General features: G+C 43.4%; 47 protein-coding genes and 1 pseudogene (2 of these 48 running past the window's edge). 33 read left to right on the top strand and 15 right to left on the bottom strand.

The annotated features are described in order from the left end of the window. The 4 genes from L5M11_RS05155 to L5M11_RS05140 all read left to right on the top strand — a co-directional run. Positions 1-675 carry the 3' portion of a vWA domain-containing protein gene (locus tag L5M11_RS05155; protein ID WP_263191554.1) on the top strand. Its footprint begins 1,197 nt before the window's first position, so the window shows 675 of its 1,872 coding nt (coding positions 1,198-1,872); its start codon lies off the left edge, out of view; its stop codon occupies positions 673-675. A gap of 45 nt (positions 676-720) precedes the next feature. Then, positions 721-1,326 (top strand): sigma-70 family RNA polymerase sigma factor, encoded by a 606-nt coding sequence (locus L5M11_RS05150; protein WP_212601281.1) that lies wholly within the window; start codon positions 721-723, stop codon positions 1,324-1,326. Further along, positions 1,319-2,053: a hypothetical protein gene (locus tag L5M11_RS05145; RefSeq protein WP_263191553.1), complete on the top strand. Its 735-nt coding sequence runs from the start codon at positions 1,319-1,321 to the stop codon at positions 2,051-2,053. The genes L5M11_RS05150 and L5M11_RS05145 overlap by 8 nt, the downstream gene beginning before the upstream one ends. A 236-nt stretch (positions 2,054-2,289) precedes the next feature. Continuing rightward, positions 2,290-2,826: a hemerythrin domain-containing protein gene (locus L5M11_RS05140; protein ID WP_105249947.1), complete on the top strand. Its 537-nt coding sequence runs from the start codon at positions 2,290-2,292 to the stop codon at positions 2,824-2,826. A 311-nt stretch (positions 2,827-3,137) separates the two neighbouring features. Here the strand turns inward: L5M11_RS05140 and L5M11_RS05135 are convergent, their stop codons facing one another. The 5 genes from L5M11_RS05135 to L5M11_RS05115 all read right to left on the bottom strand — a co-directional run bounded on the left by L5M11_RS05135 (position 3,138) and on the right by L5M11_RS05115 (position 10,133). Continuing rightward, the gene (locus tag L5M11_RS05135; RefSeq protein ID WP_263191552.1) at positions 3,138-3,323 is read right to left on the bottom strand and encodes a DUF3545 family protein; all 186 of its coding nucleotides are present in this window, start codon (positions 3,321-3,323) and stop codon (positions 3,138-3,140) included. A 216-nt stretch (positions 3,324-3,539) separates the two neighbouring features. Further along, positions 3,540-5,177, bottom strand: coding sequence for a glucose-6-phosphate isomerase (pgi, locus tag L5M11_RS05130; RefSeq protein WP_263191551.1), 1,638 nt, complete (start codon positions 5,175-5,177; stop codon positions 3,540-3,542). A 19-nt stretch (positions 5,178-5,196) separates the two neighbouring features. Beyond that, complete coding sequence (gene tal / locus L5M11_RS05125) at positions 5,197-6,153, bottom strand: transaldolase (RefSeq protein WP_028760931.1); 957 nt, start codon at positions 6,151-6,153, stop codon at positions 5,197-5,199. Positions 6,154-6,403: 250 nt separating this feature from the next. Next, positions 6,404-7,528 (bottom strand): OmpA family protein, encoded by a 1,125-nt coding sequence (locus L5M11_RS05120; RefSeq protein ID WP_263191550.1) that lies wholly within the window; start codon positions 7,526-7,528, stop codon positions 6,404-6,406. A 238-nt stretch (positions 7,529-7,766) separates the two neighbouring features. Next, on the bottom strand, positions 7,767-10,133 hold the full coding sequence (locus L5M11_RS05115) for a phosphoketolase family protein (protein ID WP_105249944.1): 2,367 nt from the start codon (positions 10,131-10,133) through the stop codon (positions 7,767-7,769). 428 nt (positions 10,134-10,561) lie between these two features. On the opposite strand from L5M11_RS05115, the gene L5M11_RS05110 reads away from it, so the two are divergent. Together L5M11_RS05110 and yaaA are read left to right on the top strand one after the other, a co-directional pair. Further along, positions 10,562-12,004: an alanine/glycine:cation symporter family protein gene (locus L5M11_RS05110; RefSeq protein ID WP_113941318.1), complete on the top strand. Its 1,443-nt coding sequence runs from the start codon at positions 10,562-10,564 to the stop codon at positions 12,002-12,004. Between the two features lie 129 nt (positions 12,005-12,133). Then, a complete protein-coding gene (gene yaaA / locus L5M11_RS05105) occupies positions 12,134-12,907 on the top strand; it encodes a peroxide stress protein YaaA (protein WP_131525270.1) in 774 nt (257 codons plus the stop codon). Between the two features lie 65 nt (positions 12,908-12,972). On the opposite strand, the gene L5M11_RS05100 is transcribed toward yaaA, so the two are convergent. After that, positions 12,973-14,376, bottom strand: coding sequence for a M28 family metallopeptidase (locus L5M11_RS05100; protein WP_263185995.1), 1,404 nt, complete (start codon positions 14,374-14,376; stop codon positions 12,973-12,975). Positions 14,377-14,512: 136 nt separating this feature from the next. Here L5M11_RS05100 and L5M11_RS05095 point away from each other — a divergent pair, with 136 nt between their 5' ends. Continuing rightward, positions 14,513-14,809, top strand: a complete 297-nt coding sequence (locus L5M11_RS05095) for an ArsR/SmtB family transcription factor (protein ID WP_006084975.1) — start codon at positions 14,513-14,515, stop codon at positions 14,807-14,809. Positions 14,810-14,872: 63 nt separating this feature from the next. Here L5M11_RS05095 and rpsT read toward each other — a convergent pair whose 3' ends face one another. Next, complete coding sequence (gene rpsT, locus L5M11_RS05090; RefSeq protein WP_011790375.1) at positions 14,873-15,139, bottom strand: 30S ribosomal protein S20; 267 nt, start codon at positions 15,137-15,139, stop codon at positions 14,873-14,875. A gap of 252 nt (positions 15,140-15,391) precedes the next feature. Here rpsT and murJ point away from each other — a divergent pair, with 252 nt between their 5' ends. From murJ to L5M11_RS05030, 12 genes are all read left to right on the top strand, one after another. Beyond that, the gene (murJ, locus tag L5M11_RS05085) at positions 15,392-16,951 is read left to right on the top strand and encodes a murein biosynthesis integral membrane protein MurJ (RefSeq protein ID WP_105249941.1); all 1,560 of its coding nucleotides are present in this window, start codon (positions 15,392-15,394) and stop codon (positions 16,949-16,951) included. 65 nt (positions 16,952-17,016) lie between these two features. Continuing rightward, positions 17,017-17,952 carry a bifunctional riboflavin kinase/FAD synthetase gene (gene ribF / locus L5M11_RS05080; RefSeq protein WP_263185997.1) on the top strand — a complete coding sequence of 312 codons (936 nt, stop codon included), beginning with the start codon at positions 17,017-17,019 and terminating at the stop codon, positions 17,950-17,952. 32 nt (positions 17,953-17,984) lie between these two features. Then, positions 17,985-20,807, top strand: coding sequence for an isoleucine--tRNA ligase (ileS, locus tag L5M11_RS05075; protein ID WP_263191549.1), 2,823 nt, complete (start codon positions 17,985-17,987; stop codon positions 20,805-20,807). Positions 20,808-20,816: 9 nt separating this feature from the next. Then, complete coding sequence (gene lspA, locus L5M11_RS05070; RefSeq protein WP_131525273.1) at positions 20,817-21,332, top strand: signal peptidase II; 516 nt, start codon at positions 20,817-20,819, stop codon at positions 21,330-21,332. After that, entirely contained in the window at positions 21,329-21,751 is a 423-nt protein-coding gene (fkpB, locus tag L5M11_RS05065; RefSeq protein WP_263191548.1) for an FKBP-type peptidyl-prolyl cis-trans isomerase, read from the top strand. The genes lspA and fkpB overlap by 4 nt, the downstream gene beginning before the upstream one ends. 1 nt (position 21,752) lies before the next feature. Further along, positions 21,753-22,709 carry a 4-hydroxy-3-methylbut-2-enyl diphosphate reductase gene (gene ispH, locus L5M11_RS05060; RefSeq protein WP_028760920.1) on the top strand — a complete coding sequence of 319 codons (957 nt, stop codon included), beginning with the start codon at positions 21,753-21,755 and terminating at the stop codon, positions 22,707-22,709. A gap of 182 nt (positions 22,710-22,891) precedes the next feature. Continuing rightward, positions 22,892-23,479, top strand: coding sequence for a type IV pilus modification protein PilV (gene pilV / locus L5M11_RS05055; RefSeq protein WP_263191566.1), 588 nt, complete (start codon positions 22,892-22,894; stop codon positions 23,477-23,479). 11 nt (positions 23,480-23,490) lie between these two features. Beyond that, entirely contained in the window at positions 23,491-24,459 is a 969-nt protein-coding gene (locus L5M11_RS05050) for a PilW family protein (RefSeq protein WP_028760918.1), read from the top strand. 12 nt (positions 24,460-24,471) lie between these two features. Further along, positions 24,472-24,933, top strand: a complete 462-nt coding sequence (locus L5M11_RS05045; RefSeq protein ID WP_105249936.1) for a PilX N-terminal domain-containing pilus assembly protein — start codon at positions 24,472-24,474, stop codon at positions 24,931-24,933. A gap of 2 nt (positions 24,934-24,935) precedes the next feature. After that, on the top strand, positions 24,936-28,442 hold the full coding sequence (locus L5M11_RS05040; protein ID WP_263191547.1) for a pilus assembly protein: 3,507 nt from the start codon (positions 24,936-24,938) through the stop codon (positions 28,440-28,442). Between the two features lie 11 nt (positions 28,443-28,453). Further along, positions 28,454-28,846, top strand: coding sequence for a type IV pilin protein (locus tag L5M11_RS05035; RefSeq protein ID WP_263160896.1), 393 nt, complete (start codon positions 28,454-28,456; stop codon positions 28,844-28,846). Beyond that, the gene (locus L5M11_RS05030) at positions 28,843-29,148 is read left to right on the top strand and encodes a TapY2 family type IVa secretion system protein (RefSeq protein WP_113941310.1); all 306 of its coding nucleotides are present in this window, start codon (positions 28,843-28,845) and stop codon (positions 29,146-29,148) included. Before L5M11_RS05035 ends, L5M11_RS05030 begins: the two co-directional genes overlap by 4 nt. Positions 29,149-29,239: 91 nt before the next feature. Here L5M11_RS05030 and L5M11_RS05025 read toward each other — a convergent pair whose 3' ends face one another. Together L5M11_RS05025 and L5M11_RS05020 are read right to left on the bottom strand one after the other, a co-directional pair. Beyond that, a complete protein-coding gene (locus L5M11_RS05025; RefSeq protein ID WP_028760913.1) occupies positions 29,240-29,734 on the bottom strand; it encodes a GspH/FimT family pseudopilin in 495 nt (164 codons plus the stop codon). 143 nt (positions 29,735-29,877) lie between these two features. After that, positions 29,878-30,390, bottom strand: coding sequence for a GspH/FimT family pseudopilin (locus L5M11_RS05020; protein WP_263160895.1), 513 nt, complete (start codon positions 30,388-30,390; stop codon positions 29,878-29,880). 241 nt (positions 30,391-30,631) lie between these two features. Between L5M11_RS05020 and glnB the strand changes: the two genes are divergently transcribed. After that, a complete protein-coding gene (glnB, locus tag L5M11_RS05015; protein ID WP_028760911.1) occupies positions 30,632-30,970 on the top strand; it encodes a nitrogen regulatory protein P-II in 339 nt (112 codons plus the stop codon). A gap of 196 nt (positions 30,971-31,166) precedes the next feature. After that, a complete protein-coding gene (locus L5M11_RS05010) occupies positions 31,167-32,456 on the top strand; it encodes an NAD(P)/FAD-dependent oxidoreductase (protein WP_105249931.1) in 1,290 nt (429 codons plus the stop codon). A 48-nt stretch (positions 32,457-32,504) separates the two neighbouring features. Here L5M11_RS05010 and L5M11_RS05005 read toward each other — a convergent pair whose 3' ends face one another. Further along, positions 32,505-33,521 (bottom strand): LacI family DNA-binding transcriptional regulator, encoded by a 1,017-nt coding sequence (locus tag L5M11_RS05005; protein WP_263160894.1) that lies wholly within the window; start codon positions 33,519-33,521, stop codon positions 32,505-32,507. Between the two features lie 429 nt (positions 33,522-33,950). Here L5M11_RS05005 and L5M11_RS05000 point away from each other — a divergent pair, with 429 nt between their 5' ends. The 3 genes and pseudogenes from L5M11_RS05000 (at position 33,951) to L5M11_RS04990 (ending at position 38,979) form a co-directional block, all read left to right on the top strand. Continuing rightward, a complete protein-coding gene (locus L5M11_RS05000) occupies positions 33,951-36,575 on the top strand; it encodes a TonB-dependent receptor (protein ID WP_263191564.1) in 2,625 nt (874 codons plus the stop codon). A gap of 149 nt (positions 36,576-36,724) precedes the next feature. Then, positions 36,725-38,248: pseudogene (locus L5M11_RS04995) on the top strand (tryptophan halogenase family protein). Positions 38,249-38,292: 44 nt separating this feature from the next. Then, positions 38,293-38,979, top strand: coding sequence for a SapC family protein (locus L5M11_RS04990; RefSeq protein WP_263186001.1), 687 nt, complete (start codon positions 38,293-38,295; stop codon positions 38,977-38,979). A 102-nt stretch (positions 38,980-39,081) separates the two neighbouring features. On the opposite strand, the gene L5M11_RS04985 is transcribed toward L5M11_RS04990, so the two are convergent. Further along, complete coding sequence (locus tag L5M11_RS04985; RefSeq protein ID WP_263191546.1) at positions 39,082-39,999, bottom strand: sulfite exporter TauE/SafE family protein; 918 nt, start codon at positions 39,997-39,999, stop codon at positions 39,082-39,084. Positions 40,000-40,494: 495 nt separating this feature from the next. On the opposite strand from L5M11_RS04985, the gene L5M11_RS04980 reads away from it, so the two are divergent. From L5M11_RS04980 to nagP, 8 genes are all read left to right on the top strand, one after another. Beyond that, entirely contained in the window at positions 40,495-41,511 is a 1,017-nt protein-coding gene (locus L5M11_RS04980) for a substrate-binding periplasmic protein (RefSeq protein WP_263186004.1), read from the top strand. After that, positions 41,511-42,998 (top strand): methyl-accepting chemotaxis protein, encoded by a 1,488-nt coding sequence (locus L5M11_RS04975; RefSeq protein WP_263191545.1) that lies wholly within the window; start codon positions 41,511-41,513, stop codon positions 42,996-42,998. Before L5M11_RS04980 ends, L5M11_RS04975 begins: the two co-directional genes overlap by 1 nt. Positions 42,999-43,026: 28 nt before the next feature. Further along, the gene (locus L5M11_RS04970) at positions 43,027-45,825 is read left to right on the top strand and encodes a family 20 glycosylhydrolase (protein WP_263191544.1); all 2,799 of its coding nucleotides are present in this window, start codon (positions 43,027-43,029) and stop codon (positions 45,823-45,825) included. A gap of 222 nt (positions 45,826-46,047) precedes the next feature. Continuing rightward, positions 46,048-46,983 carry an N-acetylglucosamine kinase gene (gene nagK, locus L5M11_RS04965; RefSeq protein WP_263191543.1) on the top strand — a complete coding sequence of 312 codons (936 nt, stop codon included), beginning with the start codon at positions 46,048-46,050 and terminating at the stop codon, positions 46,981-46,983. Positions 46,984-47,000: 17 nt separating this feature from the next. Then, positions 47,001-47,999, top strand: coding sequence for a glucosamine-6-phosphate deaminase NagB-II (gene nagB-II / locus L5M11_RS04960; protein WP_028760900.1), 999 nt, complete (start codon positions 47,001-47,003; stop codon positions 47,997-47,999). Between the two features lie 133 nt (positions 48,000-48,132). After that, positions 48,133-49,302 (top strand): N-acetylglucosamine-6-phosphate deacetylase, encoded by a 1,170-nt coding sequence (gene nagA, locus L5M11_RS04955; protein ID WP_263191542.1) that lies wholly within the window; start codon positions 48,133-48,135, stop codon positions 49,300-49,302. 469 nt (positions 49,303-49,771) lie between these two features. Next, positions 49,772-50,926: a transmembrane glucosamine N-acetyltransferase NagX gene (gene nagX, locus L5M11_RS04950; RefSeq protein WP_263191540.1), complete on the top strand. Its 1,155-nt coding sequence runs from the start codon at positions 49,772-49,774 to the stop codon at positions 50,924-50,926. 328 nt (positions 50,927-51,254) lie between these two features. Further along, positions 51,255-52,553 carry an N-acetylglucosamine MFS transporter NagP gene (nagP, locus tag L5M11_RS04945; RefSeq protein WP_105252977.1) on the top strand — a complete coding sequence of 433 codons (1,299 nt, stop codon included), beginning with the start codon at positions 51,255-51,257 and terminating at the stop codon, positions 52,551-52,553. Positions 52,554-52,624: 71 nt separating this feature from the next. On the opposite strand, the gene L5M11_RS04940 is transcribed toward nagP, so the two are convergent. From L5M11_RS04940 to L5M11_RS04925, 4 genes are all read right to left on the bottom strand, one after another. Next, on the bottom strand, positions 52,625-53,347 hold the full coding sequence (locus L5M11_RS04940) for a TorF family putative porin (RefSeq protein ID WP_113941294.1): 723 nt from the start codon (positions 53,345-53,347) through the stop codon (positions 52,625-52,627). A 183-nt stretch (positions 53,348-53,530) separates the two neighbouring features. Then, positions 53,531-53,896, bottom strand: coding sequence for a cupin domain-containing protein (locus tag L5M11_RS04935; RefSeq protein ID WP_131525456.1), 366 nt, complete (start codon positions 53,894-53,896; stop codon positions 53,531-53,533). Positions 53,897-53,926: 30 nt separating this feature from the next. Beyond that, positions 53,927-55,417: a CoA-acylating methylmalonate-semialdehyde dehydrogenase gene (locus L5M11_RS04930; RefSeq protein ID WP_263191538.1), complete on the bottom strand. Its 1,491-nt coding sequence runs from the start codon at positions 55,415-55,417 to the stop codon at positions 53,927-53,929. Between the two features lie 69 nt (positions 55,418-55,486). Beyond that, the gene (locus L5M11_RS04925) at positions 55,487-56,824 is read right to left on the bottom strand and encodes an aspartate aminotransferase family protein (protein ID WP_263191537.1); all 1,338 of its coding nucleotides are present in this window, start codon (positions 56,822-56,824) and stop codon (positions 55,487-55,489) included. Between the two features lie 280 nt (positions 56,825-57,104). Between L5M11_RS04925 and L5M11_RS04920 the strand changes: the two genes are divergently transcribed. Further along, positions 57,105-57,671 carry the 5' portion of an aldehyde dehydrogenase gene (locus tag L5M11_RS04920; protein ID WP_263191536.1) on the top strand. 930 nt of this gene lie beyond the right edge of the window, so the window shows 567 of its 1,497 coding nt (coding positions 1-567); it begins with the start codon at positions 57,105-57,107; its stop codon lies off the right edge, out of view.

The following is a 57,671-nucleotide window of genomic DNA, read 5'->3' as shown; positions in this document are numbered from 1 at the left end:
ACTATTGCTAAAGACGTCAAAGTGCAAGTGGAGTTTAATCCGGCCTTAGTGTCTGAGTATCGTCTAATCGGTTATGAGAATCGTGCTTTAGCACGGGAGGATTTCAACAACGATAAGGTGGATGCGGGCGAAATTGGCGCGGGTCATACAGTGACTGCCTTATATGAATTAAGATATGTTGAAGCAGGGCAGATGGCGAATGATAAACTCAGATATGGCGTTGATGCTCAAACGGGGCAAGAAAAATACAGCCGTGAAGAAATCGCTTTCCTTAAACTGAGATATAAGCTGCCAGAGCAAACACAGAGTCAGTTACTGAGTTATCCCATCAGGTTAGACCAAAATGTTAAGCTGTTAGAACAAGCGAGTGATGATTTTAGATTTGCAGCAGCGGTTGCAGGATTAGGGCAATTACTGAATGGCAGCCATTATCTACATCAATTTGATTATACTAAGTTAAGCCAGTTAGCACGTTCGGCATTAGGGGACGATCCCTTTGGATATCGCCATGAGTTTGTGCAATTAATGGAAACCGCCGCGGCCATAGAGCAATCTAATCATGTGCCGATTAAGAAGGTATTCGATGGTACGGATAAACCTTTTCCTCCCCAAGATAAGCTTCATGGCGAGCCAGTGAGAGACAAGAGCAATACGCGCAATGAGAGATTACAATAGTAAAAGTAAATTCGTGGGGCTAACCCCAATGATGAGGAATTTCCCGTGGCATTAGCAATAGCGCAATTATCAAACCATGAGCACTCAGATGAGCAATTGATGTTGTGCTATGCCAAGGGCGATTCAAAAGCATTTGAACAGTTATACCTGAAGCACAAAGGTGCACTCTATCGCTACTTTGTACGCCAGTTAGGTGATAAGCAGTTAGCTGAAGATTTGTATCAAGAAACCTGGGGGCGGGTGATCCGCGCTGCGGCTAACTACGAAGCCAGTGCTAAGTTTACTACCTGGTTGTATCGTATCGCTCATAACTTATTGATTGATCATGTGCGGGCGGTTAAGCCCGTGGATTTTGTCGCTACTGATGAAGATGATGTAGGGCTCGATACTTTTGTGGCGGGTGAGCAAGATAAACCCGATGTGCAGTGGCAAGAAGCGCAAAAGAGCTTATTGCTAAAGACCTGTATCGCACTGTTACCCCAAGTTCAGAAAGAGGCATTTATCCTGAATATTGAAATGGGTTTTACGGCTGCCATCATTAGCGACATTGCGGGCGTGACCTTAGAAGCGACTAAAAGCCGTATTCGTTATGCTTACCAAAGCCTAAAAGATTGTGTCAGCGCGAAATGGCAGGAGGCGGGTCATGAGTAATTCTTCTTCAAGTGCTGATGAGCGCGCATTACAACAGGAAGTGCTGGCTTGGTATCGCCAACAGGCCTTAGAGGTTGCACCGCAGCAACTTGATCAAGATATCTTACAGCTGGCGCAAACTCACTTAGCTGAAATGCATCAAAGCAAAATAACCGCCGTTGAAGCGTCAAGTTCCGTCTGGCGACGCCATCCTTGGGCGTTATCGAGCGCGGCATCGTTAGTGCTTGTTGTTGGTCTGCTGGTGCTGAATCGACCTCAAGTCGAAGATGCACTTGCTCCAAGTCCTATGGTGATGAGTGCCCCTGCGCCACAAACGATGGCAAGAATGGCTGATACTGAAGCGATGCAATCTTTAAACATGCAAACAGAAGCCGTGGCTGAACATAAAAGACAGACGGAAATGCAGCAAGCTAAAGCCGCATTGGGAGCAACTGAGCAGCAGGATGCAATTAGCCCCGCTATCGCTGCAAGGTCTATGAATGCACCAAAATTATCTGAGCCTGCTGAAATCAACCAAGTGTCATTGACTGAGTATTTACATCGGTTACAAGTCCTCATCGAAGCGAAGGAGACTGAGCAAGCATTAGTGCTTGAACAAAAACTTCTCAAGGATTACCCGTATCTTGCAGTTAAGGATGTCGATGAATCACAGTTAATCGAATCGCAGCAAGTATTAAGACTTGAGTTTAAAAAGCTACAACAGCAATTACATCAGCTTGCCAAATGACTATGTGGTTGTGGTATTTACGAATAAAAAAGTGATTAGAAATCGCAAAGTGGTGAGATAAACAGCTAAATTTCCCTGAAATATGCCGAGACGTGCTAATGTTTGTGGTCTGTTTACTGTTTGGTATGTGATTTACTTGATCAACGTCATAAAGTGAACAGGTTTTAGCCTGTTATATTGGTGTTAGTTCACGACTTGGCTAGTATCAATAGTCAGACCCATATTCAGGAGGCATTATGCTTAAAAGACTCATGCATGATCATAAACATATAGCTGTATTGCTAAATGTTTTAAAAAACAAGCAAATGAAACTATCCGAAGGTGAGTCAATCAACTTCAGCGTCGTGCGCGATATTGTTGAATATATGCAAGGATATGCTGAACGTTGCCATCATCCCATTGAAGACATTATTTATGCCTACTACCTAGCCCATAAAACGAACGATACTATCGATAAATTGAGTGCCGAACATGAGTCGGTGATCCAATCCTCGGCCACCTTGATGGCGACTTTAAACTTGATCCTCAGTGATATTGTGGTTGCCCGCGAGAAACTGATTGTTGATTTTGCAGAGTATGTCGCATTGCAAGAGCGACATATGCAGATGGAGGAACGGGAAATATTTCCTTTGTTAGCCAAAAGTTTAACTGAGCAAGATTGGCAAGTTATTGAGTTAGAGTGTCAGAAATCGCTGATCGATGATCCTTTGTTTCTGGATCGAGAGCAGAAAGAATTTGAAGATTTACGGGTTTATCTCACAGCGTCTGACTAATACTCTTTAGTTTATTGGGCCCATGTTGTGGGCTTAAGCTGGTGTTTTTATACGGCTGAGGAGCACATTTTTGATTCTGACGGCGATGTCTCGTGAGCCAAAGTTGGTTGGGATTTGTAAAGTATTATCGGAGTCGATGATGTTCGGTGCCATCGTAAGCTACTGTTGTTGATTTATTTTTTAAAATTCCTGCCCGTAAGACCATATCCAGCTTATATTCTGTTTGCTCCAATAGTTGTAAATAAAAAAAGCGCCGAAGGGCGCTTTTCTATTCATGTTTGAAATGATAACTAGCTCATATAAACATGTAATTACAACTGGATAGCATCAATGTCGTAGTTAAAGTTATTATCGATTTCTTGGAGTTCTTTGAGCAAACGATGCTTATCTTTTAACGCTTCGATCTCACGCCATTTACGCTTTTTATTGGAGCCTCGCGAACGATCGGGTCTTTCAACGACTTCATCTAGCGCACAACCATAATCTAAACTATCCATGGCAACCTCCTGTTGTTGTATGTTTTGTCAGCGATTAAATAACATATTTTTAAAACAGGGTGCAAGAATTATGTTTCATTTGTGTTAAGTTGAAATGAACTTTGAGTGATATGTCATTGATGTTATATGCAGAAGTAGAGCGGAGTTAAGTAGGAAAATTTAATAAAAAGAACGGGGTAGAATTAAAAAGCCAGCAATTGCTGGCTTTTTGTTCGATTAGATTTTGCCTTGTCGATAAAGGTTAATCAATGCGTTGCTTGAGGCATCTAAAGCATCGGAATCTTGCTCTGCGCCAATGCGTGCTAACACATCGTTACCGAGATTCTTACCGAGTTCTACACCCCATTGATCGAAGGAGTTGATATCCCAAATAGCACCTTGAACGAATGTTCTATGTTCATACAAGGCAATTAAAGCGCCTAGGGTACTTGGTGTGAGCTTATCCATAAGTAAGGTATTGCTCGGCTTGTTACCAGGCATGACTTTATGTTGAGCGATCAGCTGCTTCTCTGTGGCGGATAATGCGCTATTAGCAAGTTCGGCTAAAGCTTCATCAAAAGTACGACCTTGCATTAAGGCCTGGGTTTGACCGAAGCAGTTTGACGCTAATTGGTCATGGTGCTCACCGATAGGATTATGGCTTTGCAGCGGCATAATGAAATCGGCAGGGATCAGTGCGGTACCTTGATGTAATAGCTGGTGGTAGGCATGTTGGCCATTAGTGCCTTCGCCCCCCCAAATGACGGGACCTGTGCTGTAGTCAACATCAGTACCATTTAAGGTGACTGACTTACCGTTACTTTCCATGTCGAGCTGCTGGAAGTAAGCGGGTAGGCCTCGCAGATAATGATCGTAGGTTAATACTACATGGGACTGAGCATTAAAGAAGTTTCCGTACCATAGGGAGAGTAATCCCATGATAACTGGCATATTCTCAGTCAGTGGCGCTGTAGCAAAGTGCTCATCCATTTGATGCGCACCCGTGAGTAGAGCTCTGAAGTTATCCATACCGATCAAAAGTGCAATCGGCAAGCCAATCGCTGACCAGAGAGAGTAACGGCCACCAACCCAATCCCACAGAGGGAAAATATTGTTTGCATCGATACCAAAATCTGTCGCTTTTGCCACGTTTGAAGTGACTGCGACAAAGTGTTTTGCCACATCAGACTGCAAACCGCCTTTCGCTAGGAACCAGTCTCTTGCGGTGAGGGTATTCGTTAAGGTTTCCTGTGTCCCGAAAGATTTGGATGACATGATGAACAAGGTCGTTTCAGGATCCAGTAACTTCAGCTTCTCACTAATAGAAGTCCCGTCGACGTTTGCCACAAAGTGACAATTTAATTCGGGGTTCCAATAAGGGCGCAACGCTTGAGAGACGATTTTGGGGCCTAGGAAAGAGCCGCCAATACCAATACTTACAATATCGGTTATCGCTTTACCTGTGTAACCTTTCCATTGACCTGACGTCACTGAGTTCACAAACCCTTGCATCTTATCTAGAGTTTGTTGAACTTCAGGAACTATGTCTTGACCCTCAGCAATAATCGATTGTTCTGCAGTACTGCGAAGCGCTGTGTGCAGTACGGCGCGCTTCTCTGTGGTGTTAATGATTTCACCTGCAAACATCGCTTTGATTTTTGCTTCAAGTTGGCTATTGCTTGCCAACGCAAATAACAGATCCAGCGTTTCCGCTGTTGCTCTGTTTTTAGAGTAATCCAGTAATAAACCACAGGCTGATAGCGACATTTTATTGAAACGTGCCGCGTCAGTTGCAAACAATTCCCGCATATGCGGAACATTTTTACTGTGTGCTGATAAAGCTTGCCATGTTGAGCTTTGGGTCAAGAGTGTCATTTCACCGTCTCCAGAGTACTTAGTTCGCGAGCTTAGCCGTGAGCATCACTTCGAGCTTACCTTGGTCTATCGCAAAGTTTCGAATGCCTTCGGCAAGCTTATCAACCGCCATTGGATCTTGGTTAAAGTCCCAACGGAATTGTGCTTCAGTCAATGGGGGTTCTGCAGCGACAGTGGTCGTTGCTGCAACCAGTTTAGGTGTGATGTCAACTTGCGAATTAGCCAGTTCTTCTAATAGAGAAGGGCCAATGGTCAGACGATCGCAACCTGCTAGCTCAATAATTTCACCGATATTACGGAAACTTGCACCCATAACAACAGTGTCAAAACCGTGTTGTTTGTAGTAGTTATAAATTTCAGTAACTGAAATGACACCAGGGTCATTTACGGCATTGTAATCTTTACCTGTATCTTTTTTGTACCAATCAAGTATGCGGCCTACAAAAGGAGAAATGAGATAAGCACCCGCTTCGGCACACGCACGCGCTTGAGCAAAGCTAAATAGTAGGGTTAAGTTGCAGTTGATGCCTTCTTGCTCTAGTTCTTTAGCGGCACAAATGCCTTCCCAAGTTGAAGCAAGTTTGATCAGAATGCGTGATTTATCTACACCCGCTTCTTTATATAGGCGAACCAATTTATGGGCTTTAGCGATTGATTTTTCTTTATCGAATGATAAACGGGCATCAACTTCAGTTGAAATACGGCCAGGAACGAGTTTCAGTATTTCTACGCCGATATTGACCGCTAGTTTGTCGCTGGCATCATCAAGTTGCTGCACGAGATCGGTACTTTGTGATTTTGCCCAGTCGATAGCGTTATCTATAAGGGATTCATATTCAGGAATTTGAGCCGCTTTCAAGATGAGTGATGGATTAGTGGTCGCATCTTCAGGTTGGTAGCGTTTAATCGCTTCGATGTCGCCTGTGTCAGCGACGATAGTGGTATATAACTTGAGTTGCTCTAATGTATTGGCCATGAAAAACATCCTTCTCAGGTAGCAGTTTTAACTCGGAATTCACTGATGACTATTAGAAGCGATTTTGCCAACTTTTCCAACCTTGAATGTAAAAAAATTACAAAAATGACAATTTTATGTCTATTAAGGTATGGCTCGAGCTACGGGCTATCATCTTGGCTGCAGTAGAGGGCGTCGCTTGTCCTAGTGTATACCCCACAAAAACAAAAAGTCGCTGCAAGCAGCGACTTTTTTACTTCAGTAAGTACTATTACTTCAGAACAGGTTGTTTTGTTGTGGTAGTCACGATAGCTTCGATGCGACGGTTCGCAGCGTGAGCTTCTTTTGAATCACCAGCAACCAATGGCTGAGTAACACCGTAACCGTTAGAAGTTACGCGGCTTCCGCTGATACCATATTTCTCTATAAGAATCTTGGCAACGGCGTCAGCACGTTTGTCAGACAATTCCATGTTGTATTCTGGTTTACCTACATTTGAGGCGTGACCTGCGATTTCAACAGTGAAAGCTGGGTTTTTGTTCAAATAGTTAGCTAATCTTTCGATGTCTTTGTAGTAAACATTTTTAACTACAGCAGAATCGTTAGCAAACTGGATTGAACCTACGTCTTCTTTGTTCTTCACGTTTTCATAGATAGTACAGCCAACAGAGTCAACTTTGTGAGTTGCTGGTGTTGCTGGACATTGATCTTTGTCATCGTAAACGCCATCGTTGTCCGAATCAACAGGTGCTGCTGCAACTACTGCTGCGGCAACTGGAGCTACAACAGCAGCAGAACCGAAGCGGTAGCTTAATTCTAAGCCCCAATAGTTGCTATCTGCATTGACTGGAACTACGGCACTGCCACCAGCGTTGTCATCTAAGCCTTCATAACGGCGATATTTAGCTTGTAACTTCAAGTTGTCAGTGAAGTTGTAGCCAACACCTGCACCGAAGTATGGAGCAAAGTCGGAATCACTGTAAGAAGTGGATTGGTTATTGAAGTTTTGGCTGTTTTCAAGGCTATAGTACATCACACCGGCTTCAGCTGATAAGCTCCAACGGTTAGCCAAAGGCCAAATACCCACTAAGCCTAATGTTGAACCTTTAACGCTGACATCATTACTGATACCTGCTTCAGTCCAATCTGCATTACCTAAATCACGGAAGCCGATTTCAGCACCGAAGTAATCGTTGAACATGTAGCCTGCGAAAACATCCCAAGCGTATGGACTGTCTTCACCGTTCTGAGTGGCAACGTGCTCGTAGTTATTAACGCCTAAACCAGCACCAACATACCAAGGTGTAAGTTCCTGAGATGCGCTGGCTGCGAGTGGAAGCAGAGATGTCAGTAATACTACTTTTAATGTGTTCTTCATCATTTTATTTACGTCCATTGATTATGATTCTCCACCAATATGCTTTGCTGGTTTTGTGCAAAACATTGCTAGCACTTAGTGTGGGGATCCTTTGATATTTTAGCCAGCGGTTAATTATGACTTGGTTTGTTAACTTTTTCCAGTATTAAGATCAACCTTTTAATGGTTGTCATTCTGTAACTGGTATTTTTAATGCAAAAAAGGCACTCCGAAGAATGCCTTTAAATTACAATCTAATGTTAATTAGATGTTTCTATTAGCGTGTCCATACCCAATTTTCGATTTCCACTGGGTCTACACCATTCGCTTTAATATAGTTGCGGTGGTCAACTAATCTTTGCAGCATATCAGTGGTGATAGAGACGTGCATAGTTTCATCAATAACGCCCTGTTGGAACAGCTTGTAAGCCATATCAATTACAAGGTGATAGCGTGATGTACCGTTACGAACACCCATATCAAATGGCGTTGTTGTTGAACCTTCTTCTTCGTAGCCTTTAATTCTGAAGCGACGGCTGCCTTTGTAATCAAAAATTAACTTTTTGATTGTATTTGGGTAACCATGGTAGTTGAATACCACGCCTTTATCTTGAGTAAATATTTCGTCCATTAACCAAGGTTTTTCTTTAAATTTACGGCTACCTAAGCCATCACTGCTTAATTCAGTGACACTAACGAAGCGGATTTTCACTCTTGGAAGGAGTTCTCTGATTAATACTAGAGAAGCCATACATTCTTGAGTGACATAATCTCCACAACCTGCCAGCACAATATCGGGATTCTCATCTGAGGCAAAATCCCACACCATTACGCCGTCTTTTGTTTGTTTACGCGCTTCTTCCAAGCTTAGCCATTGTGGTAACTCTTTTTTACCTGCAACCAGAATATTGAGTTTGTCACGGTCAGCGAAGGCTCGCTCTGTATAAACTAATGTGCTGTTGGCATCTGCGGGTAAGTAAGCCGAGATTATTTTTGGATGTTTCTCCAGCATAGCCCCAAGGAAAGATGGGTTTTGATGTGAATAGCCATTATGATCTTGGCGCTCAAGTAATGAAGATAATACGACATTACAGGCTGGCAGTGGCTTACGGAAATGTACGCCTTGGCTGGCATAGACATATTTACAGTACTGATCGGCCATCGATGAGATAACTTGTGAGAATGCTTCGTAGGTGGGTAGCATGCCGTGGCGGCCTGTTACTGTGTAACCATGTAGCATGCCAAAAAGTAAGTTTTCAGAAAGCAGTTCAATGACTCGACCTTCACGGGACATATCTTCATCCCAACTCTCAATTGGCCACTGCCATGCACGATCGGTTTCTTCAAATACAGCTTGTAGTTGATTTGAATAGGTTTCGTCAGGGCTAAAGATACGTAGATTACGTTGGTCGCGGTTTAACTTGAATGCATCACGCATCCATTCGCCCATTTTTAACATTGAATAGCCACGTTGACCACGCGGTACTTCTGGGCCATAGCTGAGTTTTTCAAGATCTGGATTGGTTAATGCTCTAACAACTTCTCCACCATAGGTTAAATGTTGACGGCCACAGGCAAGTTGCTTGGGTGGGATTAATGAACAAATGTCGGCATCAAAAATCAGTTCGCCTTTTTCATTCATTTGATAGAGTTCTTGGAAGTCGTAACTGGCAAGCCAATTATCCAGTGCATCTAAATGGCCCTTATCAGTAGCACATTTATTGACGATTACTTGATGCGATTCGCAGTTACCTTCTAATTTCTTACCTTTATATTCACTGACACCAGTCCAACCTTTGGCTGTGCGCATTAAAATGACTGGCCATTTTGGTTTAACTACGTCTTCGCCACTGCGTGCTCGACGTTGAATGTCATTGATCATGGTATAAGCGGTATCCATGGCATTTGTCATCTGCACATAGATATCTTCTTCTAATTCGTTATCAACTATGATGGGGAAATAGCCAAGACCACGGAATTCAAGATCCAGTTCTTCATGGCTCATACGTCCCATGCGGGTAGGACCGGAAATCTTATAGCCGTTAATATGCACAATTGGCAATACTGCACCGCTGGTCGCTGGTGAAACTAAGCGGTTTGCATACCAAGATGCGGCTAATGGTCCCGTTTCTGCTTCGCCGTCACCAATTAAGACGGTTGCGATCAGATCTGGATTATCTAATACTGCTCCCCAGCCTACTGAGAGTGAGTAGCCTAATTCGCCACCTTCAAGAATTTGTCCAGGTGCTTCAGGGTTTGCATGTGAAGGATAACCATAAGCAGCAGAAAACTTCTTACAAATATCTTCGATGCCAGTTTCATTGTAGGGAATAGTTTCTGGGTAGAAATGACTTAAAGAGCCTTCAATGAATAAGTTTGCTTGTACAGCGGGAAAACCATGGCCTGGACCGACTAAATAGATAAAAGAGCGGTTATGTTTCACTATCAAGCGGTTAATGTTGGCATAGACAAAGTTAATACCTGGGCAGGTACCCCAATGGCCAAGTAAACGTGGCTTGATATCAGTATGGGCAAGTGGACGTTTATGTAAGACGTTTTGTTTGAGGTAAATTTGCGAGGTCGCAAGAAAGTTTGTCGCTCTGACATACTTTTTCAGAGCATTGATTTCATGTATTTGTGTCATGTTAAGCCTCACTAAAACAAACAAGAGATGATTGAAGTTTCTATGGGGTTACTATATTTGTAGTTTTATTACAAAAATGTGCCCTGCATCCAAATTTTAAAAGTTGTTTTTGCTGTTAAAAATAATAGCGTAACTTCGCCCTTTTGTTAATCTAGCTTTAACAGTAGCTTAGCTAGTGTTGTAAGATGTGATATCAATGACGTTTAACTGTGCAAACGCGAGCTTGATCACATGAGCAATTTCGAATACTGTGCTATTTTGCTGCGTTGAATTCGGTAGCCGTGATGTTGTAAATTCACGGAAGGATAATTTGAAAAAATAAATCTACCGAAATTCTTACCTTTAACTTGGAAGGATTCATTCACCACAGATGTTGTACCTTTAATTACAATTAGAGGAGCATTTGCTACGGGAAGAAGTAAAATAATATGTTAGAAACCATAGTTAATTTTTTGAATGCGCTACTTTGGGGTAAGTTGTTAGTATATGGACTAGTAGGAGCTGGTCTCTATTTCACCATTAGACTTGCCTTTATTCAGTTAACCCACTTTAAACATTCCATCAAAGTTATGACCATGAGTCGGCAAGGTTGCGATAGCGGTCTTTCTTCATTTCAAGTCTTTTGTACAAGTATGGCTGCACGCGTCGGTGCTGGTAATATGGCCGGTGTTGCTGTTGCTATTGGTGCTGCGGGTCCAGGTGCAGTATTTTGGATGTGGCTTATCGCTATTTTAGGTATGGCGACTGCTATGGTTGAATCAACCTTAGCGCAGGTTTATAAAGTCCGAGATCATAATGGCCAGTTCCGCGGTGGTCCTTCCTACTACATGGAAAAAGGATTGGGTCAGAAATGGATGGGCATTTTATTTGCTGTCTTTTTGATCATTGCTTTTGGTTTAGTATTCAATGCAGTACAAGCTAACACTATTACAGGTGCCATGGAGCGAGTATTTGGTTTTAATCCAACCTATGTAGGGATTGGGCTAGTTATTGCCAGTGGATTTGTGATTGTCGGTGGTCTACGTAAAGTCGCGCGAGTATCTGAATTTCTTGTCCCCATTATGGCCTTAGCCTACATTCTTGTAGCCTTCATTATCGTTATTTTCAACCTAGAACAATTACCTGCGATTATTAGCTTAATTGTGAAAAGTGCTTTTGGTTGGCAAGAAGCTGCCGCTGGCGGCGTGGCTTATACTGTCGCGCAGGCAATGCAAGCGGGTATTGCTCGTGGACTTTTCTCGAACGAAGCGGGTATGGGCAGTGCGGCGAATGTCGCGGCAAGTGCATCGCCTAACCCTAATCATCCAGCATCCCAAGGTTTTGTGCAGATGATGGGTGTGTTTGCGGATACTATCGTTATCTGTACTGCAACGGCTGCGATAATCCTGCTATCAGGGGATATTGGCTCGAGTGATGATGGGATTCGATTAACCATTAATGCCATGTCTGCACATGTTGGCGACTGGGGTGGCGCATTTATTGCGGTGGCTATTTTCTTATTCTGCTTTACATCCATCATAGCCAATTACTCATACGCTGAAACAAATGTGATGTATTTAATGGGAAATAGTACCAAAGCACTGCCTTTATTCCGTTTGTGTGTGCTTGGCATGGTCATGTTTGGTGCCGTCGCTAAGATAAGTTTAGTGTGGAACTTGGCTGACGTTTCGATGGGGTTGATGGCGACGGTAAACATTGTTGCTCTATTATTATTATCGGGTCTGGCAATTCGCGTTATTAATGATTATCGCGAACAGATCAACGCGGGTAAGACTCCAGAATTCGATCGTAGTAAATTTCCTGAGTTGATGGATCAGCTTGATGATGATATTTGGCAAGATACCAGTCTTGTGCCGGCTAAAAAGCTTTAATTAGCCTAGCGCATCGACAATAGGCATTACTGATTGTTGTAATCGAAAAGACCACGCTGTTAAAGCGTGGTTTTTTTATGCTCGTTCAGTATCATAGGCATATATTTTTGTTTCTGTTGGGAGTTTTTGATGTTGATATTGGTTTCGCCGGCGAAGACCTTAGATTTTGAACAGCCGCCACTGACGCAGGTGTATTCACAACCTGATTTTTTAACTTATAGTCAGGAGTTGATCCAAGTGTGTCGGCAATTGACCCCTACAGACATCGCCACTTTAATGAAAGTGAGCGATAAAATTGCGGGTTTAAATGCGGCACGTTTTGGGGAGTGGCGGCCAGATTTTAGTTTAGATAATGCAAAACAGGCCATTTTTGCTTTTAGAGGCGATGTGTATACTGGCTTTGATGCTGATACATTGTCTGAAGATGAAATTGCTCGAACTCAGTCACAACTACGTATTTTATCTGGACTTTACGGTTTGCTCAGACCGCTGGATTTAATTATGCCTTATCGTTTAGAAATGGGCACGGCACTTTCTAATCCTAAAGGTAAAAACCTATATGAGTTTTGGGGAGAGACGTTAACTCAAGCGGTAAATGAAACGCTTGCTGAAACGAGTAGTGATATTATTGTCAATCTTGCATCTAATGAATATTTCAAAGCAATAAAGCCTAAAAAACTTCAAGGGCAATTAATTTCACCCATATTTAAAGATTGTAAAAATGGTCAATATAAAGTGATCAGTTTTTTTGCTAAGCGTGCTAGAGGCATGATGGCGAGATATCTCATTACGCATCAAATTAACACTTTAGATGAATTAAAAGCATTTAATGTTGCTGGTTATTATTATAGTGAAGAGCAGAGTTCCCTAACAAATCCAACGTTTTTACGTGAAGAGCAATAGCGAAATATCGATAAGATGTTAATTGATAGAGAACAGCTAATGCTGTTCTCTATATCATTGATGGCCTATTTTTCAGATTGGGTGACTAAAGGCGTTAATGTCACCGTTGAATTTGCCATGATATAAGCAAATTGTGCGTAGGCGGCGACGTTTTGAGCCAATGCGGCAGGGTCGATTTTATCTAAGGTATCATTCGGTGTGTGATGGTAATCAAAATAATCGTGGCCATCTTGCCTCAAAGATGCAACTGGAACACCTAAGGCGGGGAGCATAGACACGTCTGGCCCGCCTGAAGCTTGGTTATTGCCCAGTGCAACGCCATTGAATGACATAGGGCTGAGCGCTTGCTGTACTTCTGTGAATATGTTCTCATTCACTTTAGTGTCGATTTGATAAATTCTACCGGCCCCAAAATCAGACTCTGCAGCTATGTAGTGCAGCGGTAATTCCGCTTTATGAGCCTCTGCATACGCTTTACCGCCAACGAGCCCAACTTCTTCAGCGGCATATAGCACGACTCTAACAGTGCGAGCGGGTTTTATCACGAGATCTTGAATATGCTTGGCTGCAGCCGTCACAATGGCGACACCAGCGCCATCATCAATCGCGCCAGTACCTTCATCCCAGGAATCTAAATGAGCACCAATGAGCACTATTTCATTGGGCTTACTACTGCCCGTTACTTCGGCAATGACATTGTAAGAAGTATTAAAACCTAAGTTTTTTGGCGACATATGCAATTCGAGCAGGGCATTAGGATCGCGTTTTAGCAATGCACCAACCAAATCAGCATCGGGATTTGACATGGCAGCCGCGGGGATCTTAGGCACGCCATCTTGGTAGCGCATGATGCCAGTATGGGCCATGCGGTCATGATCTGTGCCAATAGAGCGGATCACGATAGCAACTGCGCCTTTTTGTGCTGCAGCGACTGCCCCTTTCGAGCGGCCACCAACGCTTTTACCATAACCTTCACCAGTGATATGGCGCTCTGTTTTTTGGTCAATAAAAACAATCTTACCTTGCACCTCTTCAGGCTTGGCTTGTTGTAATGCCTCTAGGCTATCAAAGCGCGCGATTTTAGCTTGTATACCTCCAGCAGGAGTCGCAATACTGCCACCAAGCGCAGTAATGACCAACGGCTGTTCTACAGGGACGGTGATTTTGGCTTTGGCTTCACCGCGCTCCCAAATTGGCACTTGTACGGCTTCTTTATAAACACGGTCAAAACCAAGGCTGGTCAGTTTATTTATCGCCCAGTTAACGGCGAGGATATCTTTTGGGCTTCCAGCAAGTCTTGGACCCACTTCAACCGTGAGTGACTCGACTAAGTCATAGCTTAATTGCGAAGATAATGCTGCCTGTTGTAATTGAATGACTTCACTAGGGGCAGTTTCTACTTGAGTTTGGCACGCACTTAAACTCCCGATTAAAAGACTCGAGAGAAGTGTAGTTTGATAGGGCTTCATTAGATTTCCTTTATTTTTATTAAGCATGTCCCATTTTTAAAAACAATCTAGCAAAAAGTGTGCTTTATGTCCCGACTATATCCGTAAGGCGACGCTATATTAGCGCAGGGGTTAGTTTTAGGAGAGAAAGTGCGTAATGAATATTGAATTAATGCAGGAGCGAGCCGATCATGCCGTAGTGCTATTAAAGGCACTCGCGAACGAACGCCGTTTATTTATTCTTTGTTATTTATTGAATGAAGGAGAAATGTGCGTTGGCGAAATGAATAAAAAATTAGGCTTAAGTCAATCGGCACTATCACAACATCTTGCTTGGTTACGCAAAGATAATTTAGTAACCACACGCAAAGAAGCGCAAACGGTATTTTATTCACTCAAGAGTGATGAAGTACGGGAGATGATTCACTTATTGAACAACATTTATTGTCATTAATAGTGTTTTTCAGATATAAAAAAACCGGCAATTGCCGGTTTTTTTCATTTGCTATGTTATAGATTAAGCAGCGATTGCTTTGATCTTAGCGTTCAAACGTGCCTTTTGACGAGCGGCTTTATTCTTGTGAATAAGACCTTTAGTCGCCATACGGTCAACGATTGGTTGTGCAACAGCAAAAGCTTCTGTTGCTGTTTTGTGATCGCCTGCTTTAATTGCAGCGATTACTTTTTTAACGTATGTACGTAACATTGAGCGACGGCTGGCGTTATGCTGACGACGCTTTTCAGATTGAAGCGCGCGCTTCTTTGCAGACTTGCTATTAGCCAAGGTGCAACTCCTAAAAACTGGATTTGATACTTTTAAAGGCCGAGGAATATGCCTGCATTTAGTCACTTTGTCAATGACTATGATTGAATATTCATCATAAAGATAAATTAATCCAACCTGCCTTGGCTATCTTCGACCCAACTCGTGTAATATGTGGCGCAATTCTAGCAGCTATTACCGCAGTGTGACAGAGCCTGAATCGATTTTTTGAGATGTATCACCTAATCAATTCGATATGGGTCTGGGGGACGTTTGAGTAGAAAATTATTAAAATCTGGCCTGATTGTTAGTGCTATGACATTGATATCCCGAGTTTTAGGTCTAGTTAGGGATGTGGTTGTTGCTAATTTGATGGGCGCTGGGACAAGTGCTGATGTGTTTTTCTTTGCAAATAAAATTCCTAATTTTTTACGTCGTTTGTTTGCTGAAGGGGCTTTTGCACAGGCGTTTGTACCTGTTTTAACTGAGTACCAAGAGAAACATACCGCAGAAGAGACTCGTGATTTATTGAGTAAAGTTGCGGGCACATTAGGTTTGTTAGTGACAATAGTGACCCTTTTGGGGGTGGTTGCATCACCTGTGTTGTCAGCTTTATTCGGTGGTGGTTGGTTTATCGCTTGGCTTAACAACGAGCCAGATGGTGCTAAATTTGAACTCGCTACCGTTGTGCTTAAAATTACTTTTCCTTATCTGTGGTTTATCACATTTACGGCATTAGCTGGCTCAATTTTAAATACCCGAGGCCGTTTTGCGGTATCGGCTTTTACACCCGTATTTCTCAATGTGGCAATTATTGCGGCGGCTATTTTCTATGCGCCTACATCGACCCAGCCTGAGATTACCTTGGCTTGGGGCGTTTTTTGTGGTGGTTTGATTCAGTTCCTATTTCAAATTCCCTTTTTATTGCGTGAAAATGCGCTCGTCAAGCCTTCTTGGGGCTGGCATCACCCAGGCGTGGTGAAAATCAGAACTTTGATGATCCCAGCATTGTTTGGCGTGTCTGTCTCACAGATTAACCTGCTATTTGATACATTTATCGCCAGTTTTTTGATGACGGGTTCAATAAGTTGGCTCTATTATGCCGACCGTTTACTCGAATTTCCCTTAGGATTGTTTGGGATCGCGATTGCTACTGTGATTTTACCTGCGCTGTCACGAAACCATGTGAATGACGAAGGTGCGGGCTTTGGCAAGACGATGGATTGGGGGATTAAAGCGATTCTACTGCTAGGTCTACCGGCTATGATGGGGTTGATCGTGCTCGCAAAGCCCATGCTGATGGTATTATTTATGCGCGGCGCTTTTTCATTGCATGATGTTGAAATGGCTTCCTATAGTTTGATGGCTTATGGCAGTGGTTTGCTTAGCTTTATGCTGATTAAGGTGCTTGCTCCTGGCTATTACTCTCGTCAAGATACCAAAACACCTGTGCGTTATGGCATTATTGCCATGATCACAAACATGGGCTTTAACTTGCTGTTTGCTATTCCTTTTGGGTATGTTGGACTGGCGATTGCGACTTCGATGTCAGCATTGCTAAACGCCACATTACTATACCGAGGCTTGCATTTAGCTGGCGTTTATCGTGTTTCTAGGCCGACTATGGTGTTTTTTGCTAAAGCCGTGGTCTCTACAGCCTTGATGGTGGTAGTCTTGTATTACTTTTTGCCTTCACAACAAATTTGGTTAGATTGGCATTTGTTCGATCGTGCGAAAGCCTTGATAGGCTTAATTTTAGTTGGGGCAGTCAGTTACTTATTGTGTCTGCTTTTGCTCGGAATTCGTCCTTGGTCAATTAAACGGGGAGCTTGATTGCTGATTCTCATCGCTAGCTGTTATATAATCAGCCGATTTGCGCTTGGCAGTTGTCTAACGTTATGGAATTAATCCGCGGTATACATAACATTTTGTCATCCCACCACGGGTGTGTATTGACTATAGGTAATTTTGACGGCGTCCATCGTGGTCATGCACAGGTGATTACTAACTTAGTGCAGAAGGCGAAGCAGTTATCGCTGCCATCGACATTAATGACGTTTGAACCTCAGCCGCAAGAATTGTTTAGCGGCGACAACGCGCCGGCTCGTTTAAGTTTATTACGTGATAAAGTCATTTTGCTCGATGAACTTGGGGTTGAGCGGTTAGTGTGTGTTAACTTTAATCGCACTTTTGCTAATCAACCTGCAGAGCATTTTATTGAAGAATTGTTGGTCCGCAAACTGGGTGTCAAATACCTCGTCGTCGGTGATGATTTTTGTTTTGGTCAAGGCCGTAAAGGCAATTTTGAAATGCTAGTGCAGGCGGGTATCCAATATGGCTTTACTGTGGTCAGCACTCAAAGTTTTATGCTGGGCTCGCAAAGAGTGAGCTCGACTGCTGTGCGTGAACAATTGGCGAAGGGCAATCTTGAACAGGCGAGACGCCTATTAGGACATCCTTTTACCTTGAGTGGCCGTGTAGCGCATGGGCAAAAAATTGGCCGCACAATTGGTTTTCCCACCGCGAATATCGCCTTAAAGCGCAATGTTGTGCCGGTACGCGGTGTGTTTGCGGTTAAATGTTATTGGGATAACAGCGATATTTATGAGGGCGTCGCCAATATTGGGTTTCGCCCGACAGTGAACGGTCAAGTGTGTCAGCTTGAGGTGCATCTTTTTGATTTTGAAGGTGACATTTACGGCAAACATGTTGAAGTCGAGTTGGTAGCTAAACTCCGAGATGAGCAACCTTTTGACTCATTGGATGCGCTAAAAAAACAGATTTTAAATGATGCAAATGAAGCCAGAGCTTTATTTGGTAATGATGCAGGCTGAAATTTATCAGTTTAATTAACGGTATAGGATCAATGAGCGACTATAAATTTACTTTGAATTTGCCGGAAACAGAGTTTCCGATGCGTGGTAATTTGGCAAATCGCGAGCCAGAGATGTTAGAGCGCTGGACAAAAGACGGTTTGTATCAACAGATCCGTGATAGCCGAATTGGCCGTACTCCCTTCATTTTGCATGACGGCCCACCGTATGCGAATGGCAGTATTCATATTGGTCACTCAGTTAATAAAATCCTCAAGGACATTATTGTTAAGTCAAAAACCATGTCTGGTTTTGACGCGCCTTATGTACCAGGTTGGGATTGCCATGGTTTGCCTATTGAGCTGAAAGTTGAGCAAAAAGTGGGTAAGCCAGGTCAAAAAATCACTGCAGCAGAATTCCGTGAAGAATGCCGTAAATACGCTGCAGAGCAAGTTAACGGTCAACGTGAAGACTTTATCCGTTTAGGTGTGCTGGGTGATTGGCAAAATCCGTACCTAACGATGGATTTTTCAACTGAAGCTAATATCGTTCGTTCTTTATCGAAAGTGATTGAGAGTGGTCACTTGCATAAAGGCGTCAAACCTGTGCATTGGTGTACCGACTGTGGTTCAGCCTTAGCTGAAGCCGAAGTTGAATATGAAGATAAGACATCACCCGCTATTGATGTGGCGTTTGTCGCCGCTGACAGTAAAGCTGTTGCGGCTAAGTTTGGGGTAAGCGATTACTTACATCCTGTCTCTATGGTAATTTGGACGACCACGCCATGGACGCTACCAGCGAACCGCGCCTTGTCTTTGAGTCCTGAGCTGGATTACAGCTTAGTTGAATTCGAAAAAGACGGTGTGACGCAAGCGCTTATTTTAGCTGAAGTCTTGGTTGAATCTTGCCTTACTCGCTATAACATCGAAAGCCATACTGTGCTTGGTACAACCAAAGGCGCCGCGCTTGAGCTTGTCCGCTTTAATCACCCCTTCTTGGATTTTGATGTGCCTGCAATTTTAGGCGATCACGTCACTACTGATGCGGGTACCGGTATCGTTCATACTGCACCGGGTCATGGTCAAGACGACTTTGTTGTTGGTCAAAAGTACGGTTTAGAAGTCGCAAACCCTGTTGGCGACAACGGTGTATACAAGCCTGATACCGAGTATTTTGCTGGGCAACATGTTTTTAAAGCTAACGATAACGTCGTAGCTTTGCTGAGAGAAAAAGGTGCCTTGCTGAATCACGTGGCTTACCGTCACAGCTACCCACATTGCTGGCGCCACAAAACACCAATTATATTCCGCGCGACACCGCAGTGGTTCATCTCTATGGATAACCACGGTCTACGCACGCAAGCATTGAAAGAAATCGAACAAACCCAATGGATCCCTGATTGGGGCCAAAGTCGTATCGAAAAAATGGTTGAAAACCGCCCTGACTGGTGTATCTCACGCCAACGTACTTGGGGTGTGCCTATCACGCTGTTTGTGAACCGAGAAACCGAAGAGTTGCACCCTGATAGCGTGTCGTTAATGGAACGCGTGGCGAATCGTATCGAACAGCAGGGTATTCAAGCTTGGTGGGATCTTGATGCCGCAGAATTGCTGGGTGATGAAGCGGAACAATACCGTAAAGTCACTGATACTTTGGACGTTTGGTATGACTCTGGCTCAACCTTCTCATCAGTGGTAGCCGCACGTCCTGAATTCCACGGACACGGTGTTGACTTGTATCTTGAAGGTAGCGATCAACATCGCGGTTGGTTTATGTCTTCTTTGATGATTTCAACCGCAATGAATGGCAAAGCACCGTATAAGCAAGTGCTTACCCACGGTTTTACCGTCGATGGTAAAGGCCGTAAGATGTCAAAATCTATTGGTAACGTGATTGCACCACAAACGGTAACCAACAAATTAGGCGCCGATATTCTGCGTTTATGGGTTGCGGCAACAGATTACAGCGGTGAGATGACGGTTTCAGACGAAATCTTAAATCGCAGTGCCGATGCCTATCGTCGTATTCGCAACACTGCGCGTTTCTTATTAGCCAACTTAAACGGTTTCGTGCCCGCTAAGGATTTAGTGGCCGTTGAAGATATGGTGGCGTTAGATCGTTGGGTTGTTCGCCGTGCCGCTGCGCTGCAACAGGAAATCATCGAAGCCTATGATCAATATAACTTCCATATAGTGACTCAAAAACTGATGCAGTTCTGCTCGGTTGAGTTAGGCAGTTTCTATTTGGATATCATTAAAGACCGCCAATATACGGCTAAGCAAGAAGGCCATGCGCGCCGTAGTTGTCAATCGGCGCTGTATCTGATCTCTGAGGCCATGGTGCGTTGGATTGCGCCAATTCTAAGCTTCACTGCTGACGAAGTATGGCAATTACTGCCTGGCGAGCGTGATGCTTATGTCTTTACCCAAGAATGGTATCAAGGCTTGAAATCAGTCACCTTAGCGACTGATTTGAGCGATGACTATTGGCAGCAGTTGCTAACCGTGCGTAATGAAGTCAATAAAGTGATTGAACAAGCTCGTCGTGACAAACGTATCGGTGGCTCATTAGAAGCTGAAGTGACCTTGTTTGCGGATGCTACCTTGACTGAGCAATTAACCCATATCGGCGATGAGCTAAGATTTGTGTTGTTGACCTCTGAAGCCAAAGTATTGCCTTTAGCTGATGCGACATTGGAAGCGGTTGAGACTGAGTTGGCATCACTGAAATTAGTGGTCGCTTCAAGTACTGCACAGAAATGTGAGCGTTGTTGGCACCACAGAGAAGAGGTTGGCACTATTGAGGCTCACCCGACACTTTGTACTCGCTGCGTAACCAATATTGAAGGTGACGGCGAAGTTCGTCAGTTTGCGTAAAGGATCTGTATGCCATTAACTTGGAAAGACAGTGGCTTACGTTGGTATTGGGTAGCTGTATTGGTGTTTTTAGCCGATCAGCTATCTAAGCAATGGGTCTTAGCCAATTTTGATTTGTATGAATCAGTGAAATTATTGCCTTTCTTTAATTTCACTTATGTACGTAACTATGGTGCAGCTTTTAGTTTTTTAAGTGAAGCTGGAGGTTGGCAGCGCTGGCTGTTTACGATTGTTGCGATTGGATTCAGTACGTTATTAACTGTGTGGTTGCGTAAGCAATCGTCTTCTTTGTGGAAACTGAATCTAGCTTACACCTTAGTGATTGGTGGTGCTTTAGGTAATTTAGTCGATCGATTGATGCATGGTTTCGTGGTTGATTTTATCGATTTCTTCTGGAATAAGAGCCATTATCCAGCATTCAATATTGCCGACGCTGCTATTTGTATCGGTGCAGTGCTGATTATTTGGGATGCATTTGTAAGCGATAAGTCTGAAGCTGATAGCGCTGAAGGGGTTAAAAAGTGACTGTGACACGTTCATTATTATGCCACATGAACATTGTGCTTGCTGATGGCTCAACTGCTGATAGCACTAAAGCCTCGGGTAAACCAGCTCGATTAAATGTGGGTGATGGTACTTTAAGTCCTGCATTTGAGGCGCAGCTGGCGACGCTTGCTGAAGGTGATAAGCACAGTTTCACGCTTGAAGCGATTGATGCCTTTGGCGAGTCCAATCCTGATGCTATCCATTATCTAGATCGAAGCCGTTTTCCGGCTGACATGAGTTTAGAGGCTGGCGTGATTGTGAGTTTTGCTGGCCCTGGTGGTAGTGAGATCCCTGGTATTGTCCGTGATGTTGCGGGTGATTCCATCACAGTCGATCTTAATCATCCTCTGGCAGGACACAAGATCACTTTTGAACTGGACGTAGTAAAGGTATTTTAAGATGAAACTCGATCCTACTAGCCCAAGTTTAAATATTATGCTCGCTAACCCGCGCGGTTTTTGTGCGGGTGTTGATCGTGCTATCAGTATTGTTGAACGGGCGTTGGAATTATTTTCGCCGCCTATCTATGTTCGCCATGAAGTCGTGCATAACCGCTATGTCGTGCAGAATCTGAAGGATCGCGGTGCGGTTTTTGTCGAAGAGTTAGATCAAGTGCCGGATAACAACATTGTTATCTTCAGTGCCCATGGTGTATCTCAAGCGGTGAGACAAGAAGCAAAGGCTAGAGGGCTGAGAGTCTTTGATGCGACGTGTCCCTTAGTGACTAAAGTACATCTTCAGGTGACGCGTGCCAGCCGCAAAGGTATTGAGTGCATCCTGATTGGCCATGAAGGGCACCCTGAAGTCGAGGGTACTATGGGTCAATACGATAATCCTAATGGTGGCGTTTATCTGATTGAATCGCCTGCAGATGTTGAAGCTTTGGAAGTGCGCGATCCCAATAATCTTTGCTTCGTGACACAAACTACTTTGTCTGTAGATGATACTTTGGACATTATTGTTGCGTTACAGAAAAGGTTTCCCTCTATAGAAGGTCCGCGAAAAGACGATATTTGTTATGCAACGCAGAATCGTCAAGATGCGGTACGCAATTTATCTGCAGACGTTGATTTGTTGATTGTTGTTGGCTCAAAGAACAGCTCTAACTCTAATCGTTTACGCGAGCTAGCATTGAAAACAGGAACCCAGTCTTATCTGGTGGATACTGCAGATGACGTTGAGTCTAGTTGGTTTGATAATGTTACACGTGTAGCCGTCACCGCAGGAGCTTCAGCCCCCGAGGTCTTAGTCCAACAAGTGGTTCAAGCAATCGCTAAACTTGCCCCTAGTGTTGTGACTGAAGTTGAAGGGCGTAAAGAAGACACTGTTTTTGCTGTGCCAGCCGAATTACGTTAAATCTGTGTACTGTTTAATCGACAATAAAAAAGAGGCTATAAGCCTCTTTTTTATTGTCTCAAATTCATTCAAAGCATAATGATGTCAATGCTTATGTGCTAATGTTACTGGCTACTTACATTTTACTCATCTATTATTAACTGTTAGTAATTTTTATCGTAATACTAAGATTTAAAAGGTAAATAGCTGAAAAGCTTGTCAAAAATATGGCTAAAATCGAAAGGTTGACACAAAGGGGATTTCAACGGGGCTTCTCATTAATTGAAGTGCTTGTTGCATTAGTGATCTTAGTCATTGGCTTAATTGGTATTTTTAATCTGCATATTGTTGCAAAGCGTGGCAGCTTTGAATCCTTTCAGCAAACTCAAGCCTCCTATTATGCAAACGATATAATTAATCGAATGAAGCTGAATAGAGCGCAGCTGGGTAATTACGCTGGTGAGTATACAGGCTCTCTTAATAAACCTGGTAATGTTTGTGACGTTGCTGTTGGCGCAGTGAGTATATGTACTCCAGAAGAGACTGAAGCTTGGGATCTTTACCAGTGGGAACAGAGTTTTATGGGGGCAGCCGAAGTTATGGATAGCCAGAATGTTGGTGGGTTAGACTCTCCAACAGCTTGCATTAATGTAGATGGTTCAACTGTAACGGTCGCAATTGCGTGGAGAGGGATCCGAGAGGGCGCGGGTACAAGTTATTCTGGGAGTGAATGTGGAGAAGATATTGGTACGCGTAGGCGGCTTTTTATTCTTTCGACAATGATTATTTAGGTTAACTATGTATGGATAATTTAAAAAACTGTGAGAAAGGGATGTCGCTGGTTGAGCTAATGGTCTCTATGGTCATTGGCTTATTTCTCACTCTTGGGCTTTTTGGCATGTTTAGTATGTCTTCTTCCAATGTGATCACAACGAGCCAGTTTAACCAATTGCAAGAAAATGGACGAATTGCTTTGTCACTAATGGAAAGAGATATCAGCCAATTGGGTTTTATGGGGGACATAACGGGAACTGATTTTGTACTTGGAACCAATATGACCTTGAGGGATGGTGTTGCAAATGATTGTATTGGTGCAGGCGTAAATAACGGTACTTTACCTAATGCTGAACCTGCACACTTTAGGCGTCTATGGGGATATGAAGAGGGCGAGAGTGGGGATACATTAAGTTGCTTATCAGGTGTGAATCAGAATACGGATGTCATTCAAATTAAAAGATTAGTTGGCCCACCAGTGACTAATCCCAATGGCGAGCGTTTTTATATGGCTGCAACTTCGAGTGAAGCTGTGATGTTTAAAGGCGGTAATCCTCCCAATCCAGTACTCGAAAATGCTCGTTTTTGGGAATATCAGCATCATATTTATTTTATTAAAAATGATGGTTCTGTACCTGTTCTACGCCGAAAAACATTAACCAAGAATAATGGCATGAATAACGAAGAGCAGTTAGTTGAAGGCATTGAGAATATGCGTATTCTTTATGGTTTTGATAGTAATGGAGATGATACCGCCGATAGTTTTATGCCTGCAGAAAATGTAACCACATTAATGTGGGACAACGAATTATTTCAAAGACTTGTTGCCTTAAGGGTTTTCTTGTTGGTTCGTGCTATTGATGAAGATAAAAGTTACACCAATGAAACTACTTATACTCTGGGCGATAAGGAAATTAAAAATTTGAATGATCATTATCGACGCAAGATAGTTTCGACGACTATGGTGCTTGCTAATCCAGTGTTAATTAGAAATTAGAAGGTTGGTAAGATGAAAAAGCAAAAAGGAATTGTATTATTTTTTGCACTTATCATATTGTTGCTTATGACTATTATTGGTGTCGCTTTGGCTGTTAATTCGACCCAATCTATGCGGATGTCTGGAGCAGGATCAGAACGTATAGAGGCTAAGTCTGTTGCAGATGGTGGCTTAGAGGCGGCAATCGAAGCCAATAAAGGTGCTAGCTTAGCCAAACTATCTGAGATTTCATCTGTGGTTGAATTTGGTTCTAACCAAACGTTAACGCCAATTCCTTATGAAGTTGATGCTGCAGGTAATGTTGTCATTAGTGCAAAAGATGTTGGATGCCAGCGAAGTACAAGGCCAAATAGTGGTAATTTAATTAGCTGTCGGCGTGTTGAGATTAGTAGTACAGCAGAATTTGGTAGAGATAAATTGGGCCAACTCACTGTTGTCGCAGGTGTGGAGCAAGAAGTTTTAACTGGGAGTTAGATATGATTATTAAAAAGCTGGCTTGTTCTATACTACTTGCGCTGACTTTTGTGTCGGCTTTCTCCTTCGGTGACGATACTGAGTTATATATAAAAGAATCAACAACTCGAACGGGCGCAAGACCTAAAGTGCTCGTTATATTTGATAACTCAGGAAGTATGTCGACTGAAGAAATTACTCAGGTTGTAGATTATGACCCTAACTATGACTACCCAGCCGTAAGTGGTTCTGGGTATAGTGATACTCTTATTTATTATGCTGTTGGCGGTGGAGGATTACCCACCCCTGATACTAGCTCTGATAAGCGTAATTTTAAAGCTAGTTTAAATGGATGTAGTCAAAGCAAAGCTGCATTAGCAGAGTTTGGTCGTTTTACTGGGTATATAAGAGAGTTCACATCAAGTGGTACTACTGGTGTTTGGAAAGAACTACCTGAAACAAACGGTACAGCAATAAAAGTAATTGATTGTTGGGAAGATATTTCTCAAATAAATCCGAGTAATTCATCATCATATCCTAATGGATTTCCTGCTAACGGGGTAACAACGGGGTCAGGTAGTAAAAAGAAAGCGTATCCATATTTTACTTCCTCACTACCAGGAACAACTTGGACCAATGCTTTAGCCGCAGCAAATAATACTGACTTTGGTGTTGGACAACCTATTACCTTGTACACTGATAATTACCTAAGATGGTACGGATTATCTAAAGCGGGAAAATTACCAACGGTAAAAGTTTCAAGACTAGAAATTGCGAAGAAAGCGATTTCTAATATTATTAGTTCAACTCCAACAGTGGATTTTGGACTTGCTGTATTTAATTATAATTATCCAAATGAAGGTAATCGAGACGGTGGTCGAATTGTATCTGGCATTACTCAGATGACGGATAGTACGCGTGCGAGTTTATTAACTACTATTGATAATTTGCTGGCAAAAACAAATACACCACTATGTGAGACTATGTATGAAGCTTACCGTTATTTTGCCGGTAAGGGCGTTAAATATGGTCATAGTGATACAGATTATGGCTCTTATGTTGGAAATAAACCACCGTATGACAGCTTAGTGGAGAAGAGTGGTAACTACGCAAGTCCATTTAAAGTATGTACGGATATTGCTTATGTTATCTATGTCACTGATGGCTCTCCAACAGTTGATAAAAATGCGAATAATGACGTTATTAGTTTAACTGCCACAGGAAGTAAAGAAGGGGATTACTCTTCATTTTCTAAAAATCTAGATACAGCAAGCTATTTGCCCGCATTAGCTAGTTATATGTTTAATAACGACTTAATTAACAAATTGGACAGTTCAAATACTGAACAAATGCAGAATGTTCGTACTTATACTATTGGTTTTAGTAAAGGTGCAGAAGATGCCGCACCTTTACTTGCTGAGACGGCTAAAAGAGGTGGTGGTTTATATTTTGCTGCTCAGAACAGTCTTGAACTACAGAATGCACTTAATGATGCGTTATCAAATATTTTGAATATTGATTCAAGTTTTACATCTCCAAGTATTGCTAGTAATAATTTTGATAGGACTCAGACATTTGATGCCGCTTATTACGCTATGTTTCTTCCAGGCAAAGGACCTCGTTGGAGCGGTAATTTAAAAAAATTAAAAGTAACCGCAGATGGTACATTGGTTGATAGTAAAGGGAATGCAGCTATAGCAGATAACGGCAATATTAAAGATGGTGCCTGTACTATATGGTCGGATTGTGTTGCGCAAAAGGATGGGAATAAAGTTGAAGTCGGCGGAGTCGCGGCACAAATCAGAAAGCAAGAAGTTAGGAATATTGTAAGTAACTTAAATGGGTCCTCCAGTTTAACGCCTTTAACACTTGCTAATGCACAAACTGCAGCAGGCGGTGATGCTGCGCTAGCTAGCTATATGAGAACTAGCGTAGATGAGCTTGCTAATACGTTAAATTGGCTTAATGGGATAGATGTCGACGACGATAATAAAGATGGTAGTACGACAGATAAACGTAATGATGTTATGGGTGATCCTCTTCATTCTAAGCCACTTGCACTCAATTTCGGCACAAAAAGCGCGACTGATATTCGTATCATGCTTGGCACTAATCAAGGTGTTGTGCATATGTTTAAAGATGCGGGCGAATCTGTATCAGAGACTTGGGGCTTTATTCCCTATGAGTTATTGCCTAATTTAACAGAACTGAGAAGTAATGATCCTTCAGGTGTACACACAGTATACGGAATGGATTCATCTCCAGTTGCTTACACAGAAACTGATGCTGAGGGTAAAGTGATTAAAGCATGGGTCTATATGGGGATGCGTCGAGGTGGCTCGTCTTATTATGCCCTCAATGTGACAAACCCTGATAGCCCTTCTCTAATGTGGACTATTAATCCATCAACGGATGGTTTTTCTGATCTTGGACAAACATGGTCTGAGCCTATAGTGACGAAAATCGTTGGTTATGAAAAGCCTGTACTCATTTTTGGTGGTGGCTACGATGTTAGTTTTGATGCAACTCCTTCATCTTCTCCGGTAGGTCGTGCGGTTTATATTGTCGATGCAGAGAAGGGAACTTTGATTCATTCATTTGGTGGCTCTGCATCGGGTGCAACAGTACTTTCGGGTATTCAGGATAGCATTCCAAACTCAGTCGCCGTACTTGATAGTAATAATGATGGGTATACAGATAGGATTTATGCCTCCGATGTCGGTGCAAATGTCTGGCGCATTGATCTTCCAAGTGCAAGTAAGTCGAGTTGGAGTGCATTTAAATTTGCTTCTTTAGGTGGTACTGATAGTAATAATCGTCGTTTTTATGCAGAACCTGTTGTAGCACAAACGATGTTTACTAATTTATCCGAAGTTAAGGTGACAACAGAGAGTGGTACTACTACGACTAAAACTTATCAAAATGTTCCCTATGATGCGGTGGTGATTGGAAGTGGAACGCGACCTCACCCATCATCTACTAATGTCAATGATATGTTTTTTACATTGCAAGATCGTAATGTGGTGACTAAGAGTTTTACTGGCGGTGATGTTCCCGAGGCGATCACAATCAATGATCTCTATGATGTGACTTCTAATGCACCTGCGTCTGAAGTCGACAACATAAGTTTCGGTAAAAAACTCGGCTGGTTCTATGATTTTAGTGGTCTAGGTGAAAAGAGTTTAACAGCTGCCTTGATTGTCCAAGGCAAAGTTTATTTTACTTCTTATTCTCCCCCTGCAGACTCGGTTGCCGATAACGTGTGTTTGGTGTCTGGTTCTGGCAAATTATATCCGTTCGATCTGCACAAAGGAACGAGATCCTTTTCTCAATTATATTATGAACTGGGTGAACGTGTACCGGATACACCGCAGATTGTTATTCCTGCACCTGAATCCGGTAAAGATCCCTATATCTATATTATTGGAGTTGGTAAAGGTGAGAAAAATGAAAATGGGGATTATACAGGTACAATCAACGTTGCTTCTGGGTTAGGTGTTAATAAAATTTATTATCATATAAATGAATGAGTTATTAATTTATGAAGGTTCAACTTAAAGGTTTTACCCTGATAGAGGTGATGATCGCCGTCGTGATCATTGGTATTTTGGCATCGATTGCATACCCTTCTTATACGCAGTACATTGCTCAGAGTGCAAGATCAGAAGGGTTAGCTGCTTTGATGCGTATAGCAAACTTGCAGGAACAGTATTATCTCGATAATAAAAAATATGCTACTGATTTAACAAAACTTGTAGGGGGCAACCCTTATATAACTGAACACAAACATTACTCTGTATCATCAAGTGGTGCATCAAGCTTTACGATTAAGGCAGTTGCTCAAGGGGTTCAGGCTAGCCGTGATGCCTCGTGCTCTCCTTTAACAATATCAGATACTGGGGCAAAAGGTCCGAGTGCGGAGTGTTGGAAATGAAATTAATAAACCTCTTTATAACGGTGGCTTTCTTACCAAGCTTAGTTTGGGCTGACTCTGGAGCAACAGTCAGCGAACAAGACTTCAAATGCTACATTACATCAAAGAAAAGTGCTGAGATTGCCTTCTATCATTGGAAGAGTAGTGAAATGAATGTGAGAATGGCTAGCCTTGTTGGTACTACTCGCCAATCAAATGATGGATCGAAATATTACATCTATAGTGTTGAGGAGTGTGTCGCATTAAACGCTGAATTTACTAATACTAAGGCGCAAGTTTTGGATAAGTTAACACCTAGATAAACATCAGCATGTATTTTTAAATGTTAACAACGAACGATTTAAGGATAATATTATTTTAGGGTAGTGAACGGTAGATTTAGTCTCCCATAGTTTATGTGCAGCTTTTCCCATCTGCGCCCTCTTTTATTAAACCTGAAGTGCTAATGTTGATGCTTTTAGAATTGTCACTTTGCCCATTTGAACAATAGATAATTGATGTTTCAACTGAGACTAAACCATCGGGTGTAAAATCAATTTTTTTATCGGCGGGCCCTGATAGGGAAATTACATCGTGTGTATTGAAACTATCGATCACTTTCAATACATTCTTGGCACCTCCATTGTCAATATATACACTGAACCCCTTATTCCAGTCTGTGCCGCATGGTGATGCCGCGTATGGGCAGACTGTTACTGTTGCACCATAGTTGACAGCTTGGTTTCTTGCAAAAGCAAACACATCACTAATTTTTCGTATTTCATTAGCGCTGCGTGTCCCTTCGTATAGCGACGTAAGTGATGGAACCCCTATGGCTAGTAGGATTGCTGCTACGGCAATTGTGACCATCAGTTCGACTAAGGTAAATCCTCTTGAAATAATTAACATGTAGCTATCCTCGTTAAAACTTAGCTAAGTATATGCGAGGAGACTCTAATGATCAGTATCTATTCTATATTTTCAATATACCCAATAAATTGATTTTCTTGCTTTTATATAATTAAATTTAAATAGGGAGTATATATTTAAATTTAATCGCAATTGATATTCTTTGCGGTAGAAAGGCGAACTCTACCCGCCTGATTAACAACGATTGCACGGGAGTTTTTGCTATCAATTGTTCGTGGGCAATACTTGAAAGTACCATTACTTCCAGAAGCTAACCCATCAGGTTGAAATTTTATCGAACTTTTATTGTATGTTAAAAAATCTTTCGAATCGAATTCATCAATGACCCTAATAATTTTATCGTTAGCATCGAAGCTTTCGACTACACCTGTATCAATGAAAATTGTTAATCCCTTTTGCCAATCTTGAGTGCATTTTCCATTTACGAGTGGGCATACTGTGACCCTATAACCATAACTAACAGCTGTATTTCGCGCAAATTGAAGTGTCTGCTGGATAGTTTTAATATTGGTATCAGCTCTTATCTGATCGCTGAGCTCGGTCAAGGAAGGAGCTCCAACTGTTAACAAGATTGTTGAAATCGATATCGTAGTGATAAGTTCTATCAGGCTAAAGCCTTTTCGATGGAAGTTCATAACAGATCCTTGTTATTTTACGCTTGCATCCCGCGAGCGAGTTAGTGCTAGCTAGAATGTAAGTATAAAATCTGAGGCAAAATTCATAGTACTTTTTTTAGACTTTTATGTGCTAAAAGCGATTTTATAGAAACTGTGTTTTATGAGTAAAGCACTACATTCACTTCAATATTGACGTAACCCCGTGTAAGCTAGTGTTATTCTGTTTGTTTATGTTATTGCAAGGGATGAGGAATTTTTAATGAAAAAAGTTGAAGCCATTATTAAGCCATTTAAGTTAGATGATGTGCGCGAATCACTTGCAGAAATTGGTATAACTGGGATGACGGTACTGGAGGTTAAGGGTTTTGGTCGTCAGAAAGGGCATACAGAGTTGTATCGTGGTGCTGAATACATGGTGGATTTTCTGCCAAAAGTAAAAATAGAGTTAGTGATCCAAGACGATCTGCTCGACCAAGCAATTGATGTCATTGTTGAAACGGCCCGCACAGGCAAAATTGGTGATGGTAAAATTTTTGTCACTGATGTTGAACGTGTTATCCGTATTCGAACGGGTGAAGAAAACGAAGAAGCGGTATAAACTGCTTACGAACGATTCTAAAGGGCCTAGAGGCCCTTTTTTGTTGCCTAAGCATATGGAGAAACAAAATAGTACTGCTGGGTTTCTGAAATATCTTTAATGGAAAATAGCCTGTTTTACTCAACTAATGTAGTTATCTCTTATCTGTAACATGGTATAACTTAGCCTCGCAAATGAGTTTTATGAGGTTGTCATTTTGGCTACAAAAAGAATAGTGATCGTGGGTGGTGGTGCTGCTGGTTTAGCGCTTGCATCGAAGTTGGGCCGTAAATGGGGCGGTAGTGATGTCGTCGATGTGTGCTTAATTGATAAAAGTCCTATTCATATATGGAAGCCTAAATTACACGAAGTCGCTGTTGGTGTGATAGATCAATCTATTGAAGGTTTACTCTATCGCGATCATGGACTTAAAAACGGTTATCGCTATATTCGTGGTGAGATAGAGCAGTGTGAGCCGGATGCTAAATCGATTCAGTTAGCTGCAGTTTATAATGATGAAGGCGAGTTGCTCCTAGAGCAGCGACAAATCAATTATGATTTTTTAGTGCTTGCATTGGGTGGAGTTTCTAATAGTTTCAATACATTAGGTGCTGATGAGCATTGTATTTTCTTAGACAGCCTTGAAAATGCCAATTTATTTCATCATAAATTACTCGACGCTTTACTCCAATTAAATGAAACGCAAGAAAGAGTCAGCATTGGTATTGTCGGTGCGGGTGCGACAGGTGTTGAATTGGCAGCAGAGCTTCATCATGTAATTGAGTCTGTTAAAGAGTACGGCTATCTGAATATCGCTAAGCATCATCTTGATGTGCATTTGATTGAAGCGTCACCCAAAATCCTTCCTCAATTACCAGAGCGTGTAAGCGCTAGAGCTCAAGCTGTTCTTGATCAGATTGGTATACGTTTACATATCGGTGTTCAAGTTAAAGAAGTGACTCGTGATGGTTTCATTACCCAAGATGGCGATGTGATTAAAGCAGGCTTAAAAGTATGGGCTGCCGGTGTAAAAGGGCCAAAAGCATTTCAGCATTTTGCAAAATTGCCCATTACTCCGCGAAATCAGGTAGAAGTTGATGATTGTATGCGAGTTAAAGGTCATCAAGATATCTACGCCCTTGGCGATTGCGCTCTATTGATCCAAAGTTCTGGCCAGCCTGTTCCACCAAGGGCGCAAGCAGCAGCTCAGATGGCTGATACCTTGTTTGATAATATCGTTAATCGATTACAAGGTAAGCCTGAAAAGGCCTTTATTTATAAAGATTACGGCTCATTAGTGTCTTTAAGCCGCTTCTCTGCTGTAGGCAATTTAATGGGGAACCTACGCTCTGGTACTTTCTTTGTTGAAGGCCATATAGCAAGATTGATGTATATCTCTTTGTATCAGAGGCATTTAGCCAGCCTTTATGGTTGGTTTTCGGCAATTGTGTATCGAGTGGCACAAAAGTTATTGAAGTGGCAGCGTCCGAAGCTCAAATTACATTGATTTCTATGTGATTTGGGAGATAGAAAGAGAGCAAATATGCTCTCTTTTTTATTGTTTAGGAATTGCCGACGAGTCACGAATGATAGGTTCTGGTGTAAAGGTTTTAGAATATATGGCATCTTGCTCGCGACGTTTTGCTATTAATAATTCAGTAGCAACCTGAGCTATTTCTGCGTTTGGCTGATGTACAGTGGTGAGTTTAGGCCAGGTTTGACGTGAGAATGGGCTATCTTCGAAACCGACAATTGATAAATCAACGGGTATGTCTAAACCCGCTAAACGAGCCGCAAAAAGTGCACCAGCGGCAATTTCATCGTTACAAGCAACAATTGCCGTCGGGCGATTTTTTAGTTTGATGAGCTTGTTAGCACCATCAACACCGGACTCAAATGAGTACTTCCCTTCAATTATGTAGTTTTCATTCAGCTTTAGGTTATTTATTGTTAATGCCTGTTTAAAACCAAGTAATCGCTCTTTGGTGGATTCATGGTGTAAATCTCCGCTTAAAAAAGCGATATGCTTGTGGCCTAAATCAATCAGATGCTGGGTGATTTGAACTGCACCAAATTTATCGTTGACTAAAATAGTCAACCCATTCTGATCGTTGTCCTTTTCTCCCGCAATAATGCGCACATAGTTAGCATCAATTTCAGTGAGTGCTTTGAGTACTTTAGGATCTTCTGACAAGGGAGGTGTCAGTACTAATCCAGCGAGCCTAGAATATTTGACTAGTGCTGTAAGCTCATCACATATGGTCTCTGATTTGGCATTGCAAGGGTGAATGACAAGTTCATAGCCCTTGTCTTTGCAGGCTGACAAGATCCCATTTTGCATATCAATAATATAGTAAGCGTTTGGATTATCGTAAATAAAACCAATAGCATAGGATTTAGTTCCTGCTAGATTTCTTGCTGCTAAATTAGGTTGGTAGTTAAGTGCTTTTATCGCCTCGTTCACTTTGTCAACGGTGGCCTGCTTCACTGAAGGTTCGTTATTGGTTACACGGGATACTGTCTTGATAGACACTCCAGCATATTTAGCTACGTCGTTGATAGTGACTTTCATTGATGTAAAAACTCTTTGTCTAAGGTCGCGAGGGGTTAACTGTTCTATGAACGTAAATTCTTTACCAGCAATTTACAAGCTTACATTTTTTATCATTTTTTTCTGACTTATACATCTTATAGTGCGAGCTTTTGATGTGCTTAGCAATCCTGAATTGTTACAAATTGGCGTTAATTTATCATTGTTACAATTATGCTGGGAGTTGTAAATTTACGTCATAATATTAAAGCTCATGTTTTATAATGGTTTTTAATAAAACTACTGATTCAAAATTCTGCTTTATGACATTTTTTTGCTTCCATCGTTATTTTGTTGTGGCAAGGCTGTTAATTATTGTGTAATGTTTGCACTAGACATGACAGCGTTGTCATTCCGCGGGGAATGGTTATGAATACTAAAACGATAATAAAGTTATGGAAGGGAAACGAGATGCGACCATCAACCTTTAAGAAAACTGTACTAGCTACAAATATTGCTATCCTACTCGGCAGTGCTGTATCCATTAGCGCTGTTGCTGCAGACGCCGTGGCAACCACCGCAGCACCTGAAAATATTGAAAAAATTGAAGTTCGCGGTATGAGAGCATCAATGAAGGCATCAGTTAACGACAAACGTTTTTCTGATGCTGTAGTGGATGCGGTCACAGCAGAAGATATTGGTAAATTTCCAGATGGAGATGTGGGTGAGTCTTTAGGACGCATTCCTGGTGTCGCGGTTAATCGTCAATTTGGTCAAGGCCAACAAGTATCAATTCGTGGTGCTTCAAGCCAGTTAACCAGTACTTTGCTAAATGGTCATTCTGTGGCTTCAACGGGTTGGTTCGACCAACAAGCTATTGACCGTAGCTTTAATTACAGTCTATTACCACCAGAAATGGTGGGCGGTATTCAAGTTTTCAAATCATCTCAGGCAGATATTGCCGAAGGTGGTATTGGTGGTACTGTAATTGTTAAAACCCGTAAACCATTAGATTTAGATGCAAATTCTGTATTCTTAAGTACAAAGGGGGATTACGGCACTGTATCCGAAGAGATAGATCCACAAACCTCAGGACTTTATAGCTGGAAAACGGAAGATGAAAAATTCGGTTTCTTAGTTGCAGGTTCTTTAGATAAAACTCAATATCAACGCAATGGTATCGAATCTTTACTTGGTTGGGGGGAGATAGTTCCGACCACATTCCAGCAAGACCGAGAGCGTACCGCTGTTAATGCTGCATTCCAATACAGACCAACTGATAATCTTGAGTTTGGTTTGAATTTGATGAGCCTTCAACTTGATGCAAACAATGCTAATACTTCAATTTTCTTATTTCCTACTCAGCAGGGTGAAAATACTTGCCTTAAGAAAAATGCTGCAGGCGTGTGTACATTAGTTGAGCACACAGGTAAAGGTGGATTTGCTTGGGCTCAAACTTGGGCACGTAAAGCGAGTATGTCTTCTGACACAATTGATTTGGATTTTGCATATCAGGCAGATGCTTATAAGTTAGAAGGTCGTATTGGTAAGACCAAAGCTGAAGGTGGTACCGATTTAACTTCAAACTATGGTCAGTCTATTGGTAAACCTGAAGATTTCGCGGGTATCTATGATGCTACTGGCGATGTCATTGATATTAACATTGCAAACAACGCATTTGATGCTTCTGATTTTAATGGACAATTAGAAACAGCGGGTTGGGCTCTTAAAAAACAACCTAATACTGATGAAGAGTCCTTTGCGACATTTGACATTACTATTCCTGTTGAGCTAGGTGCTATTACATCATTTAAATCAGGCATTAGTTATGCCGATCATGATGTTACTCAAACTACCGAGGCTGCTCAATCCTCTAATATAGTAGCAAAAGATGCATCAGCTTATTATTCTGGTACTATGTCATCTGGCGCAGGCTTCACCTTACCTAAGCCCATTTTTGATAACATGATTAATGATGCCTATGCTGCTATCGATGGTTTTACTCTCGATAAATCAGGATATGGCACACTGCAAGAAAAGAATTTAGCGCTCTACACTATGGCTACATTCGCTGGTGAAGGCGTTCGTGGTAACTTCGGTTTAAGATATGTGTCTACTGATGTTGAATCTGATTATTATGCGTTCAGCAAAACAGGTACATATGCTGATGGTTTAAGTACTGACAAAGCCAGCTATAACGATGTTTTACCAAGTGTAAATATTGCATTCGACCTTGCAAGTGATTTAATTTTAAGAGCCTCAGCAGCTCAAGTTATTTCACGTCCAAATTATGCCGATTTATTCGCAACCTCTAAGTTACCTGGCTTCAACGATGGTACTCCTGGTAACGAGAAGAAAGTCACCGGTAGCGTAAATTTACAACCTTTCAAAGCTTCACAAGCAGATGTAAGTTTAGAATGGTACTTCAGTGGAGAAGGTTTATTTGCAGTAACTTACTTTATCAAAGATGTAAGTTCATTTATCTCTACAAGAGAAAAACTGAATCAACAAATCGGAATTGAAGATCCCAACCTAATCACTGCAGGTGGTAGTACATGTGGTGCGGGTATTTACGATTGTTGGACTGTAAGTGAAAATTATAACGCTAATGGTGGCTCAATTGATGGTATCGAACTTCAGTTACAAGATTCATTCGATAGTGGTTTAGGTTACTCAGTTAACTACACCTTTGCAGACGCTTCATCACCAGCTGAAAACTATGCAGACCGTGTTGGAGTATTCTCTGACTCATCCAAACATACTGTAAACTTAGTTGGTTACTACGAAATGGATGATTTCTCAGCTCGGGTAGCTTATAACTGGCGTTCTGAATATATGATGCGTGAATTACCAGGGTTCTATGGTAACCGTGAACATCAAGCGTATGGCACCTTAGATTTAAGTGCTAGCTATAATCTAACAGATTATCTGTCGTTAACTTTTGAAGTGGTTAACTTGCTTGAAGAAGATAGCGTACAAAAAGGTGTATCTCCAGTGGATGCAGAGGGGGTTATTAGTGAATTTAAAGATAATTACCCTGTATGGAGTTTTGATGGTGAAGCCCGTTATAAACTCGGTGTTGCGTTGCGCTTCTAATTTAATTAGTTAGATTAATAAGAGCCTAGCAATTGCTAGGCTTTTTATTAAGCACTAAACTGCGTTAAATTAAAAGTAATAATATTAAAGGGCTAATGGTTATCCAATATATGACTCAATATGTTCATGCTTAATTGTAGGATCATGCTATGACTATAAGAAAAGTAGCGATAGTTGGTGGTGGGACATCAGGTTGGTTAGCTGCTAATCATTTAGGACTGGTTTTAAAGAACAATCCAGAACTCTCCATTACGCTCATCGAATCTCTAGATATCCCAATTATTGGTGTTGGTGAGGGGACTGTTCCCTCAATACGTAAATCATTATCAAGCTTTGGTATAAGTGAGTCAGACTTTATTAAATCTTGTGACGTCACTTTTAAACAGTCAATAAAGTTTGTAAATTGGCTCGATCGAGCAAAGCACGGAAACAATAATTTTTATCATCACCTTTTTAATATGCAGAGTCCATTGGGTGAGGATTTGACACCATATTGGTTAACTCATCCAAGAGAGCACTTTGCCGATTTAGTCTCGCCACAGCATGCCGTTTGTGAGGAAAATAAAGGACCTAAGTTTATAACAACTCCGGAGTATGGTGGCGTTATGGGTTATGCTTACCATCTTAATGCCGCAAAGTTTGCTAAGTTATTAGCTAAAAATGCCATTGAACGATTTAATGTTGAACATATTTATGCAACGGTAAATGATATTTCTTTAGAGAAAGATGGTTCTATTTGTTCATTGTTGACAGATAAAGGGGAGTTATTTTTTGATTTCTATATTGATTGCAGTGGTTTTGAATCTATTTTGTTAGCAAAAAGATTTGATGTACCATTTATTGATAAATCACACCAACTCTTCATTAATACAGCATTAGTTGCTCAAGTGCCCACACAGGCTTTAGATCAAATTCCGCCATTTACGATTGCAACGGCTCATCAGGCAGGGTGGATTTGGGATATTGCCCTCACGCAAAGACGTGGAACTGGTTTTGTCTACTCGACTGATTATATGAGTAATGCTGAAGCTGAAGATGCATTTGATCAGTACTTAGGTGGTCAACTTGCCGATCTTTCACATAGAAAAATTGCTATGAAGGTTGGTTATCGTCAGCAGTTTTGGGTAAAAATTGTGTTGCATTAGGCTTAGCACAGGGATTTTTAGAACCGATTGAAGCGACATCTATTCTATTGACGGACTTTTCTGCACGCTTTCTTGCGGAGCGATTTCCTTCCGATAAAGATGATATTGATTATCTTGCTAAGCGCTTTAATGAAACAGTTTCTCAAGCGTGGGAGAGAGTCGTTGAATTTGCTAAGTTACATTATTGTTTATCCGACAGGTCAGACTCTGCTTTCTGGCGTGATAATCGCACCGATGAAACTATTCCTGAAGGCTTAAAACAACGTCTTAAAATGTGGCAAGAATTTTATTCCAATCGCAGAGGATTTTCCTTCAAAGTTTGAAGTGTTCAACAGAGAAAATTATTTATATGTGCTTTACGGTATGAAATATTCTACTCGACCAACTTATAGCAATGCAGAAGTTGATCAACGCGTTGTTCAACATCTGGCTAAGATGACGTTGTTAAAAAGTAAAATGATAAGTGAGTTGCCAGATCATAGAGAACTACTTGATAAAATCCGTCTCTACGGATTGCAATCTATATAGAATTGTACGAGTTATATAGAAAAATATTAACAAGGAAAATAAAGATGACAACACATTATGTCCCTTTGAATGATTCTATTCATAGACACTTAAAAGTGAAAAACATTGTTGACTATAAATTTTTTGAAAACATGCACATGTTGCCTCTTCAGGTTCAAGAGTTCATGTCAGCAGCGACGAGCTTTCCTATTATATTTACCAAAAATTCTCAAACAGGTGAATTCTTACCTGTAGCAGTTACATCTTTAAAAGAAAATTCGAACAAATTGATGATAAATGGTAGATGGATTGCTCGTTATTTACCTATTCAAGTTCAATTGTATCCTTTTGGTGCGAGTTATATTGATAATAAAATCATTATTGGAATTGATCTAAATAACTCGTCTGTGTGTGAAAGCGGTGAAAATTCTTTGTTTACAGCTGATGGCGATAATACTGCTTATCTCAATACGCAGCTAGAGTTGGCCAGTCTTCAGGCTGACTATCAGGAAATGACAAAACATTTTATTAAGACTTTAATACAGCATGAGCTATTACAGCCTAGAACATTAACAGTAAATGCTCTGGACTGTACTAAGACCAACATTAATGGTATTTATACCGTTGATGAACAAAAAATTCATGAACTAGACGAAAGCGTTATGCTGGATTTTGCAAAACGTGGATTTTATTCTGTGATTTATGCACACCTTTGTTCTCTTAGTTTAATTGATTTAGTTATGGATAAATAACATTTAAAGAATGGTGTCATGCTGTATTGGTGGCATCAAATTATACGATTTATTTATGCTAGCTTTAAATTTAAGTAATGAATATGAATCACTTATAAATTTCTAACTCGCCAACATGACGCTACCCGTCAAAATGATCCAAATGGAGAAAAAGAGTTTTAATACTTTTACTGGGAGAAAGAGTGCTAATTTACGAGCGAGTAATCCTCCGATAATGGCGCCAGGGCCTGCGAATAACACTAACTCAAAGAGGGCATGGCTATTTGTTGAAAAAATATGGATAGGGCTTGCCGACCAGACTGTAATCGCAGAAACAACAACGCCAGTGGCGACCGACATTTTGGCGCATAGTCCCCTTATCATGAGATAAATGACGACTAATTCACCGACGCCTACCGATAACCAAGCTGTGATAATACCGCCGAAATAGCCAATGAGAGCGAGCCAAAGAAAATCGACCGGCATTATAGAGCGATTGATTTGTGTGCTACTTTTGCTACTAATAACGATGGCGATACCGAGTACAATCGAGAAAATGCTAAAGCTGGTGTGTAGCGAAGAGGGCGAATTGAGTTGTAGTAATTGGCTACTCCAGAAACCTAAGACAGAAAAGAAGGCTGCAAGTAATGATGCTTTTACAAAACCAGACCATGCATCATCTTCTCGGTGGTGCTTTTTATAATGCAGTGACCATGAAATCGCGCCTGCTGTCATGCCAAAGCATTGGATCATAAATGAAGTCGAGACACTTTGAGACTCACTAAAGTTGAGGCTCGAAAATACCGGAATAAAGATTACTCCACCGCCAGCTCCTGTCGAGTTAGCAAATATCGCTCCTGTGATTCCTAGAAAAACGAAGCGTCCATATTCTTGGATAAGATCAAATAGCGAATGAAAATGGTTAGCCCAAAATAACCAAGCTCCACAGAGTAGTAATACCAAACTGAGGTTTAGGTAATACCGATTTAAGCGCGGAGCAGGCTGGGTATTATTGGGCACAAGTGTGTTAATGGGATTCATCAATAGCTACCGTGATCTTTGTCATGTTATCGCTATGTTATCAATGAAAGACAGCGTTGTCACATAAGCTTGAATAAATAAAATAAACATTTTAAGTATTTGAATAGTTTGCATTAATTATGTCTATTCATAAAAAATAACAATAATTGTCAAAAAAATGTAGAAATCCTGTTCTTTCTTGTGTACTTTAATAATGACAACGCTGTCATCTGCTTGTGTGACGCGTTGTTTGTAAGGTCTGCATGAGAGGATGAGGTCTCCTTATCATGTGTTTGGCAGGAGTATTGCTGTCGGGCGGCGATACGTTTGTCTTTGATATTTTGATAGTCTCTCCCCAGAAACTAGCGTGGGCTGGGTACTGTAAGCAGTGCCCAGCCATTTTTTTAGGATGTTTTTACGGTATTACTCAACTGCCTACCTCAGCACTTGAACGTTAGCGGCATAGATAAATAAAACTCACTGGTATAAACCAGATAATAAAAGAGGCTGCAATTTATGGCGATTCATTTAACGGCTGTGATGCGTGTCATTGCAATTGGCATGACGAGTGTCATTGCCCATATCACCGCACTCATCATGACAAGAAGAACGGTTGGCATACCCCTGTTTATAATGGCATTAGCGTTTTTTTCAGCATTTTCCTCTTTTGCTGTATTTGCTACTGACACAGCTATAAACCATTTAGCTTCAAATTCTGATGTGTCTAAATCGTCTGCACAGGTTTCAAAAAAAATCACCACCGCGATACAGCAGGAATGGTTGCTAAAGTTACTTGAAGAAGCACTGCGGCGCTCGGATTCGGGTTATCAAGTGCAAGAAATGTCGACTCAAATGAATCAAAAGCGCAAGGTCGAAGAAGCACTCGCTGGGACAGTAGACGTGTTTTGGAGCATGACCTCAAAAGAATTGGAAGAAACTGTGCTTCCCGTGCGCATTCCATTGTTTAAAGGGTTACTCGGTAATCGGCTGCTGATTATCCGTAAATCGGATGAGGCACGATTTGCTAATGTGAAAACCATGGCGGATTTTAGGCAGTTAAAGGCGGGGCAAAATCGTTATTGGCCCGATGCCACGATTTTAGAAGCCAATGGATTACCCGTCGTCACTAGCTATCAGTACACCAATTTATACTCCATGTTAGAAGGCGGGCGTTTCGATTATCTTGCCCTCGGCGCCCAGGAAATTGGCGAAGAACTCGCAAATCACCCCGATCCTGCACTTAAGGTCGATAGCCATATCCTGCTGCAATATCGTTCGCCAGCTTATTTCTTTGTTTCCCCTAAGCGCCCTGAACTTGCTGCGGCCATTTCAGCCGGGCTTGAAAGTATGGTAAGGGACGGATCTTTTGATGAGATGTTCAATCGCGAGCTTAAAATTGAGCAGCTGTACCGTGAGGCTCAGTTTGAACAACGGGTGATTATCCGTCTTGATACACCTGATTTAAGTCCATTAACACCAATAGAACGCACAGAATTATGGTTAGATCTTTTTAGTATGCAAGGTGCAAAATAATGAAAACATTAGCCTTAAAAGTACAGATTGGATTAGCGGCAGCAATTTTTATGATTGTTAGCGTTCTGTTCGGTGCATCTTACTGGTTGGCGAGCGATAAATTGGCTGCCAGTGAAACTGAGTTTGAAGAAAATACCGTCGCCAATTTACAAGTGACCATGGCGCAGCCCATCTTCACCTACGATTATGAGCAGATCCGTGCAGTGCTATCTGTGATGCTTAAATCTGCGCAGATTTATCATATTGTCGTGAGTGACCATCGCGGTAAAGTGTTAGCCGAGAGTCAACAGGCTCAAACAGTGGCCGATGAGTATCTAGTGAAACGTGAAATTCAATTTGCTGAGCAAGGTAACCCAACGGGCCAATTGGTCATTCAGTTTTCTATGTTGCCTATTCGCGCTCAGTTGTCAGATTTACTCTTAGGTTATTTCTTGCAGGCGTTGTTAATTCTCGGTGGCAGTTTATTTGTTATCTTCATTATTCTTAAACGTTTAGTGATTAATCCACTTGGGAATGTGGTCCGTGCTATGGAAGAAATTGCCAGCGGTGACGGCGATTTATGCCACAGATTACCCGTTGAGAGTCAGGATGAGATTGGTCAGCTTGCCAAGGCATTTAATGGTTTTGTTGAGCAAATTCACTGCACGATTTCCAGAGTGCACGAAACCTCAGGGCAATTACTGGGCGATGCCAAAGCGCTTGGTTCATTGTCGCAAACCAACAATGATCGTGTGCAAACCCAACTAAAAGAAACCGAGGCCGCAGTGACGGCGGTAACTCAACTGAGCGCCAGTGCTAACGAAGTCGCCATTAATGCCAAGCGCACCGCGGACGTGGCGAGTCAGGCCGATAAAGCGGTCGATGACAGTCAGCGTCAGTTCGATTCGGGATTAGACATCACTCGTAAACTGGCATCTGAATTAGCCCGCTCGGCATTGTCCGTTTCACAGCTACAGCAAGAAACCCAAAAGATTGATGAAGTGGTCGTGGTGATCAACAGCATTGCCGAACAAACCAACTTACTGGCGCTTAATGCTGCGATTGAAGCGGCGAGGGCGGGTGAACAAGGGCGCGGGTTTGCTGTGGTGGCCGACGAAGTGCGCACCTTGGCGAGCCGAACTCAACAGGCCACAGGTGAAATACAGAAAATGATCCAGCAGGTCCAGAGCCGCGTGGCTGAAACTGTCACTGTGATGCAAGCGAGCCAAGCCCTTTCAACTCAGGGCGTTAACCGCTCAGAAGAAATTAAGTTAGTGCTTACTAAAGTGACTGATTTAGTCTCAAATATCAGTAATATGAACATCGAAGTTTCCCATGCGGCACAGGAGCAAACCTGCGTCACCGAAGCGATTTCTCGTACGTTAAATGATCTTGCCAATGTCTCAGGTTCAGCCTCACTCGATAGCGAGCACTTAGCGCACTCGAGCGAGCGACTGTTTCACCAAGGGGAAAGACTGCGGACGTTAGTAACTTCCTTCAGATTGTAGCCATTTCTGGAGCTAGATAAGGATAATCATGAAAAAAACACTCTCAGCAAGCGCCATTTTACTGGCTTTAGGATTAACGGCCTGTTCCGAGGCGCCTGTGACGCCTTCCGCAGCGTCAGCCGATAAGGCTGTGGCTCAAACACAGCAAGCTCAGGACGCATTAACTCAAGCGCAGTTACAACAACTCGGGGATTCGTTAGTCGTAACTTACCGTGTTGTGACCAATGTGCCAGACGATAAGTGCCTAAAAGATAAAGCCGATGGTCGCTGTTTTGTCGCTCAAATTGATTTCGTGCCCGGTATGGATTTAGCCAGCCAAGATTGGGAAATTTATTTAAGCCAAATGCGCCCAGTGCAATCGGTTGAAAGCGGTGAATTGACGATAACGCACGTTAAAGGCGATTTACATCGTATTACGCCAACGGCCGCTTTTAAGGGATTTGTTAAGGGCGAGAAAAAGCAACTGACATTCCGTGGTGAGCCGTGGCAATTGGCTGAAACCGACGCTATGCCAAACTATTACCTCGCAGCAAAAGGATTAGAACCCGTCATTATCGCCAGCACTCAAGTGGGTAAAGATGCCGAAACGGGTTTAGAGACGCGTCCGTATGTTGAAGGGTTTACGAATTTTAAAACCCAATATCAACGCACTGAAACGGATAAACTCGCGCCAGCCGATGCCGCGCAATTATTTAAAGCTAATCAAAGCGTGAGTGAAGATGCCTCCTTGGCTGTGGATACTATCATCCCAACGCCACAAAAGGTGAAGATCCATTCAACCGATACACCAGTATCCCTTGCTGGTGGTATTAAGCTCGAATATCAGCAAGATAACCCAGAGCAAAAGAGTCAAGTTGCGGCAGCGGTGGCACGTTTAGCTCGCCTGGGTGTGGCTGAATCTGCGAGTGGCATTACGGTGAAATTTGCCAGCCAAAAAGGGGATGAGGGCAGTTATCGCTTAGATATTCAGCCAACTGAAATTGTGATCGCTGCCAATGATGCAGCAGGCTTCTCTTACGGTTTGTCATCACTAGCAAGCCTTGTGGATGTGAATTCGCTGAAAATGAATGCCATGACCATTGAAGACCGCCCACGTTATCCGTTCCGTGGCATGCACATTGATGTGGCTCGTAATTTCCACAGCAAACAATTGTTGCTGGATTTGCTCGACCAAATGGCGGCTTATAAGCTCAATAAACTGCATTTACACATGGCTGACGATGAAGGTTGGCGACTCGAAATCGACGGGCTACCTGAGCTGACCGACATCGGTAGTAAACGTTGTCATGATCTTGCTGAAAATACCTGTCTGTTACCGCAACTGGGCAGTGGTCCTTTTGCGGAGTCGAGCGTTAATGGTTTCTATACTAAACAAGACTATATCGACATAGTGAAATATGCCGAGGCGCGTCAAATTCAAGTGATCCCATCGATGGATATGCCGGGTCATAGCCGCGCCGCGATTAAAGCGATGGATGCGCGTTTTCGTCGATTACAGGCTGAAGACGTAGAGCTTAAAAACACGGGCAAAGTGCAGGTTGTCCCTGTGCAGGAAACGGCAAATCAAGCTAACACAGCGGTAAAAGCGTTAGATGCGGGCGCTCGTCAATTGCAAGCAGAAGGAAAAACCACTGCAGCTGAGCAATATTTGTTATCCGATGCAAACGACAAAACGGTTTATTCTTCAGTGCAATATTACGACGACAATACGCTTAACGTGTGTATGGAGTCGACTTATCACTTTGTCGATAAAGTGATTGATGAAATTGCCAAGTTACACCAAGCCGCGGGTCAACCATTGACGCGTTACCACATTGGTGCCGATGAAACGGCGGGAGCTTGGAAACAATCTCCTCAGTGTTTAGCATTTGTCGCCAATAACGATAAAGGCGTTAAGTCGATAGATGACTTAGGCGCTTATTTTATTGAACGAATTTCGACTATGTTAGCGGCAAAAGGCATTGAAGCAGCAGGATGGAGCGATGGTATGAGCCATGTTCGCCCTGAAAATATGCCTGCTAAGGTGCAGTCTAATATTTGGGATGTGATAGCCCACAAAGGTCATTCGCGCGCCAATCAGCAGGCGAATCTCGGTTGGGAAACGGTGCTCTCTAATCCTGAGGTATTGTACTTTGACTTCCCCTATGAGGCCGATCCTAAAGAGCATGGCTATTACTGGGCGAGCCGCGCGACCAATAGCCATAAAGTCTTTAGCTTTATGCCTGATAATTTAGCCGCTAACGCCGAGCAATGGACCGATATTGAAAATCAGCCATTCGAAGCGGATGACAGAATAAAACTTGATGAGGCGGGTAAAAAAGTCTCTGGTCCAAGGGAGAAAGGCAAACCCTTTACTGGCTTGCAAGGGCAGGTTTGGAGTGAGTCGATTCGCAGTGATGATACGCTGGAATATATGGTGTTTCCGCGTTTGTTGATGCTGGCTGAGCGTGCTTGGCATCAAGCTGCGTGGGAAGTGCCTTATCAGTATCATGGCGCTGTGTATAACCAAAGCTCTGGGGCTTTTACCTTAGCCATGCGTGATGCACAGGCAAAGGAGTGGCAACAACTTGCGAATACCTTGGGCCACAAAGAGTTTATCAAGCTAGATAAAGCGGGGATTGATTATCGCGTACCGACGGTCGGCGCCGAGATCCGTGACGGTAAACTGTTTGCTAATATTGCCTATCCCGGGCTCAAACTTGAATACCGAAGTCTAAATGGCCAATGGCAAGTTTATCAAGCGGGATTGGCGGTCACTGCACCGATTGAGATCCGCGCCATTGCGGCCGATGGTATTCGTAAAGGCCGAAGTTTAATCGTTAACTAAATCGTTTTTATATCTGGCTGTATTTTAAAGATAAAGTACAGCCTTTTTGTTTTTCTATGTCAGTGATTTCCGATATTTTATTTTAGATGAAGAATTGCCTTAAAAAGTAAATGACAACGCTGTCATTTTTGCTGTAACATTGAGTTAACTAAAGTTGAGCGCTGTATTAACGGCAAATAATAAGCAACGGTAGCGCTGCATTGATAGGTGAAGAGGGGTGTCATGGGGTTAGTCCAGACAAAAGATCAACCACTGTTTATAGGTGTAGATGGAGGCGGTAGTAAATGCCGAGCCACCATCTACTCAGCAGAGGGTACCGTTTTAGGGACAGGTGTTGCTGGACGTGCAAATCCACTGCATGGTCTCACACAAACATTTGAATCCATTGAAGCATCGACTCGCCTGGCGTTGCTGGATGCGGGCATGAACGAGAGCGAAAGTCACTTGCTGGTGGCGGGTCTTGGTCTTGCTGGCGTAAATGTACCTAGGTTATATCAAGATGTTATCAACTGGCAGCATCCTTTTGCAGCCATGTATGTCACTACCGATTTGCATACGGCTTGTATTGGTGCCCACCGCGGTGCCGATGGCGCGGTGATCATCACGGGTACTGGCTCTTGCGGTTATGCCCATGTTGGTGATACCAGCTTGAGTATTGGTGGTTATGGTTTTGCCTTGGGCGATAAGGGCAGCGGTGCTTGGCTTGGATTAAAAGCCGCCGAACACGTGTTGTTAGCACTCGATGGCTTTGCCGTACCGACGCGATTAACCGATATGCTGTTGAATGAGTTTGGTGTCACCGATGCGCTAGGCATTGTCGAAAATCTAGCAGGTAAATCATCAAGTTGCTACGCCGCATTAGCCAGACGCGTACTCGATTGTGCCAATGAAGGTGACGCGGTAGCGACTGCTATCGTACAAGAGGGGGCTGATTATATTAGCGAAATGGCGCGTAAGTTATTTAGCCTAAATCCGGTGCGTTTTTCTATGATCGGTGGTCTTGCTGAGCCTTTACAAGCTTGGCTCGGTGCCGATGTGGTCGCTAAGATTTCAGAAACCTTAGCACCACCCGAACTCGGTGCTATGTATTTCGCCCAGCAAGAATTTAATAAGTCGTTGTCAGTGCACATAGGCACTGAAGCCAAATCCTGTATTTGAACGTGAAGGTAAAAGACATGACAAACACTATTATGGAACAAGAAGCACGCACTGCACCGCAAAAAATTGCGGGTCAATTAGAAGCTAACGCTGACATCATGCAGCAGTTAGGTGAGAAACTGCGCGCCTTCGCCCCTCGTTTTGTGATGATAGTAGGTCGCGGCTCATCGGATCATGCGGGAGTGTTCGCTAAATATTTATTTGAAATTGAAGCGGGTGTACCGACCTTCGCCGCCGCACCTTCAGTGGCGAGTGTGTATGGTAAAACCTTGAAACTCGAAGGCGCGTTAGTCATTGTGATTTCACAATCTGGCCGTAGCCCTGACATTTTGGCGCAGGCGCGTATGGCAAAAAATGCCGGTGCTTTCTGTGTTGCCTTAGTGAATGATGAAAGTGCACCGATTAAAGATATCGTCGATGTCGTTGTGCCTTTACGTGCAGGTGAAGAAAAAGCCGTTGCTGCGACTAAGAGTTACCTCGCAACGTTGTCGGCGATTTTACAACTCGCCGCCGCCTGGACTCAAAGCGAATCGCTCGCTAGCGCCGTCGCTTCTTTACCTCAAGCGCTGCAAACGGCGGTGGACGCTGAGCCGCAGCTCACGCCAGAATCCGTTGCCGACGTGAAGAACTTAGTCGTACTCGGCCGTGGTTTAGGTTATGCGGTATCCAAGGAAATCGCGCTTAAGCTAAAAGAAGTGTGTTCAATCCATGCCGAAGCGTTCAGTAGTGCCGAGTTCCTCCACGGTCCTGTGACTTTAGTTGAGAAAAAACTCACTATTGTTGATGTGTGCATTGGCGATGAATCCTACGCTAGCCATATCGAACAGATTGAAAACGTGAGCCAACGCGGCGCCGATTTAGTGCATCTGAATCAAACCTCGACTGACATTCACCCACGTGTGGCGCCGTTAGCGTTATTACAACGTTTCTATATCGATGTGGCTGCGGTTGCGATTGCCCGCGGTATCGATCCCGATCAACCTGCTGGCCTTAAAAAAGTGACCCAAACGCTCTAAGTTGCTTAGCTTTAAGCGGCAAAGTGTAAGAGGTCTAGGTAGGCTGCACGATTAAACATCTGCAGCTAAGTCAGCGCAGTTAACTTAATTAAAGACTTAAGTCACTCGTGTTATTTATTGAAAGAGGTTTGCGATGAAAATCACCTTGATCGCCGAGCGTATTTTCGATGGTGAATATTTCCATCAAGATGTGCCAGTGACTGTTGAAGACGGGCACATTCTGGCGTTTGATACGGTTGTTGGCGCGAAGGAAATCCGCCAAGCCGGAACGCTGGTGCCTGGTTTTATCGATGTACAAGTGAACGGTGGCGGCGGGGCGTTATTCAATGCCGATCCGAGTGTTAATTGCATTGAAACTATCGGCCGTGCCCATGCGCGTTTTGGCACGACAGGATTTTTACCTACGCTTATCACCGATGATGTCAGCGTGATGGCAAATGCGGCCGATGCAGTGGCCGAGGCTTTAGTCAAAGGTAGCGCTGGTGTTTTAGGAGTGCATTTTGAAGGGCCACATTTATCTGTGCCTAAAAAAGGTGTGCATCCACAGGGCTTTATTCGCGAAATCACCGATGCGGAACTCGCCGTATTTTGTCGTCAAGATCTGGGGATTAAAGTGGTCACGCTTGCGCCTGAGAATGTGTCACCAGAGGTGATCCGCACGCTTGTCGCCTCGGGCGTTAAGGTGTGTTTGGGTCATTCTAATGCCGACTACGATACTGTGGTTGCGGCATTAGCGGCAGGCGCGACGGGCTTTACTCATCTTTATAATGCGATGTCTCCTCTGGGTTCCCGCGAGCCGGGCATGGTTGGCGCGGCGATTGAGAGTGAAACCGCTTGGTGTGGTTTGATTGTCGATGGTCACCATGTGCATCCCGCGGCGGCAAAGGTCGCACTACGGGCAAAACCGAGGGGCAAAATGATGTTAGTCACCGATGCTATGCCGCCTGTGGGTATGGACGGTGAGACTAGCTTCGAGCTTTTTGGTACTCGAGTGTTAAGAGTCGGCGATAGATTAAATGCCGTGACAGGTGAGCTGGCGGGTTGTGTGCTCGATATGGCGACTGCGGTCAATAATACGGTGAACTTGTTAGGTTTACCTTTGGCGGAAGCCTTGAGAATGGCGGCGTTATATCCCGCACAGTTCCTCGGGATTGAGCATAAAGCTGGCCGTTTAGCACTGGGACATAGGGCTGACTTTGTCTTGCTCGATGCGCAGAACAAAGTGCAGGCAAACTACATTGCGGGACGGGCAGTCTATTCAGGGCCGATTTATGCGGGCCAGGCAATAGGGGCGCACCCTTAAATCGCTTTCGCAGTTTAGGTGATTTTTAACATCTATACCCAAACTACCTGAAAATGCAGGATTCAGCGGGAATTTAACGCACTTTAGGCAATGCCATTTATTGCTCCTGCATAAATGGCATTCACGCCATCCATGGCGATTGCGGTTATTTGCAGACCTAGTGGACTAAGTTAAAAATAACCAACGCAGTATAAAGTGCGTTAAAACCCGCCGGGACGGAGTGCCTAGGGCGCTCCACTTCCGTTTTGCATCAATTCAAAAGGTGGCCGACATTCTTTCATTGATGCGCCTTGAATTGAAGCACCCTAGGCGCTCTGAAACTCGTATCTTCAGGTAGCTTGGGTATAGCCCTTGTCGTATTTTGATGACAGGGGCTAAGTTTTTTTATTGTACAACACTAATTTTATACAGTATTAGTTTTGCTCAACTTTTATAAAAACTTTTAATAACAATAATAAAGGATGATGGCATGGGGACTACACAGATAAACGCAATTATGCCAGCAAAGGTGAATAAACCTAGGTTGATGTCTCTGGATGCACTGCGCGGCTTCGATATGTTTTGGATTTTGGGCGGTGAAGCTCTGTTTGGTGGCTTGCTTATTTTAACGGGCTGGGCAGGTTGGCAATGGGGCGATGAACAAATGCACCATAGCCAATGGCATGGTTTTCACTTCTACGATTTGATTTTTCCGCTGTTTATTTTCCTCTCTGGTGTGGCCTTAGGTTTATCTCCCAAACGTTTAGATAAATTACTGATGAAGGATCGATTACCTGTGTATCGGCATGGGATTAAACGACTCTTTTTATTGCTGCTACTGGGCATTTTATATAATCACGGTTGGGGTACGGGCGCGCCTGCCGATCCTGAAAAAATTCGCTATGCCAGTGTGTTAGGTCGAATCGCCTTTGCATGGTTCTTTGCCGCATTACTGGTGTGGCATACGAGCCTACGAACGCAAGTTATTGTCGCCTTGGGCATTTTACTCGGTTATGGCGCAATGCAACTTTGGTTGCCTTTCCCCGGTGGACAGGCGGGCGTGCTTTCGCCAACGGAATCCATCAATGCCTATGTCGATTCGATGTTATTACCCGGCATAAGCTATCAGGGACGTACACCCGATCCTGAAGGTTTACTGTCGACCATCCCCGCCATAGTCAATGCGTTAGCGGGTGTGTTTGTCGGCCACTTTATTGTTAAATCCCATCCTAAAGGTGAGTGGGTCAAAGTGGGATTACTCGCCGTAGCAGGTGGTGCTTGCTTAGCCTTAGGTTGGCTGTTGGATCTTATTATTCCGGTCAATAAAGATCTGTGGACCAGTTCATTTGTGCTGGTGACGTCGGGCTGGAGCATGCTCCTACTGGCGGTATTCTATGCACTAGTCGATGTGCTTAAGTGGCAAAAAGCCGCATTTTTCTTCGTGGTGATAGGCACCAACGCCATCATTATTTACCTAGCCTCGAGTTTAGTGGATTGGAAATATATCGCCCAAAGCGTGTTTGGCGGCTTAGTGATGGCCTTGCCTGAAAATGCTCAAGCGTTAGCTGCGGTTATCAGCTTACTTGCGGTGCAGTGGCTGGTGTTATATTGGATGTATCGCCGCAATATTTTTGTCAGAATTTAGTCTGTTTGCTTAATCGCTTGAGATAAGCCGCACGCACTCAGTGTCTGCGGCTTTTTTTACATTATTTTCTGGATGTGAGTCATCACTTACTTATAACTTATCAGTTGGCCAATCGATGATTACGAGGGAATATTCGCGAGAATTTATTAAATGACAGCGTTGTCTTTTTGTGTTATTTGTTTTAACATCACTGAAACAATGGTGCGTTTGGATGATAACATTAGCCATTGCGGACGAGTCGCGATACGGATATTCGGGAACTTAGGCATTAATTTAAACCCCGTTATCACCTAAATAATTAATTACTATAAGAAGCAGGTTTATGGAAATGACACTCGATAAAAGCCAGCAGAAAAGCAGCTTTCTCCCCATGGCCATAGTGGCCGCTCTCTTTTTCATCCTCGGATTCGCCACTTGGTTGAATGGTTCTTTGATGCCTTATTTGAAACAAATATTGCAACTCAATCCCTTTCAAGCATCGTTGATCCTGTTTTCTTTCTACATTGCAGTAACCTTTACTGCCTTGCCATCCGCTTGGCTTATTCGCAAAGTCGGCTATAAGAATGGTATGGCGATAGGCATGGGCGTGATGATGTTGGCGGGCTTACTGTTTATCCCTGCTGCGGAAACACAAATATTTGCCTTATTCCTTTTCGCCCAATTAGTGATGGGTGCAGGCCAAACCCTATTACAAACTGCGGTTAACCCCTATGTGGTGCGTTTGGGGCCTGAAGAATCTGCGGCCGCGCGTGTCAGTGTGATGGGGATTTTGAATAAAGGTGCAGGTGTGATTGCGCCTTTGGTGTTTTCGGCGTTGATTTTAGACAGCTTTAAAGATCGTATTGGTACTGAGCTAACTCAAGTACAAATTGAAGAAATGGCTGACGGTTTAGTATTCCCCTATTTAGGCATGGCCATTTTTATCGGTATCTTAGCGCTCGCGGTAAAAAAATCACCTTTGCCAGAGTTGTTGAATGAAGATGAAGCTGCTGAAAATACGGATAAAGGGCAACTTAAAGCGGCATTATCTCACCCTAACTTAGCCTTTGGCGTGTTAGCGCTGTTTGTTTATGTTGCTGTAGAGGTTATTGCTGGCGATACCATTGGTACATTTGCTTTGTCTTTAGGCATAGAGTCATACGGTGTTATGACTTCCTATACTATGGTGTGTATGGTGCTGGGTTATTCTTTAGGTATCCTGTTAATTCCTCGTTTTATTTCACAACCTAAGGCTTTGATGGTGTCGGCTATTCTGGGTTTGTTACTGACATGCGGTATTTTGTTTGGCGACAATAATTCCTACGCTATTGCTAATGTTTTGTTAGTGCCTTTTGGCGGTGTGGCGCTGCCCGATACTTTGTTGATGATTGCTTTTCTTGGTTTAGCTAATGCGATTGTTTGGCCTGCGGTGTGGCCGCTAGCTTTGTCAGGTATGGGTAAATTGACCAGTACAGGTTCTGCGCTTCTCATCATGGGGATTGCAGGTGGCGCCTTTGGTCCAGTGTCTTGGGGGTTAATGAGTTCAGCGACAGATATGGGAATGCAGGGCGGTTATATTGTGATGTTGCCATGCTACTTGTTCATCCTTTTCTACGCGGTGAAAGGCCATAAAATGCGTAGTTGGTAGTCAAGTCTGTTTGAGAATCCCTCGATGATGAGGGCTTTTTTGTGTATTAGTTGGACCAACCTAAGGCGAAATTAGAACGCGTAACTTACGCTCGCAAGCACGGTATCTGAGTTTTTGAATGCGCCATCAGAGACCTTTTGGTCACCGCTGAGATCTGTTCCTAACCAAGCGAGAGAAAGCCCAAAGCCTGCCAATTCGGTCGATACGCCAACAGAGTAATCAGAGTAGCTATCAAAACCTTCACCATCATCTAAGGCATCACCCACGTTATAGCCGTAGTGCAAATCTAGGCTCCAATTCTCGACAAATTCGTAGGAGTAGTTTAGTTCTCCATAGTGATAATCTAAGTCAGTACCACCGTAATCATTGGTAAACCAATAGGCTAGGCGAAAGCCCTTAAATTCCATACCCGTAATCACTTCGAAATAACCTATATCACTCTCGCCTGAGTAGTTATAACGGTTAAGGGTGATGTCGTAGGTCAGATCTTCGTTGATCTCGCCACCATAGGCGACATAGAAATCGTATTCGATCGCTGGGCCGTTATAACCTGGCTCATCAAAATCCACGTTACTTGCCCAAGCGCCGACAGAGAAACCCGAATCGAAGCTCCAATCGATACCACCTTGCAGGGCAGGATCGCCAGCGGTTTGTGATACGCCGCGAAAACGATAGTCGTTAGTAAGACTAATTTCCCCAGTCACTTCGGCGGCGGCAATGCCGGAGAATAGGGTCGTGGTTAGCGCGAGTCCGACAAGCTGTACCAGCCGTTTTTTTTTCAGATTGTTATGCACGGTATTTCTCCCATTTTCTTTGTTGACTCGGACGTGTTACTGGCGACCATGGTTATTCAATCGCGCCAGTGCATCCGTTGGTTTGCCAAACAACAGCCTAGGAAAACCCGTTGCTGTGACCTCATGGCGAGTTATTGCTAAGATAACTTAGCTTTTTTGAGGCTAACATCAGCCTCGTTGATCTCACTTTTGTTCGAAAATGACGTAAACCTTGCGGCAGGGCTCCACGACTTCCCAAGTGCCTTGAAAACCCGCGGGTATGATAAACCTGTCACCCACAGTGAACGTCTGCGATTGACCTTGAAGATCGGTGATAACACTCATCCCTTCGAGGATTTCGCAGTACTCGTATTCAGTGTAGTTTATTTTCCAAGCGCCTGATTCACTTTGCCAAATTCCACTGTGAAATTGATCACAAGGGCTAGAATAATGATTCTCTAGCCCTTGAGTTGGATTGCCTACTAACAATTTTTCCATCGGTAACTGATAGGTTTCGACGGGTGTTTGCGCCGTAGCAAAGCGAATAATGGCGTTGATACTCACAGTCATTTGCGATTTCCTTGTTGAGCTGACATTCGGCTATTTCATCGTTGGCATCACAAACTCGGCTTGAGTCTGTTTACCCACCGGCCAGCGGGCAGTAATTGCCTTACGCTTAGTATAAAAACGCACGCCATCGGGGCCATGCATATGCAGCGGCCCAAACAGTGAACGCTTCCAACCGCCAAAACTGTGGAACGCCATTGGTACCGGGATCGGCACATTCACCCCAACCATACCGACTTGCACGTGGTGGCAGAAATGCCGCGCCGCTTCACCACTTTGGGTGAAAATCGCCGTGCCATTGCCAAATTCGTGTTGGTTAATCAGCTCAAGCGCCGTCGGGTAATCTTTCACGCGCACAATCGCCAGCACTGGGCCAAAGATTTCTTCGCGGTAGATGCTCATATCTGGCGTGACATGGTCGAACAAACAGGCGCCGAGGAAATAGCCCTGTGGATTTTCTTCAACACTCAGTTTACGGCCATCGACCAGCAGCACTGCACCTTCTTGCACACCGGCTTCAACATATTGGGTGACCTTGGCAAGGTGTTGTTTTGAGATCAGCGGACCCATTTCCATCTCTGGCGTCAGGCCGTTGCCGACTTTTAAGGTTTGGATTTGCGGTAGCAGTTTTTCCACTAACGCGTCGCCCACATCGCCTACCGCGAGTACGACTGAAATTGCCATACAACGCTCACCAGCACTGCCGTAAGCGGCACCCATTAAGGCGCTAACGGCTTGATCTAAATCTGCATCTGGCATGAGTAACATATGGTTTTTCGCGCCGCCTAAGGCTTGCACGCGTTTGCCATGTTTAGAGGCTGTGCTGTAGATGTATTCGGCAATCGGCGTTGAGCCTACAAAGCTCACCGCTTGCACATCTTTATGGGTGAGTAAGGTATCGACGGCTTCTTTGTCGCCGTTAATCACGTTAAACACGCCATCGGGAAGACCCGCTTCTTTAAGCAGCTCGGCAATCCGCATCACCGAACTTGGGTCTTTTTCCGAGGGTTTCATAATAAAGGTGTTACCGCAGGCAATCGCGATTGGGAACATCCACATGGGAACCATCACGGGGAAGTTAAAGGGCGCTATGCCTGCGACAACACCTAAAGCTTGATTAACTGACCAAGAATCGACGCCGCCACCGACTTGCTGGGTGTGTTCACCTTTTAGCAAGTGCGGAATACCACAGGCAAATTCGACCACTTCGAGACCTCGGATCAACTCGCCCTTAGCATCGTCGATCACTTTGCCGTGCTCGCGGGTGATAAGCTGCGCCATTTCATCTAGGTTCTGCTCAACTAAGGCTTTGAATTTAAAAAGCACTCGAGCACGGTTGAGCGGCGTGACTTGCGACCAGGTTTCAAAGGCATTTTTTGCGATTGCGATGGCTTCGCCGACTTCGGTTTCGCTTGCCAGTGAGACTTGGCCACGTAGCTCACCCGTAGCGGGTTCAAAAATATCTTGGGTTCTTATACTGGCAGGGGTGTGCTGACCATTAATAAAATGAGTGATCTTGAGCATAGTTAACCTTTGAAGTTCCCCGCCGCAGCGGGGTGTTAAATGTGAGAGTGGAACGAACCGCTGGTGCTATTATCCAACAGCGTTAATGGCATCGCTTAGGCTATTAACCATTTGGTCAATCTCGCGTTTATCGACAATCAGTGGCGGTGACATGGCAATGATGTCGCCCGTGGCTCGCACTAAAGTGCCGTGGCGGAAGCAGTGTTCAAACACGCCGTAACCCCGTTTACCCGCGCCTTGAGCGTTAGGGGAGAATTGAATCCCAGCGACGAGCCCTGTGTTACGAATATCAATCACATTCGGCAATCCTTTGAGGCTGTGCACGGCGTCTTCAAAGTAGCGCTCAAGCTCAAAACTACGTTCGAATAATTGCTCATTCTCATAAATCGATAGTGTGGCAAGTGCGGCGGCGGCTGCGACTGGATGACCTGAATAGGTGTAACCGTGGAAAAACTCAATCAGTTCTGTGGGGCCTTGCATGCAAGTGTCGTGGATAAAATCTTGCACAAACACTGCGCCCATAGGGATGGCGCCGTTATTGATGGCTTTAGCCGTGGTGATCATGTCTGGAATAACGCCCCAACGCTGACTCGCAAAGGCGGCGCCAACGCGGCCAAAAGCGGTGATGACTTCGTCAAAAATCAGTAGGATGCCGTGCTTTTTAGTGATTTCACGCAGACGTTTTAAGTAACCTTGTGGCGGCAATATCACCCCTGCTGAGCCTGACATTGGTTCAACGATCACGGCGGCAATATTCTCGGCGCCATGCAGGGTCACTAGTTGTTCTAATACTTCGGCTTTTTCAGCGCCAAAGTGCGAGAGTCCACGGGTAAATGCCGCATTTTGGATATCTAAGGTGTGCGGTAAGTGATCGACGCCTTGCAATAATTGGCCGCTAAATGCTTTGCGGTTATTGCTTAATCCACCCACAGAGATGCCGCCAAAGCCGACACCGTGGTAACCCATTTCGCGCCCGATAAAGCGGGTGCGTGAGGCTTGACCATTGGCTCTGTGATAGCAAAGTGCCATCTTAAGCGCAGTATCGACGGACTCAGAACCTGAGTTAGTAAAGAAGACTTTGTTCAATCCCTCAGGACTGAGCTCGACTAACCGCTCGGCAAGTTCAAAGGCGATAGGATGACCCATTTGGAAGGAGGGCGCGTAGTCCATCTCTTTAATTTGTTTGCTGACCGCTTCGCTGATTTCTTTGCGACCATGGCCTGCGTTACAACACCATAAACCTGCGGTAGCATCTAACACTTTATTACCATCAATATCCGTGTAATACATGCCTTCGGCCTTGGCGAGTAACCGCGGACTGGCTTTGAATTGGCGGTTAGCGGTAAAAGGCATCCAGAAATGTTCAAGTGAGGGTGCGCTTGAGGAATTGAGCGGTAAATCGGCCATAGTATCTACCTTGTCCTGTATGTTCAGGTCTTGTTTTAGGGTGGCTAATATTTGCTATGCTATGTTAGAAATAATGAACATGGAAGAGCCGTGTGCAGTTATTTGTGGCAAAAAAGCTATTTTTGTAAAAAATATTGAATTTTATTGCTTAAACAGCGTAACCTGAAGCTCGGATTATGACTGTGATGATGTTTAGCATTTGCGTTAAAGTCGTCACAGACCACTATTTTCTTGTCGATGAACGATAAACCACACCTATACGAATTATTAAGAGGTCATCATGAGCACACCGAAGAAACGCAGCGAATGGGAAAGTCTGGCTGCCAGCCTGTCTATTAATGGTAAGGCGTTTATCAATGGCGAATACCAAGATGCCGTTTCGGGTAACACCTTTGATTGTATTAGTCCTATTGATGGTCGCTTGTTGGTAAAAGTGGCGAGTTGCGATCTTGCAGATGCTAATCTTGCGGTTGCTAATGGCCGCAGCGTATTCGAGTCTGGTGTTTGGTCGCAGCAGTCTCCGGTAAAGCGCAAACAAGTGATGATACGTTTCGCCGAGTTACTGGAGGAAAATGCCAATGAACTCGCGCTGTTAGAAACCCTCGACATGGGTAAACCAATTCGTTTCTCCAAAGCGGTGGATGTGGCGGGTGCTGCCCGTGCGATTCGCTGGTCTGGCGAAGCGATTGATAAAATTTACGATGAACTCGCGCCAACGGCTCACAATGAAATTGGCATGATCACCCGTGAGCCTGTGGGGGTTGTCGCCGCGATTGTTCCGTGGAACTTCCCAATGCTGATGGCGTGTTGGAAGCTCGGGCCCGCGCTGGCCACGGGTAATAGTGTA

Source organism: Shewanella sp. SM87, from assembly GCF_025653705.1.
GTDB classification, from domain to species: Bacteria; Pseudomonadota; Gammaproteobacteria; order Enterobacterales; family Shewanellaceae; genus Shewanella; species Shewanella oncorhynchi.
This window is presented reverse-complemented; position numbering and strand designations above follow the sequence as displayed.

Bases quoted from the DNA above. Each gene is read 5' to 3' on its own strand.
- L5M11_RS05145 (WP_263191553.1), top strand. From the start codon at position 1,319: ATGAGTAATTCTTCTTCAAGTGCTGATGAGCGCGCATTACAACAGGAA.
- L5M11_RS05140 (WP_105249947.1), top strand. From the start codon at position 2,290: ATGCTTAAAAGACTCATGCATGATCATAAACATATAGCTGTATTGCTA.
- L5M11_RS05135 (WP_263191552.1), bottom strand. From the start codon at position 3,323: ATGGATAGTTTAGATTATGGTTGTGCGCTAGATGAAGTCGTTGAAAGA.
- pgi (WP_263191551.1), bottom strand. From the start codon at position 5,177: ATGACACTCTTGACCCAAAGCTCAACATGGCAAGCTTTATCAGCACAC.
- tal (WP_028760931.1), bottom strand. From the start codon at position 6,153: ATGGCCAATACATTAGAGCAACTCAAGTTATATACCACTATCGTCGCT.
- L5M11_RS05120 (WP_263191550.1), bottom strand. From the start codon at position 7,528: ATGGACGTAAATAAAATGATGAAGAACACATTAAAAGTAGTATTACTG.
- L5M11_RS05115 (WP_105249944.1), bottom strand. From the start codon at position 10,133: ATGACACAAATACATGAAATCAATGCTCTGAAAAAGTATGTCAGAGCG.
- L5M11_RS05110 (WP_113941318.1), top strand. From the start codon at position 10,562: ATGTTAGAAACCATAGTTAATTTTTTGAATGCGCTACTTTGGGGTAAG.
- yaaA (WP_131525270.1), top strand. From the start codon at position 12,134: ATGTTGATATTGGTTTCGCCGGCGAAGACCTTAGATTTTGAACAGCCG.
- L5M11_RS05100 (WP_263185995.1), bottom strand. From the start codon at position 14,376: ATGAAGCCCTATCAAACTACACTTCTCTCGAGTCTTTTAATCGGGAGT.
- L5M11_RS05095 (WP_006084975.1), top strand. From the start codon at position 14,513: ATGAATATTGAATTAATGCAGGAGCGAGCCGATCATGCCGTAGTGCTA.
- ribF (WP_263185997.1), top strand. From the start codon at position 17,017: ATGGAATTAATCCGCGGTATACATAACATTTTGTCATCCCACCACGGG.
- ileS (WP_263191549.1), top strand. From the start codon at position 17,985: ATGAGCGACTATAAATTTACTTTGAATTTGCCGGAAACAGAGTTTCCG.
- lspA (WP_131525273.1), top strand. From the start codon at position 20,817: ATGCCATTAACTTGGAAAGACAGTGGCTTACGTTGGTATTGGGTAGCT.
- ispH (WP_028760920.1), top strand. From the start codon at position 21,753: ATGAAACTCGATCCTACTAGCCCAAGTTTAAATATTATGCTCGCTAAC.
- L5M11_RS05050 (WP_028760918.1), top strand. From the start codon at position 23,491: ATGGATAATTTAAAAAACTGTGAGAAAGGGATGTCGCTGGTTGAGCTA.
- L5M11_RS05045 (WP_105249936.1), top strand. From the start codon at position 24,472: ATGAAAAAGCAAAAAGGAATTGTATTATTTTTTGCACTTATCATATTG.
- L5M11_RS05040 (WP_263191547.1), top strand. From the start codon at position 24,936: ATGATTATTAAAAAGCTGGCTTGTTCTATACTACTTGCGCTGACTTTT.
- L5M11_RS05035 (WP_263160896.1), top strand. From the start codon at position 28,454: ATGAAGGTTCAACTTAAAGGTTTTACCCTGATAGAGGTGATGATCGCC.
- L5M11_RS05030 (WP_113941310.1), top strand. From the start codon at position 28,843: ATGAAATTAATAAACCTCTTTATAACGGTGGCTTTCTTACCAAGCTTA.
- L5M11_RS05025 (WP_028760913.1), bottom strand. From the start codon at position 29,734: ATGTTAATTATTTCAAGAGGATTTACCTTAGTCGAACTGATGGTCACA.
- L5M11_RS05020 (WP_263160895.1), bottom strand. From the start codon at position 30,390: ATGAACTTCCATCGAAAAGGCTTTAGCCTGATAGAACTTATCACTACG.
- glnB (WP_028760911.1), top strand. From the start codon at position 30,632: ATGAAAAAAGTTGAAGCCATTATTAAGCCATTTAAGTTAGATGATGTG.
- L5M11_RS05005 (WP_263160894.1), bottom strand. From the start codon at position 33,521: ATGAAAGTCACTATCAACGACGTAGCTAAATATGCTGGAGTGTCTATC.
- L5M11_RS05000 (WP_263191564.1), top strand. From the start codon at position 33,951: ATGCGACCATCAACCTTTAAGAAAACTGTACTAGCTACAAATATTGCT.
- L5M11_RS04990 (WP_263186001.1), top strand. From the start codon at position 38,293: ATGACAACACATTATGTCCCTTTGAATGATTCTATTCATAGACACTTA.
- L5M11_RS04985 (WP_263191546.1), bottom strand. From the start codon at position 39,999: ATGAATCCCATTAACACACTTGTGCCCAATAATACCCAGCCTGCTCCG.
- L5M11_RS04980 (WP_263186004.1), top strand. From the start codon at position 40,495: ATGGCGATTCATTTAACGGCTGTGATGCGTGTCATTGCAATTGGCATG.
- L5M11_RS04975 (WP_263191545.1), top strand. From the start codon at position 41,511: ATGAAAACATTAGCCTTAAAAGTACAGATTGGATTAGCGGCAGCAATT.
- L5M11_RS04970 (WP_263191544.1), top strand. From the start codon at position 43,027: ATGAAAAAAACACTCTCAGCAAGCGCCATTTTACTGGCTTTAGGATTA.
- nagK (WP_263191543.1), top strand. From the start codon at position 46,048: ATGGGGTTAGTCCAGACAAAAGATCAACCACTGTTTATAGGTGTAGAT.
- nagB-II (WP_028760900.1), top strand. From the start codon at position 47,001: ATGACAAACACTATTATGGAACAAGAAGCACGCACTGCACCGCAAAAA.
- nagA (WP_263191542.1), top strand. From the start codon at position 48,133: ATGAAAATCACCTTGATCGCCGAGCGTATTTTCGATGGTGAATATTTC.
- nagX (WP_263191540.1), top strand. From the start codon at position 49,772: ATGGGGACTACACAGATAAACGCAATTATGCCAGCAAAGGTGAATAAA.
- nagP (WP_105252977.1), top strand. From the start codon at position 51,255: ATGACACTCGATAAAAGCCAGCAGAAAAGCAGCTTTCTCCCCATGGCC.
- L5M11_RS04935 (WP_131525456.1), bottom strand. From the start codon at position 53,896: ATGACTGTGAGTATCAACGCCATTATTCGCTTTGCTACGGCGCAAACA.
- L5M11_RS04930 (WP_263191538.1), bottom strand. From the start codon at position 55,417: ATGCTCAAGATCACTCATTTTATTAATGGTCAGCACACCCCTGCCAGT.
- L5M11_RS04925 (WP_263191537.1), bottom strand. From the start codon at position 56,824: ATGGCCGATTTACCGCTCAATTCCTCAAGCGCACCCTCACTTGAACAT.